Below are 57671 nucleotides of genomic sequence, written 5' to 3' on the forward strand. Positions count from 1 at the left end.
GTGAACTCGAACATCCTGCACATGACCCGCCCGCGGGGCAAGGATGAGGAGAACATCCAACTCAACCACATCTTCGACCCCTCCTTCATCGCCGGGGAGGCGGGCAGCCGGATCGAGAAAAAATACGTCGTGCCGATCACCGCGGCTTCACAGCTCGAAATCATCGCGCTGTATCCCGACGACCCCCAGCAGGCGCGGGTGCTCGGCCTTATCCGGGAATCCTTTCGCCTTCGGGAGCAGGACGACGGCTACGAGCTCCAGCTGCGGGCGGCCCTCTCCGAGATCTGGCTGGCCCTTCTCGCCCTGTCCCGCCCCCTCTTGAAAGAAAAGCAAAGGTACAGCAAAACGAACGAGCGGATCAAGCCGATGATGATCTATATCCATGAGCACTATGCCGAGAAGATTTCCATCGCCCAGCTTGCCGCCGCGACCTTTTCCAGCGAGCGCGAGTGCTTCCGCCTGTTCCATAACTGCCTGCACATGACGCCGGTGGAGTACATCAAAAGCTACCGCCTGCAAATGGCCTGCCAGATGCTGGCCCGGGGCCGGGAGCCCGTTACCTCGATCGCCCAGGCCTGCGGCCTGGGCAGCAGCAGCTACTTCGGGAAGGTCTTTCGGGAGCAGACCGGTTGTACCCCCTCCGAGTATCGTCAAAAATGGCAGGATCATGATAGTGAAGGGCAGTGTTAAGATATTCTTTGTAAAAAAATTGCCGTATAATGATAGCTGTAAACCCGGTGTATTTAGAACGGAGGGCTGTCATGATCACACTGAATATCTTAAACATGAAAAACTTTCTACAGACGGTAAACGAGTGCGACGGATCGGTCGATCTCCTGTTCCCGGACGGGGCAAAAGCGGATATGCGCATCCCCGGAATCCAGGAGGAATTGCTGCAACAGCACCGGGAAAACAAAAACTATCTTCAGCTTTCTTTAAGCGTCACAAATCCCAAAGATTACATGCGCATCGTCTCCTACTACGCCGGAGACTGCTGAAGCCAAATTGCAAGTCTTTCATCATAGCGGGGCCCGGCCGTTCCCGAAGGCCGGGCCCCACCCTCATTTTATGGGCCCCGCCCCGCCCGGACGGGCCGCCGTACCTGCAAAATGCACAAATTTTGGACCCCACTCTATGCGCAGAATCCACGAAAATGCCGCCGCTCCCCCAGATTTCCTTTGCGAAGAGGCCCTCAAACGTGGTAAAATAGAACTACCGAAAGGAGTTGGGAGAGCGCGTGAAACGGATCAAAGCCGCCTGCCTGGAGCAGACCATCCACTTCGAACTCAAGGAGGGCTTGGAACCGTCCAGGGCAGCCGAGCTGGCAAGGGAAGAGCTGGCCGGCTACAAAGCTGCGCTGGAGCGCAAGCGGGTCAAATATAAAATTGTGGAGGAAACGCCCCAGCCGGACGGCTCCATCCTCCTGAAGATCAAGAAGCAATATAATTTCTACAGCTGCGGGGACTACCTGCGGTAGCGAAGGGCGAAGCATGTATAAGATCGGAGATATGATCGTTTACGGCACCAGCGGCGTCTGCCGGGTGGCGGACGTCGGGCCGGTGAGGGCCGCGCACGCCAGCGAAGGCCGCAAGTATTATACCCTGGAGCCGGTGTACGGCACCGAGACCATTTATATCCCGGTGGACACCACCGCCTTCATGCGCCCGGTGATGAGCCGCCGGGAGGCCGAGGAGCTGATCGCGCAGATCCCCCTGATCCGGGAGGACCCGGCAAATATCCACAGCCTGCAATCCCTGGTCGAGCACTATCAGTCCTCCTTTCAGCAGAACGACTGCGCCGAGCTGATCCATCTGATCAAGGCCCTCTATGTCAAGGGCCAGAGCGCGCAGCAGGCCGGACGTAAGCCCAGCCAGGTCGACCAGCGCTACCGCAAACGGGCTGAGGACCTGCTGCACGGCGAGCTGGCCGTGGCGCTGGGGATCCAGCGCGAGGAGGTGCCCGACTTTATCCGCCAAAGCCTGCGCGACGGGCCCCAATGCCCGGCAAAGGCCGCGAGGCAAGGCCCCCGCGCCAAGGAAGCATAAATTTCAAAAAGAAAGGCCGCCGGGCGACTGCCCGGCGGCCTTTTTATCTTCTGTTATTCCTCTTCCTTCATGGCCTTGGCGTCCTCGATGACCTTCGCTTCGAGCATCTGGGGCAGCTGCTCGTACCGCGCAAAGGCCAGTTCAAAGTAGCCCCTGCCCTGGGTGGTGGAGCGGATCAGGGTGGCGAAATCGCTCATCTCGCTCATCGGCACCTCGGCCTCGATCTCGGTCAGGCCGTCCGAGGCGGGATTCATCCCCAGCACCCGGCCGCGGCGCTTGTTGAGCTCGCCCATGATGTCGCCGGTGTTCGACTCCGGCACATAGGCCTTGAGGTTCCCGATCGGCTCGAGGATGACCGGGGAGGCCTGCGCCATGCCCTCTTTATAGGCGATGGAAGCCGCCATCTTGAAGGCCATTTCGGAGGAGTCCACCGGATGGTAGCTGCCGTCCACCAGGGTGGCGTGCAGCCCGACCACCGGATACCCGGCGAGCACACCGTGCTTGATGCAGTCCTGGAGCCCCTTTTCCACCGCGGGGAAGAAGCCCTTCGGCACCGCGCCGCCGAACACCTTCTCCTCGAAGAAGAGCCCGTCGCTGTCACACGGCTCGAATTCGATCCACACATGGCCGAACTGTCCGTGGCCGCCGGTCTGCTTTTTGTGCTTGCCCTCGACCTTGACCTTCTTGCGGATGGTCTCGCGGTAGGCGACGCGGGGCGCCACCAGCCCGACCTCCACGCCGAACTTGGACTTGAGCTTGGAGACGATCACATCAATATGCTGCTCGCCCAGGCCCGAAATGAGCTGCTGTTTGGTCTCGACGTTGTTTTCGTACCCCATCGTCGGGTCCTCTTCCATCAGCCGCTGCAGGCCGCCGGCGACCTTGCCGTCGTCGCCCTTGCCCCCCAGCTTGATGGCCATCGAGAGGCAGGGGGCCGGGAATTTGAGTTCTTCAAAGGAAACCACCCTTTTGGGATCGCACAGGCTGTCGCCGGTCATCGCGCTCGAGAGCTTGGTCACCGCGCCGATGTCCCCCGCCGTGATGAAGGCGGTGTCCTCCTGCTTCTTACCCTTGATGTAGACGATCTTGCCCAGGCGCTCCGGCTCACCGGTGCGGGCGTTGACGGGGGTGATTTCCGAGGAGAGCTTGCCCGAGACCACCTTGATGAACGAGAGCTTGCCGACAAACGGGTCGGCCACCGTCTTGAAGACATAGGCCGCCAGCGGAGCCTCATCGGTGCAGGCGATCTCCACAGGCTCGCCGTCCTTGTCACTCGCGAGCTCCGCCCCTTCTTCCCAGGCGCTGGGCAGCAGGTCGACCATGCAGTCGAGCAGCATATCGACGCCCGCCAGGTTCAGCGCGCTGCCGCAGAGCACCGGGGTGATGGCCCCCTTCTGGACGCCGTCGTGGATGCCCTTGAGAATCTCGTCGCGGGTGAACGCCTCGCCCGAGAAGTATTTTTCAAACAGCGCCTCGTCGGTCTCGGCCACCGCCTCGGAGATGGCGGCGGTCAGCCCCTCGACCCGGTGGCCGAAATCGGGCATATCGGTCTCGGCGGGGTTGCCGCTCGCGTCATATGTATAGGCCTTGTTGTCGATTAGGTTGATGTAGCAGAGCACCTTGTGGTCCTCGACATAGGGCACCACGATCGGGCAGACAGACGGGCCGAAGGCCGCCTTGAGCTCTTCGAGCACCTTGTAAAAGTCGCCGTGCTCGGCGTCCATCTTGTTGACGAAGAACATCTTCGCCTTATGCAGCTCCTGCGCCAGCTTGTAGGCCTTCTCGGTTCCGACCGAGACGCCGGACTTGGCCGACACCGCGATGAGCACGCTCTCGACCGGGCGCACCCCCTCGTACATCCCGCCGGCGAAGTCGAACAGTCCGGGGGTATCGATCAGGTTGATCTTGGTCGAGCCCCAGCTGAAGGGCGCGATGGCGCTGCTGACGGTGACCTGGCGTTTGATCTCCTCGGGGTCGAAATCGCAGACCGTGTTCCCGTCCGCGACCTTCCCAAGCCGGTCGCTCGCCCCCGCCTTATAGAGAAGCGCCTCCGCCAGCGAGGTCTTCCCCGCGCTGGAGTGGCCCGCCAGGGCGACGTTACGAATCTTGCCCGCCAAATATTGACGCATAGTGTTTAGCCCCTTTCTGAATTTGGTTTCCGTTGCCGGAACCCTTGCAGAATAAATTGTTGAATATGACCAAAAACCAAATTGTTCAACAACCCATTTATAGATTTTATTATAACAATTCTGAAATTGCGATTCAAGAGCTTTTTGTAAAAACAAGACGAGCCACTTGAAAATAATCCCGCCCCCACTTGTGCAATCTGACGGTTTTCACCCCATTTTTACCGCCAGCATATCCTGAATATGGCAGGAGGTGGGCTTGATGGGCGAAAAACGCGAGGGGCGGCCGGGGGACGCGCCGCACGGCCCGCCGCGTCCGGACGGCCGGCCACGGGGCCGCAAGCGCAAGACCGGAACCGGCTACAGCGAGGACATGATCCTGATGGCTACCTCGCTCGCCACCCAGCTGGCGCGCGGGAAGACCGAGTGCGAGCTGGAAACCCTGATCAACATCCTGGATATTCTGAGCGACGTACTGGTGGGGATACTCGCCCAGCGGCGGATCTGCGACCGGCAGGGGATCGAAATTTTGCAGGACGGGGACTTCATCATCTGATTGTTCACAAAATTCCCATTTTCCCCGCCGCCTACTTATGCTATGATAGAGGCAAACCGGAAAGGAAGAATAGAAAATGCCGCAGGAATGTGAAAAGCTCTACTACGCCGACAGCCTGCTCACCCGCTTTGAGGCGGTGGTGACCGGCTGCGAGGAACATGACGGCAGCTATCTCATCACCCTGGACCGCACCGCCTTCTACCCCGAGGGAGGCGGCCAGCCCGCCGACCGCGGAAGGCTCGGCGGGGCGGATGTTCTGGACGTGCACGAGCGGGAGGGCAGAATTTTGCACACCGCCGGGTGCGCGCTGCCTCCCGGACAGGCCGTCAGCGGAGAGATCGACTTTTCCAGGCGGCTGGACCATATGCAGCAGCACACCGGGGAGCATATCGTCTCCGGGATCGTCTACCGCCGGCTGGGGCTGCGAAACGTCGGCTTCCATCTCGGGCAGCGGGAGGTGACCCTGGACTTCGACGGGGAGATCGGGGAAAAGCTCCTCGGCGAAATCGAGCTTGAAGCGAACGAGGCCGTCTGGAGGGACCTGCCCGTCACCGCCTCCTGGCCAAAGCCGGACGAGCTGCAAGACCTCGATTACCGCAGCAAGAAGGAGCTCTGCGGCCCGGTGCGGATCGTCACCATCCCGGGGATCGACGTTTGTGCCTGCTGCGGCACCCACCTGCCCCGCACCGGGATGGTGGGCGCCATCCGCCTCGCAGGCGGCCAGCGCTACAAGGGCGGCACCCGGGTGACCCTTTACGCCGGGGGCCGGGCGCTGCGCGACTATGGGGAAAAGGACCGGACCGTCGCTTCCCTTTGCGCCCTGCTCTCCCAGAAAAGCGACGCGCTCGAGCCGGCCGTGCAGCGCCTGCTTTCGCAACAGCAGGAGGAAAAAGCGCGGTGCGCCCTCTGGCAGGAGCGCTGCTTTAAGGATGAAGCCGACGCCCTTCCCGCGGGAGTGGGCACGGTCGTGGCGTTTTGGGAGGGGCTCTCGCCGGACGAGGTGCGCCGCTGCGCCCTCTCGCTCATGCAGCGCGCCGAAACGGTACTCGCCCTTTCAAGGGACGGGGACGCCTGGCGGTACGCCGCCTGCAGCGCGAAGGAGGACATGCGCCCGCTCGCCAAGAGCCTCGGCGAAGCCTTCGGCGGCCGGGGCGGCGGCAAGCCCGAGCTGGTGCAGGGCTCGCTGCAGGGCGAATGTGAGGCGCTGCGGGACTTTGCGCTGCGCCGGCTGCCGGGCGCTTATCTCTTGTCCCACATCTAAAACCGACCCGCTACGGAGGTACCCATGAGCCTGATAATCGATTGTCTCAAGAACTTTCTCCTCAGCAACCTCGGCCTGTTTTTGCAGCTGGCCGTCTGCGCGATGACCGCCGGGCTGACCCTGCTGCTCTACCGGCCTGTGACGCGCCTCCTTTTTAGGCTGCTGCGCGGCCTCTCGTCGCGCGCCAGGAGCTCTCTGCCCCAAAAGCTCTGCGAGGCGTTCGAGCGCCCGGCGGCCACCTTTTTGCTGCTGCTGGGGTTCTATCTCGCCGCCGTCAGCATTGCCTGGGGCGGCGAAAGCGCGATCCTCTCCTACCATACCTTCTGCCGCACCCTGCTGCGGGTGTCGATCATCGCCTGCGTCACCTGGGGGCTGGTGCGCCTGATCTCCCCGGACAACCTCAGCCTGAGCCTCGGCGGCGGGCGCACCGAGCGCATGAGCAAGACCTTCTCCATCTTCTTCACCCGGATTCTGCGGATCGTGGCCGCCGCCTTCGGGGTGGTCATCATCATTGGGGAGCTGGGGTACAACGTCGGCGGGCTGATCACCGGGATCGGGCTGGGCGGCCTGACCATCGCCCTGGCGGCCCAGGACTGGGCCTCGAACCTCTTCGGCGGGATGGTGATCCTCTTGGACAAGCCCTTCGAGGTGGACGACTGGATCCAGGTCGAAGGCTCCCTCGAGGGGGTGGTGGAGGACATCACCTTCCGCTCGACCCGGGTGCGCACCTTCGATAATTCCCAGGTGGTGGTGCCCAATTCCCTGCTCGCCCAAAAACCGATCACCAACTGGTCGCGCATGGAGAAGCGCAAAATTTCCTTCGACCTGTCGCTGGCCTATTCCTCCCCGCCCGAAAAAATGAAAGAATGCGTCGCGCAGATCCGCGACCTGCTGCAGACCACCGAAGGGGTCAACCAGGACACCGTGTCGGTCACCTTCAACGAGTTTTCAGACAGCGCGCTGCTGCTGCGGGTCTACTACTTCACCGACCTGACCGGCTATGCCGACTATATGCGCTTCAAGGAGAAGATCAACTTCGCCATCATGGAGATCGTGGAGAAGCTGGAATTGCAATTCGCCTTCCCCACCCGCACCGTTTATCTTCAGTCCGAAGCGCCGCAGGAAAAGGAATAACCAAAGGGGCTGGCGGGAAAATCCCCGCCAGCCCTTTTTATCATGCCTTTTGATTGACCACGTTCTGCGGCCGCCCCTCCAGAAAGCAGCGCAGGTTCTCCACGCACACCCCGATCAGCCGCGCGCGGGTTTCCCGCGGGGTCCAGGCCACATGCGGCGTGACGACGCAGCGCGGGTGCCGCGCCAGGGGATTGTCCTCCTTCGGCGGCTCGCTGGAAAGGACGTCCAGCCCCGCGGCGTAGAGCTTGCCGCTGTCGAGTGCCGCGGCCACCGCCGCCTCGTTTAACACCGGCCCGCGGGAGGTGTTGAGCAGGACCGCCCCGTCCTTCATCCGGGCGAGCTCCCGCTCCCCGATCAGCCCGCGGGTCTCGCTCGTCAGCGGGCAGTGCACCGAAACGACGTCGCTGCGCTCGAGCAGGTCGTCGAGATCGCAAAAGTGCAGGTTCTCCCGCTCGAGCGAGCGGTCGGGATGGCGGCGGTAGCCGAGCACATCCATCCCGAAGGCGTTGGCCAGCTGCGCCACCCGATACCCGATGTCCCCCATCCCGACGATCCCCATCGTCTTGCCGCAAAGCTCGAACGAGCGGTGTTCCGCCACAAAGGGGTCGAGCGGGCTTCGCCAGTTCCCGGCGTGTACATGGGCGCTGAGAGTGCTCACCCCGCAGGCGATCTCGAGCAGCAGCGCGAAGGTCAGCTGCGCCACCGCTTCGGTCGAATAGGCAGGCACGTTGCAGACCGTCACCCCAAATTCGCCGGCAGCTTCGAGATCAATCATGTTGTAGCCGGTGGCGGTGATCCCGATAAAGCGCAGGTTCGGGCAGCGCGAGAGCACCTCGCGGTCGATCACCACCCGGTTTAGAAAGACGGCCTCGGCGTCCCCGATCCGCTCTGCCGCTTCCCCGCGCGCGGTGGCCGGGTAAGAAACCACCTCTCCAAACTGCCGCAGCGCCTCAAAATCCAGGTTTCCCCGGCAGACGAGATACTCGTCCAGAATTACGATTTTCATCTTGACACCCTTTCCCCTTGAATTCTTCCATTATATTCCTGCCACTAAAAATTTTCAAGCATTCTGGCGCCCCTTTCCCCCGCGCACTATTGACAAGCGGGAGTGCCCCATGATAAGATGAACTGTACTAATACATATAATACAGTTTTGTGAATGCCCTGTGAATTTTTCGTGATTGTTGCAGGAACTTTCCCTTTCTTCGACACGATATACGGGAAGCATTTTTTGGAAAGGAGGCGGACGGTTGGAGCAGCCCATCATCGCCGTAAAAAACCTGCGCAAGGTGTATAATCTCGGGAAGGAAAAAGTGGTCGCGCTCGACTGTATCAATCTCGAGATCCCGAAGGGGCAGATCTGCTGCATCCTCGGCACCTCGGGCTCGGGCAAGAGCACCTTCCTAAACCAGCTCGCGGGGCTCGAGAAGCCCACCAAGGGCGGGGTGTACATCAACGGGACCAACATATCGAAGCTCAGCGAGCGGCAGCTCGCCAAGTTCCGCCAAAAACACTTGGGCTTTATCTTCCAGTCCTATAACCTTCTCCCGGCGCTCACCGCGCTGGAGAACGTCTCGATGCCGCTGATGTTCCGCGGGGTCTCCAAACGAAAACGGGACAAGCGCGCCAAGGCTATGCTCGACGCGGTGGGCCTGAAAGGCCGGGTGCGCCACAAGCCCACCCAGATGTCGGGCGGCCAGCAGCAGCGCGTCGGGATCGCCCGCGCCTTCGTGACCAAGCCGGACCTCATCTTCGCCGACGAGCCGACCGGGAACCTGGACACCAAGACCACGGTCGAGGTCATGCGGCTGATGGTGAAGATGGCGCACGAGAACAACGAGACGCTGGTACTGGTCACCCACGACAGCGAGCTGGCCCAGTTCACCGACCGGATCGTCACCCTGATCGACGGGAACATTGTCAGCGACCGGCTCAACGACGCGCACCCGGAGGACTATAACCCCTACGCCCAGGAGCAGGAGCTGGCGGGGGAGCATACGGCCCAGGAGCCGGCGGGGCTGCCGCAGCCGGACAATCCCGGGCCGACGGCCGGGGAGAGCCGGGAAGAACACGAGGATTTGCAGGCGGGGGCGCCTGATACCAATATTGCGGGGGAAGAAGAAAGATGAAACAGAAAACCAGAATGATCTTAAAACGTGTGCTGCCGCTGATTCTCGCCGTGGCGATGGTGCTGGGCGTTTTTTCGGGGCTGCTGGCCACCGTGGTGGGCGCGGCGGACAAGGACGTCAATGAAAACGTGCGCCCCGGCTATGTGGAGCTGCGGGACCTCTATTTGGTGGAGGACGAGGGGGACCGCGACGCGGCCTCCAACCCGAAATACGGCAACAGCTACTACGCCAGGCTGGAGCTTCGCATCACCCAGAAAGGCCGCGAGGCCGGTATCAAGGTGGATGGCGACAATCCCAACTTCAAGGTGACGGCCGACAACGACTACGCCTACTTCGAGTCCAAGAACAGCAAGGATGATTTCAAGTTCTATGAGACCACCAACGCAAAGGACGACCGGCACGTCTTTTACCTGGGCGTGCGCCCGCACGAGGGGAACCGCACCTTCCGCGCCATGGTCAAATATGAGGACGACAGCTATGACATCCTCTCGCGCAACCTGACCGAGCTGCCCTATTCAAGCAGCTACGACGACGATGACGATTCGGGCAGCGGAACCCGGCGCACCAGCACCAACAGCAGCGATGACGACGACAAGGAGGTCGCCGAGGACACCATGACCCCGAAAATCCTCATCACCGACTACGAGGCGCCCGATTCGGTCCAGTACGGCGAGGAGTTCAAGGTCACCATCAAGTTCATGAACAACTCCAAGAAAAAGGCGATCGAGAACATGTCCATGACCATTACCCCGCCCGAGGGGGTGTCGATCGTCAACGGCACCAACAAGCGCCACTACATAACCATCCCGCAGCGGCAATCCACCACCGAAACCTTCCACTTCAAGGCGAGCAAGGACCTGAAGCTTGAGAGCATCCCGATCGCGGTCAAGTTCGACGGGCAGTACAAGGTGGACGGCAAGTACAGCGGCGTGGTCGCCTCGGAGGAGACCATCTACGTCTCCTCCATCCCCAAGCCCGAGGAGGAGGACGAGGAGAAGCAGGGGCGCATCTCCCGCTTTGAAATCCTCAACATCACCCCGCCCGATTCCCTCTTCCCGAACGAGGACGGCTACCTGACCGTCAAGGTGATCAACAAGGACCTGGTCTCGGACGCGGCCAACGTCCAGCTGACCATTTCGGGCAACGACCTTGTCAACAACGGCGCCACCGAGTACCATGGTGCGCTGGCCCACTCCTCCCAGGCGGAGATCGAAATCCCGGTGCAGTTCGCACAGTCCGGCACCTTCACCTGTGAGGCGATCGTCACCTATGAGGACCGCGACGGCAAGAATGAGGACGGCACCGACCGGGTGCGGATCAACGATGTGAAAAAGGAGTTCACCGTCACCGTGCAGGAGCAGCCCGAGGAGCCCTCAATGGACGATTTCCCGCCCGACGTGACGGTCGGCGGCGAGATGGACGGCATGCAGCAGGGGCTAAGCCCTCTAATGATCGCCCTGATCGCCGTGGGCGGCGTGATAATCCTGATCGTGGTAATCCTCGTCGTGCGCCGGGTCCGCAAGAAGAAATCGGGAGACGACGATGAAGATATTTGATAAAATCTCGATGTGCATGCGCAACCTCTGGCGGCGCAAGATGCGCACCGCGCTCACGGTATTCGGGGTGGTCATCGGCACCTGCGCCATCGTGGTGATGGTGTCGCTGGGCGTCGGGATGGACAAGGCGCAGACCGAGATGATCGAGGGGATGGGCAACCTGACCCTGATCCAGGTCTATCCCGACTACGGCATGAGCGAGGGGCCGGGCGGAGTGGTCAAGGAGCCGCCCAAGCTGAACGCCGAATCGGTCAAGAAGCTGCGTGCCATCCCGGGGGTGAAGGCGGCGACCGCCATGCAGTACCTCTGGGGCGACGAGGTGGTCTTCCAGGTGGACGAGCGCTACCGTTACCGAGGGCAGATCATCGGGATCGACATCGCCTCGATGCCGGCGCTGGGCTATGCCCTCGCCGACGGGCGCTTTCCCACCAAGTCGGAATACAAGGACGCGGTGATCATCGGGGCGAAGGTGCCCTACCAGTTTGTCGACACCAAGCGCAAGCGGGACAACCGGGTCTCCCCCTACCCCGACCAGTACGGACGGGTCAAGGACCCGTTCGTGGATTTCAGCAAGGACCGGCTCTACGCCAACATCGGCAAGCAGGACGACGACGATGACCGCAGTGGACGGGAAAAGGTCCCCACCGGGAACGGCAGCTACCCGGTCAAGGTGGTGGGCACCCTCAGCGGCGACGACGAGGCCATGAACCGGGACTTCGACATGGAGTACGCCATCTATATGGACATCGACCGGGTCCAGGCGCTGCAGAAGGAATACAACAAGAAAAACAAGGTTCGCGGCCAGACCGACCAGGAATACCAGCAGGTCTATGTGATGGCCGATTCCCTCGACTCGGTGGACGAGGTCCAGGACTCCATCAAGGCGCTGGGGTTCCAATACTGGTCGCTCTCCTCCCAGCGGGAGGAAATGCAGAAAAGTACCCAAACCATCCAGATGATCCTCGGGGGCCTGGCGGGCATCTCGCTTTTGGTGGCAGCGCTGGGGATCACCAACACCATGATCATGTCCATCTATGAGCGCACCCGGGAGATCGGGATCATGAAGGTGCTCGGCTGCGAGGTCGGGAACATCCGCTCGATCTTTTTGATGGAGGCCGGGTGCATCGGGCTGCTCGGGGGCCTGGTCGGCGTCGGGATCAGCTATGCGATCTCATTCGGGCTCAACTTCATCATGAACAACGCCGCTATGAGCGGCGACGGGAGCGGCATGGGCGGTATGATGGGCGGCATGCTCTACGGCTGGGACCAGGGCGGCATGACCCAATATTCGATTATCCCGCCCTGGCTGGTGGCGGGCGCGATGGTTTTCGCCATCTGCATCGGCCTCTTCTCCGGCTTCTACCCGGCCAACCGCGCGGTGAAGATCAGCGCGCTGGAGGCGATCAAGCATGAATAGCGGCAGGCTGCCGCCCCCAATTCGCGCAGGCTCTGAAAAGCAGGCCGGCGGTGCGCGGCCCGCGCTGAAAATATTGATGTGCTCCGTCAGGGTTCTGGCGGAGCATTTCTTCTTATGGGCCAACCGCCGAAAAGCTCATTTGGATGGACGTGAAAATAATGACAATAACGAAATATATGCCCTGAATCGAACTCGTCCGCCTGCTCCCCCGCTTCCAGCCGTAAGAGGAGCGATTCTTCCATCCCCACGATATTTGCCATCTCTTTGACAGAGAGCCCCGCCTCCAGCCGGAGGAGTCTTATATTGCAGAGGAGATTTTGCATGTATCTTTCGTTTTCTTCAGAAATTTTATTACTCATGTTAATTACTCCTTTGTTTTTCTGGCGCCGAAGTAATCATATCACGACAAAACATAAATTGTGGAAAATAGGACTATATGTCCTAAAAAACATGCACAAGCTATCAAGGGTTTATTTAAGCAAACTGCCTATATGCCCAAACGGAGTGAATGCTTTTACGGACGGCAATGGTCCCATGCCCGATGAGCAACCTTTAACCCCCTTCGCGGGAAAAGGCCCCCGAAGGGGGTGCAATCGTTATTGCCATCAGTTGCCTTCGCGGGCTTCGCATTATATGGCGAGTGTAAAACGTATATAGTCCGCGCGTGGTCGCGCGCGAGAGGGAACATAAAAAGAGGGGGATACTTCCCCCTCTTTTTCGTCTTTTCCGTCCTCTTTTCCACGTGGAAAAGAGGACTCGTCGGGCGTGGGGCCATTGCCTCCTTCGGAGGCATTCACCCCGCAAACTCACCACCGGTCTGGGACCAGGGGAAAGGCGGGGCACTCTGCCCCGCAAGAAGATGGCGGCCCGCCGCCATGGGGAAACCCCTTGATAGGGTTTCCCCATGCAAAAACCTTCCACTGGAAGCTTTTTGCTCCCCTTCCTGATCCGAAGGGGGATTCCGTCAAGACGAGTGTCAGCTAACCGGAAAAGGTCGCGGGCGCTGCCCGCACCCGCTCAAGGATCGAAGACCCTTGAGAATCCCAATACTTGAAAATTAAACCGAAAGGGGGTACACGGGGGAAAACGGCTCGTTTCCAGCCCGTGAGGCGCACACACGCGCCAGCGTGCGGCATTTTTGGTCGGGCGCCAAAAATGCGTGCGCCTAGCTGCCCGCACCCGCTCAAGGATCGAAGACCCTTGAGAATCCCAATACTTGAAAATTAAACCGAAAGGGGGTACACGGGGGGAAACGGTTCGTTTCCAGCCCGTGAGGCGCACACACGCGTCAGCGTGCGGCATTTTTGGTCGGGCGCCAAAAATGCGTGCGCCTTACTCTTTGACCGCACCCGCCGTCAGGCCGGCAACGATATGCTTTTGCACCAGGAAGAACATCACCGTCACCGGGATGAGCGTCACCGTCGCCGCGGCGGTCATCTGCCCCCAGTCGATGTCGTACTTCTGCACGAAGTTCATCAGGCCAGCCGGGATGGTGCGCAGGTTCTCCGAGTTAATCATCATGATCGAATAGAACAGCTCGTTCCAGCAGCCGGTAAAGGCGAAGACGAAAACCGCCACGATCCCCGGCAGCATCACCGGCAGCACCACCCGCAGCACGCTCTGGAAGCGGTTGCACCCGTCGATCTGGGCCGCCTCCTCCAGCGAAACCGGAATCCGTTTAAAGAACGAGGACATGGTGATCATACAAAACGGCACGTTCGAGACCGTGTAGCTGATGATCAGCGACAGCAGGTTGTCGATCAGCCCGACCTTGCTGTAGAGGATGAACATCGGGATGATCGCAATCACCAGCGGCACCATCTGCGAAACCAGGAAAATTCCCATGATCAGGTTCTTGAAACGGAACTGGTAGCGCGAGAGGGCGTAGCCGCCCAGGATGGCGATGATCAGCACCAAAAGCGAGCTGATGATGGTCACATAAGCGCTGTTGCCGATAAAGACGTCAAAGCGCGTCTGCTTGAAGGCGGTGATATAGTTTTGTACCGTCGGCTCGGCCGGCCAGAAATGGATTTCGGGACTGTTGATCTCCTGGCGGGACTTGAACGAGGTCAGCACCAGCCAGTAAAACGGGAAGATGGTGGCGAAGAGAAAGATTGCCAGCAGTACGAAGCGCAGGAGCTTCACGAGAAACTGTTTCACCTTCATCAAAAATCACCCGCCTTTTCGTAGCTGGTCAGCTTGAGGTAGAGCATGGCGTAGATGAGCAGCACCTCCATCATCAGGATTCCCGCCGCCGCGCCGTAGCCGAAGTCCATGCTGTAATAGGCCTGGTTGAAGACGTACAGCGGGAGGATGTTGCTGGTGTTCGCCGGACCCCCGGCGGTGGTGATATAGATGATATCCGGGGAATTGAAGACCCAGATGACCCGCAGCAGCAGCGTCACCGTGATGGTGGGGCGCACATAGGGGATCATCACCTTGAAAAAGGTCTGGGTGGCCGAAGCGCCGTCGATCTTGGCGGATTCGATCACATCCACCGGGATGGACTGCAGCGCCGCCAGGATCATGATCCCGAAGAAGGGCACCCCGTACCAGATCATCCCCACGATGGGCACGATCATGGAAAAGGTCTCGCTCCCGAGCCACGAAACCGGCGCATCGATCAGCCCCAGGGACTGCAGCGCAAAGTTGATCACGCCGTTGTGCTGGCTGAACAGCCACTTGAAGGTCAGCCCGATCAAAAAGCCGGACACCGCCCAGGGCAGGAAGGCCACCGACTGGTAAAGCCCCTTGCCGCGGAACTGCGAGTTGAGCAGCATGGCCAGCGTGAAGCCCAGCAGGAACTGGAAGAAGACCACGACCACCACCCAGATGATCGAGTTTTTGACGATCAGCCACAAATCCGGGTTGGAAAAGAGCTTTTGATAGTTCTCAAGGCCGTTAAAATGGATGTCATTGGGGGTCAATAGATTATAGTTGAGGAAGGAGAGCCGCACGCTGTAGAGCAGCGGATATCCCATCAGCAACACGATCAGCAGCAGGCCGGGCGCGAGCAGGAGATAGGGCTCCCACTTACGCCAGTTGCGCTTCTTTTTCGCTTTCATCGCTCATTCCCCTTCCGGATAGGTATCGTCTCTCCCAAGATCCAGGGTGAACTCGCTGCAAATCCTCCCAACGTCCCGGCCGTTGTCGTTGATGAGGATCCCCGGCTCCATCGCCTCGATCTTTTCGATGGTCTCCCGGTTCTCGTAGTGCAGCTCGCGCAGGATATGCGCCACCACCACCCCGAGGTTCTGCTCGCTGCCGTCCCCCACCTTGAAGGCGATCCCCAGCCGTTCACGGCGCAGGCCGATCGCATAGACCCCCCTGGCGCCGTCCTTGGCGATGATGTTGGGGTCCTCGTTGAGCAGGGTGCATAAAAATCCGTAACCCCTTATCGTCTCGGGATATTTGCTGACGGCTCCGGTCAGCGCCTGCACCGCCGTGCGCACGCCCGGATCTTCGATCAGGTCGGGACAGGCGAGCTTTAAAAATGAGAGCGCCATGTTGCGCATGGGCACCGCGAAGACCGGCACCCCACAGCCGTCCACCCCGGTCTGGATCCGGTCGGCCGGATACTCCGAAAAGGCGGAGATATAGTGCAGCACCTCCTGCTGGGCGCGGCTGCTGAGTTTCCAGTAGTCGTGGTAATCTTCCCCGAGCTCACGCGAAAGGAGCATGAGCGCCACATGCTTGCCCGAGCAGTTGTGCAGCGCCTTGCGCGGCGGGATACCCTCCTGGATCATCCGCCGGTATTCCTCCTGGTCCGCCGGATAGGAGGGGAGCATGATCATGTCCTCCTCTTGAAAGCCGGCCTTCTGTAACATGCTGAGGATCATCTCCCCGTGGAAGGCCTGCCCGGCGTGGGAGCCGGCCATCAGGGCCATCTCCCGCTCGGTGAAGCCGTAGCGCTGCGGCAGGCCCCGCACCACCACCGGCAGCGCCTGGATCGGCTTGGTGGCCGAGCGGTAATAGGTGACCTTGTCGATGTCCCCGCCCGCGGCGAGCACCCCGCCGTGCTCATCGACAACGCAGAGCCGCCCCTCGTGGCAGCACTCCAAAAGATTTCCCCGATACTCGTTGATCAGAGAAAATGACATATCGTATTCCTCCCATTTCCCGCCCGCCGGGCAGCCGTGCCCGGATGGGCGGGGTTAAAAGATGTTATCTTCGATTAATTGGTCCACATACCGCTCCTGGGAAAGCTGGGCGATCCCCAGGATTCCGGACATCCCCCGGCTTTTTGTGCACAGCAGCTGCAAATTCCCCCGCAGGGGCTCGTAGAGCAGGTCGCCCAGATGCTGCTGCGCCAGCTCGAAGAGGAAGGGATAGCTGCGGATCAGCTCCCCGCCCAGGATGATGGTCTGCGGATTGTGCATGCACCCAAGGTTGTTGATCGCCACCGCCAGGTAGGTGGCGGTCTGCTCGATCAGCTCCCGGGCCCAGGGCGTTCCTTCATGGTAGCAAGCAACCAGCTGGCGCATCGATTTGATCGCGGGGTCCTTCATGCGCGCGCGCTGCAGCACCGAGTTTTCCCCGATGAAGGTCTGCAGGCACCCGCGGCGCCCGCAGCTGCACTGCAGGCCCTGAAGCTCGATGATGGTGTGCCCGATCTCGCCGCAGATGTCGCTGTCCCCCTCGACCACCCGTCCGTCGAGCAGCATCGAGGAGCCGACCCCTTTGCCCACCGAAAGGTAGGCCACCGACTTCTTATCCAGGCCCAGACTCTGCGCCTCGCCCAGAATCTGGGCGTCCACGTCGTTGTGGATCGCCACCGGCAGCGAGAGGGCCTCCTCCAGCAGCGCGGCGATCGGGACCTCCTTCCACCCCAGCTGGGGGGCGAAGCGCACCATCCCCGCCGCGTGGTCCACGATCCCGATGACCGTCGCCCCCGCGCAGACGACTTCCTTCTCCCCGGGCAGCGCCGCACAGAGCTCCAGAAGGCTTTTATGTACCAGCTTCGCGTACTGCTGCGGGGTGTGCTCCCGGCAGACGATGGCGTACTCCCGCTGGCAGAGCACCTCCCCCTTGTAGTCCACGATCCCCGCGCGCAGCAGCGAGGGGGCAATGTCCACCGCAAAGCAGAGCGCCGCGTCGGACACGATGTCCAGCAGGATCGCCTTGCGCCCGACCTTGGTGGAAAAGGGGGTGGTCTCGCAGACCACGCCGGTCCGGATGAGGTCGGAGACGATCCGGGTGATGGTGGCCGAGCTCATCCCGGTCAGCCGCGCGATTTCCACCCTTGAGAGCGGCCGCTTCTCCCGGATGAGGTCCAGCACGACCCGGGTGTTGTGGATTTTTGTATATGCTTGATCCTGCGTGGGCTGAATCATCGTACTTGCCTCCAAAGCCGCCGCGCCTGCCGGCGCCGTGATGTCGTCAGAATTTTACATATTTATCCTAACATCCGCGCCGCCGTCCGTCAAATGGAAACTGCTGTCCTGCCGCTTTCTGGGGCGGGAGGACAGCAGCTTTATGCACTATGCTATTTTCCCGCGATGTCCTTCGCGTAGTTTTCCTTGAGCCAGCTGTTCAGGTTGGCGATGGTGGTCGCCGAATCCTGCGCGCCGGTCATGTACTTCTGGGTCTCGTTCTTGGCGTATTCCGAGAGGAAGTAGCCCCACTGGGTCAGCTCGGTCGGCTGGGTGAGATACGCCAGGTTATCCGCCAGCAGCGCGTCGGCGTAGCCCTTCATCGCACCCTTCTGGAAGAAGTCGTCGTTGAGGGTGGACTTATACAGCGGCAGCCCCGAGAAGGCCTTGCAGTACTCGAGGTTGACCTCGGGCGAGGAGATGTAGCGGATGAAATCGAAGCCCGCTTCCTTGTCCTTGCAGTTGGCGCTGACCATGTAGCCGGCGGTCTGGCCCCAGAGCAGGACCTTCTTCTGCGCGCCCTCCTTGCTCGGGAAGGGCAGGACCGTCCAGGTGCCGTCCTCCATGCTCTGCTCGCAGGTGATGGTCACCTCGGGGGTCTGGTTGAGGGTGCCGCACTGGCCGTTGATGAAGCCCTCGACCATCTCCTTGAAGGCCCAGTTGACCGAATCCTTGGGCGCCTGGCCGTTTTTGTAAAGGCCGTAGAACTTCTCGAACAGCTCCTGCGCGCGCGGGTCCTCCAGGATGGTGGTGTCGTTATCTCCGGGGAAGATGGCCGGGGTCTCAAGCTCGCTGGCCAGGTACTCGTAGAAGCGCATGAACCCGTTGCCGCCGCCGCGGAAGGCGATCCCATAGCGGTTCTGGGTCGGGTCGGTCAGCTTCTCGACGACCTCGAAATACTGATCCCAGTTCCAGTTCTGCAGATCCTCCACCTTGTAGCCCGCCGCTTCGAGCCAGTCGGTGCGCACGAAGATTCCCTGCGTCTGGTAGCCGTCGGGGATCGCATAGACCTTTTCCTCATAGGTGTAGAGGCTGCTAGCCGCCTTGGTCGCCTCGGACAGGTCGCCGTAGTCGGGCGAGCCCTCCCACATCTCGGTCAGGTCCTCGATCTGGCCCATCGGCGCCAGGGCCAGCATGAAGGTCACGTCGCCCGTCAGGATGTCCGGCAGGGTGTTCGAGGCCGCCATCGAGACCACCTTTTTATACGCGTCGTCCCAGGGCACCGAGTTGTATGTAAAGGTGACGTTCGGGTTCTGCTCATGGAATTTGTCCAATTGGCTCTTTAAGAATTCAGTCCGCTCGGGCGAGGGCATGACGTCCAGGAAACCGAGCTCCACCGCTTCGCCGCTCCCCGCGGGCTCCTCGGACGGAGCCTCTTCACCCGCCTGGGAGGCGGGTTCCCCGGCGGGCTCCTGCGAAGAGGCGGCGCCACCGCCGCCAGAGCAGGCGCTCAAAAGAAGGGTACAGCTCAGAAGTGCCGCAAGAACCAGGGATACCTGTTTTTTCACAACAAATCCTCCTTATCAAATCACACATTAATTTCTTCACCGAATTAATTAACTCCAAGCACATTATACATTTTGTGTGAAATCCTGTCAAGAAGGAAATTATTTTTTAGATAGTTTGCCGCTGTCTGCCGGGCGGCGCGCATGGATCCCCCTGCAAGGTTCCATAAAATTGCGGGCCGCTGAACTTGTCAACGGCCCGCGGCCAGCCGCCCGCATTCCCGCAGGGCGGCGTCTATTTTTCCACCAGGCTGTCGAAGAGGGCGCGGGTGCGCTCCCGGCGCGCCTTGGTTTCGTGCAGGTCCACCGTGAAGCTCCCGTCGTCGTGCTCTTTGAGCACGTCGCCTTCCTTGGCATAGGACGGCAGCCAGACCTTGGCAAAATCCTTCATCTTCCCGTCCTCGCCCTCGCAGACGGCGTATTCCCCTTCAAACCGGTCGATGACCCATGTTTTCATCCTGCTCCCGCCTTTCGTTAACGTTCGGTTTCAATGCGCAGCTTCTGCCCGTCGGTATAAAAACGCACCGTGCCGCAAAGATCGGTGCGCAGCACCTGGCAGCCCAGCTTCTGAAGCTTGTCCAGCGTCTCCTCGTGCGGATGGCCATACTTGTTGCCCAGCCCGCAGGAGATCCCCACCGCCTGCGGGGAGACCGCTTCGAGGAACTTCTGGCTCGAGGAGGTCGAGCTGCCGTGGTGTCCGGCGATCAGCACGTCGGCCGAAACCTCCCGGCCCAGGCGCAGCATATCCCGCTCCGACTCGAGCTCGGCATCCCCCTCGATCAAGAAGCCGCGTTCCCCAAAAGTCACCCGTGTGACCACCGAGGTGTTGTTGAGGTCCTGATACTGCGCGTTGGGCGCTTCGAGCTCAAAGATCGCCTCGCCCAGGTTGTATTGCGTGCCCGGCCGCGCGAGGGTAATCTTATACCCCTTTTTGGCGATCTCCTCGAGCAGGTCGGTATAGACCTTGGTGGTCGGCTCGAGTCCTTCGGGCAGGTCGCTCATAATGACCTTTCCGATCTCAAATTGCCGCACCACGTCTGCCATGCCGCCGATGTGATCGGCATGCGCGTGGGTGGCGATCAGGTAGTCGAGCTTTCGCACCCCCTGGCTTTCCAGATAGCCGCAGACGAACTCCCCATCGCCCCGCTCCCCCGCATCGATCAGCGCGCACTCCCCGCCGGGCGCGCGAAGGAAGACCGACAGCGCCTGCCCGACGTCCAGCATATGTACCTCGAACTCGCCCTCCCCACTCACCATCTTCTGCGACGCCGAGGGCGCGGTCACGTCGTAGCCGTAGAGGTCGCCGAGCGCATCCTTGATCTCCCCGAGGCCCGACAGCAGGCTCCATTGCGGCATGGACCTCTGCGCCGCCGCCATTCCGCCGACCGCCAGCACCACCACCGAGGCGATGATCAGGATTCCGCGAAGGGACTTAAAATTTCGTTTTTTCTTTCGCCTGGCCAACCGGCGTCACCTCCCGCGTTTTGCCTTGTTCGAGCGCCGCGGCTTCTGCACAGGGCGCTTTCCCCGCTGGCGCTGCCGCCCCTGCGCTTTCACCGGGGCGGCCCGGTGCTCCCGGGTATACTGCGCATCCGGCTCCACCAGGCAGTCGGGTCCCCGGCCGATCAGGTCCTCCCGGCGGATCGAGACCAGCGCCTCGATCACGGTGCGGCGGTTCTCCGGCTTAAAATATTGCAGGAGCGCGCGCTGCTGGCGCTTCTCCTGCGGGGTGCGCGGGACGTATACCGCTTCCCCGCTCATCGGGTCCAGCCCGGTGTAATACATGCAGGTCGAGGTGGTGCCGGGGGTGGGATAGAAATCCTGCACCTGCTCGGGGCGCATGCGGTGCCGGCGCAGAAAGAGCGCCAGGTCCACCGCGTCCTGAAGCCGGCTGCCCGGATGGGAGGACATCAGATAGGGGACGAGATACTGCTCCTTCCCCACTTTTTTGGTGATCCGGTAAAATTCCTTTTCAAACCGCTCATAGGTGGCGATGTGCGGCTTGCCCATCTTATCGAGCACATGGTCCGAGCAGTGCTCGGGCGCGACCTTGAGCTGCCCGCTGACGTGGTGCTCGATCAGCTCCTCCAGGAAGGCGCGGTCCCGCTCGAGCAGGATATAATCGAACCGCAGCCCCGAGCGCACGAACACCTTCTTGACCCCTTTAATGGCCCGCAGCTCGCGCAGCAGGCGCAGGTAGTCGCTGTGGTCCGGGTCCACCTGCTTGCAGGGGACGGGCGCCAGGCACTTGCGGCCCTTGCAGAGCCCGTGCTCGAGCTGACCCTGGCAGGAGGGGTGCCGAAAGTCGGCCGTCGGCCCGCCCACGTCGTGGATGTATCCCTTGAAGCGGGGATTCTTTACAAAGTCTTCGGCCTCTTTGAGCACCGACTCGTGGCTGCGCACCGCGATCTGCCGCCCCTGGTGGTAGGCGATCGAGCAGAAGTTGCAGTTGCCGAAGCACCCGCGGTTGTGCATGATCGAAAACTCGACCTCCTCGATCGCCTTGACCCCGCCGAGCGCCTCATACGAGGGATGGTAGTACCGCTCATAGGGCAGGGAAAAGACCCGGTCGAGCTGTTCGGTGGTGAGCACCGGCTGCGGCGGGGTCTGCACGACGTAGCGCTCGCCGTGGCGCTGGACGAGCGGCCTGCCGTAGGCGCTGTCCTGCTCGAGCATCTGCGCCTTGTGCGCCTTGGCGTAGGCGGCCTTGTCCTGCCGCACCTTTTCAAATGATGCGACGGTCACGTTGCCGGCCGGCAGGTCGGCGCCGTCGTCGAGATAGCAGATCCCCCGGATGCCGCGCATATCCTTGAGAGCGGCCCCTTCATCGAGCCGCCGGGCGATCTCTAAAACCGCGTTCTCCCCCATCCCATAGATGAGCAGGTCGGCCCCGCTGGAGCAGAGAATTGATTCGCGCACCGCGTCGTCCCAGTAGTCGTAGTGCGCGAAACGCCGCAAAGACGCCTCCACCCCGCCGATGATGATGATCGAATCGGGGAAGGCGCGCCACAAAAGATGGCAGTAGACCTCCACCGCCCGGTCGGGGCGCGCCCCGGCGCGGTTGCCGGGGGTATAGGCGTCCTGGGAGCGGCGGCGCTTGGCGGCGGTGTAGTGGGCCACCATCGAGTCGATGTTGCCCGAATTGACGAGAAAGCCGAGCCGCGGGCGCCCCAGGCGGGAAACGTCCCGCCCGTCCCGGAAATCCGGCTGGGCGATCACCCCGACGCGAAAGCCCGCGGCCTCGAGCACCCGGGTGATGATGGCCGTGCCAAAGGAGGGGTGGTCGACGTAGGCGTCCCCCGTCACGCAGACAAAGTCGCACTGCTCCCAGCCCCGGGCCTCCATATCCTGTTTGTTGACCGGCAAAAACGCCATCGGGTTCCTCCTAAAACAAGCGCGCCCGCAGGCCGGGAGAGCCGGCCTGCGGGAGGGGCGCTATTCCTCTTGGTTTAGTTTCATTTCGTACCACTGCTCGCGGGTGATGAGCACCTGCCGGGGCTTCGAGCCCTCGAACGGGCCCACGACCCCCTTCTGCTCGAGCTCGTCGATGATCCGCGCCGCGCGCGCATAGCCGAGCTTCAGCTTGCGCTGGAGCATCGAGGTCGAGGCCTGGCCCATCTCGATCACGCACTCGATGGCGGCGGGGAGCATCTCGTCCTCCTCGTCGAAGCCGCCTCCGTCCCCGGAGGAGCCGGACTTTTCGCTCACGGCCTGCCGCTCGATCTCCTGCATGACCTCCTCGTCATAGGCGTGCTCCTCGCCGCTGCTCTTGACGAAGCCGACCACCTTGTCGACCTCCTGGTCGCTGACGAAGCACCCCTGCACCCGGATGGGCTTGGCCGCTCCGACGGGATAGAAGAGCATGTCGCCCCGCCCGAGCAGCTTCTCGGCCCCGCCCATGTCGAGGATGGTGCGGCTGTCCACCGACGAGGAGACCGCGAAGGCGATCCTCGAGGGGATGTTCGCCTTGATCACGCCGGTGATCACGTCCACCGACGGGCGCTGGGTGGCGATGACCAGGTGCATGCCCGCCGCGCGCGCCATCTGGGCCAGGCGGCAGATGTAGTCCTCCACCTCGTTGGGCGCGGCCATCATCAAATCGGCCAGCTCGTCGATGATGATGACGATCTGCGGCATCGGACTGAGCTCTTCCCTGGTCTGCGCCAGGCGGTTGAAGCCGCTGATGTCCCGCACCGAATTGTCCGCGAACATCTTGTAGCGCTGGAGCATCTCGTTGACCGCCCAGGCCAGCGCCCCGGCGGCCTTCTTCGGGTCGGTGACCACCGGCACCAGCAGGTGGGGGATCCCGTTATAGACGCCGAGCTCGACCACCTTCGGGTCGACCATCAAGAGCTTTACCTCCTCGGGGGAGGATTTATAGAGCAGGGAGATGATGATCGAGTTGATACACACCGACTTGCCTGAGCCGGTCGCGCCCGCGATCAGCATGTGGGGCATCTTCGAGATGTCCGCCACCGTCACCCGGCCCGAGAGGTCCCGCCCGAGCGCCATGGTCAGCGGGCTCTTGGCGTCCACGAATTCGTTGGAGTCGATGATCTCCCGGATGTGGACCATCGAGACGTTCTTATTGGGGACCTCGATCCCGACGGCCGGCTTGTTGGGGATCGGTGCTTCGATGCGCACCCCGGCCGAGGCGAGGTTTAGGGCGATGTCGTCAGCCAGAGAGGTGATTTTAGAGATCTTTACCCCCGCCGAGGGCTGCAGCTCATAGCGGGTGACCGCGGGGCCCTTGGCGATGTCGATGATCCTGGTCTGCACCCCGAAGCTCTTGAGGGTGTCCACCAGCCGCTGGGCGTTGGCCTTGAGTTCCTCCGCGTCCAGGTCGTCCTTCTTGCGCTTGGGCTCGCTGAGCAGCGAAACGGGCGGGTAGGCGTACTCCTTGGGCGAGCCGAATTCCTCGGCGAAGCGCTCGTTGGCCCCCTTCGCCGCGACCTCGGCGCTGACGGCCGATAGCCCCGCCTCGAGCTTGCGCTCCACCGGGTCCTTCTTCGCCCCCTCGGGCGGCGCGTTTTCCTCCTCCGGTTCCCCGTGCCGCGGAAGCTCCTCCCCTTCGAGGATCTCCTCCCCGTTGGCCGAGCGGCGCAGGATCTCATTGATCACATCGTCGGTGCTCTGGGGCTTGTCCTCCCCGGCGGCCGGGGCGCTCTGACGGAAATGCAGCACCGTGTCCTCCCCGACCTCGTCCTGTGAAATGTCCTCGAGATCCGGTTCCTCGGGCAGCTCGTCGGTGCGCACGTCGTCCAGGTCCCCGTCGAGCTGGATGTCAAACTCGAACCGGCCGGGGCGGGAGGCACCCAGCAGGGTGGCCTTGGCCTCCTGCTGCTGTTCCAGCCGCTCGAGCGACTTGCGCGCGAAGCTCCCCTGCGCGCCGGCCCCCTCGTCCGCAGCAGCGGCCGGGACGGCGGCATCCTGCCACGGCAGGGAAGGCTCCATATCCGGTGCGGGCGGGAAGGGCCCGGCCGCCTTCGGCTCCCCACGGGAGGCGGCGGGCTGGTCCCCGTCCAGCGGGATATCCACATTGAAGCGCCCCTTGCCGGGGGAGGGCGGGGTGGCGTCCGGCGCGCTCTGGCGCTCCTGGATCCGCTCGGTATAGGTTTCGCCGATCTTCTGCACCGGCTTCATCGCGCCCCGGAACAAGCCGATCAGGGTTCCGCCGGTAAAGATCATCACAAACACGAAGATCAGCAGCACCACGATCACCTTGGCCCCCGACTCGCCGCACAGCGAGACCAGCGGCTGGCCGATCAGCCCGGAGACGAGGCCGCCGCCGTTTAAAAGCACCCCCTGGGCGAAAAGCTCCTTGATTTTATTCCACAGCCCCTGTTCTTTGAGCGGGCCGTAGGAGAAGATCTGCACCGCGGTGGAGACGAGGACGATGAGCGCCACGCTCTGCCAGACCTTGTGCCCCAGCTTGCCGATGGGCTTGTCGAGCGTCGCCATCACCGCTATGTAAATGAACGCCGGGGCGATCAAAATCCCCGCGAAACCGAACAGACCATAGAGCGTGTCGTGCAGCACCCGCCAAAAATTGTCCCCCTCTATGACGGACAGCGCACCCAAAAAGATGCCGATCGCAAAGAGGACGATCGCGCAAACCTGCTGCTTGGCGCGGGACATCTCCTGTTTTTGCTTGCGTGTCTCGGCGGCCTTCTGCGCCGGGGTTTTTCTTGCAGCCATCCGGGCTTCCCTCCCATTTTTCGTTCCTGCCGCGTGCTATCAGCCGAGCAGCATGCGCTGGATCGCGTGCCCGCTCAAAAGCTCGACAATGCCGATCACCGTCACGACCGAGCCAAGCGCCAGGGTATACCACGCGAAATATTTAAACTTGTCGGTGCGCACCACCCACTGCACCATCTTGATGGCGATGATCCCGAAGACCACGGCGGCCGCCACCCCGATGAGCACCGGCACGAGCGGCAGCTCAAAGCTGCCGGACCCCAGCGCCTCGCCGAGCTCGAGCACATTGGCGCCGAGCACCGCGGGGATCCCCATGATGAAGGAGAAGGTCACCGCGTACTGGCGGTCGAGCCCCATCAGCATGCCGGCGGCCACCGTCGACCCCGAGCGCGAGACCCCGGGCAGCGGGGCGATCCCCTGTGCGACTCCGATCACGAGCGCGTCGCGAAAGCGCATCTCCCGCGCCGTCTTGCGCCCCTTTCGGGAGCGGTCGGCCAGGGTGAGCAGGATTCCGGTCACGATCAGGCAGAGCCCCTCGACGGTGATGTCGTTGTCGCTCGAGAGCGATGCGTAAAAATCCTTAAAGAGGATGAAAAAGCAAAGCGGCAGCAGCGAGACGATCAGCAGCAGGATCATCCGCTGGCTGGGATTCGCCTGGCTGAGCCTGAACCTGCCCGTGAAAATCTCCCCGAGCATGTGGAAGAACTCGACGACCAGCTCGAGGATGGTCTTCCAGAACGCGATGAAAACCGCGATCAGCGTGCCAAGGTGGAGCAGCACGGTGAAGAGCAGCCCGCTCTCCCCCGACAGCCCGGTAAAGTACTGGAAGATGGACAGGTGCCCGGAACTGGAGATGGGCAGAAACTCGGTCAATCCCTGCAGCGCGCCCTGCAAAAGGGCCTGTAATCCGCTCAAATGAAGTACCTCTCTCACATATGTATTCCCGGGCCGCGGCCCGGTCAGAATATTTATATTCCGTTTTTGGCCTGCTTACCACCCGGCCGGCGGTAGGTGGCGCCGGGTGAAAAGCGCTCGTCGAGATAGACGCGCGGGTCGGTCGAGACCACCTGGGTGATCTCGAGCCCCTCCCGCCCTTCACGTCCGAGCAGCATACCCCCCTCGAACTCGACGCAGGAGAGCTGCGGCTCTGTATCCGGCGGCAGCAGCTGCCAGAGCGGAGCGACGGAATGAAGGATCATTTTCCCTTCGCCCCCTTCTTTTTGGGTTCCTTTGCGGGCTCGTCTTCTTTCCCGGGCCCGTCCTCTTTTTTGGGGCCCAGCTCCTCGATCTGGCGGTAGAGCTCGGCCACCGCGTCGGCGAGCCCGCCCAGGGAGTCGATCAGCCCCTCCTCGACCGCCTTGTCCCCGTCGAGCACGGTGCCGATGTCCATCACCAGCTCGCCCGAGTTCATCATCAGCTGCTTGAAGCGGTCGGGGGAAATCTGCGAATTGTCGCAGACAAAACGGATGATCCGCTCCTGCATGCGGTCGAAATAGCTGAGCGTCTGCGGCACGCCGAGCACCAGCCCGTTCATGCGCACCGGATGGACGGTCATGGTTGCCGAGGGTGCGATGAAGGAATGCTTGGCGCTGACCGCCAGCGGCACCCCGATCGAATGCCCGCCCCCGAGCACCAGCGAGACGGTGGGCTTCTTCATCCCGGCGATCAGCTCGGCGATGGCGAGCCCCGCCTCCACGTCGCCCCCGACGGTGTTGAGGATGATGATCAGCCCCTCGACCTCGGGGTCCTGCTCGATGGCCACCAGCTGGGGGATGACATGCTCGTACTTGGTGGTCTTGTTCTGCGAGGGGAGGATGTAATGCCCCTCCACCTGCCCGACGATGGTCAGGCAGTGGATGACGTGCTTGCCCTTCGAGTGGGTGAGCGAGCCGGTCTCCACGATCTGCTCGCTCTGCTCCTTGGTTAAGGAAACGTCGTCCTGCTGCTCCTCGTCCTGCTGCTTATCCTCATTTTTGAGGGAATGGCTTTTTTTATCCTTCTCTTCTGCCACGCGGCACACCTCCAATGCTGCCTCCCGGAGGGAAGCGCTTCACCGCTTAGTGTGCCAAGCGCGGGGCCGATTATGCCGCCCCAGGGAGGCAAAAAAGAGAGGCTGTCCAAAAAAATATTATACCGCAAAGAAGCCTTTGCGTCAAACAAAACCCTTCCCTCCCGAGCGACAAAAAGGGCGGTTTCCCGCCCTTTTATGGCCCGTGTTTTTCAGTATCCGCGGTGGTCGGAGAGGGAATCGTCCTTGACCACCCACTCGTCCATCACCACGTAGGTGCGATAGCTTTGCTTGTCGTCCCGCACGATGACCGTCGAGATCCCGGCGTTGATGATCAGCCGCCTGCACATCGAACAGGGCAGCGCCCCGCGGGAATATTCCCCGGAGTCGTATTCGATCCCCACCAGGTAGAGGGTGCTGCCGATCATCTGGTCGCGCGGCGCGTTGATGATGGCGTTGGCCTCGGCATGGACCGACCGGCAGAGCTCATACCGTTCCCCGGCCGGCACGCCGAGCCGCTTGCGGGTGCAGTACCCAAGGTCGCTGCAGTTGGCCCGCCCGCGCGGCGCGCCGACATATCCGGTGGCAATGATCGCATCGTTTTGCACGATGATCGCCCCGAAGTTGCGGCGCAGGCAGGTGCCCCGGCTGGCCACCGTCTCGGCGATGTCCAAATAATAGTTGATCTTGTCTCTGCGCTCCGGCACAAAAATCGCCTCCGTTCGTCTTATACAGCGCTTTTTCGCTGCCTTTTTTATCATCATATAATAAACGAAGCCCACATGCAAACAAAATCGTCCAATTTATGCTATAATTAAAAAAATCGTCACATTCGGTTCATGAAAATTCGGAGGACAGATATGCCAAACCTTTCCAACATCGGGGTGATCCGCGAGGTGCTCGCCCGCCATGGCTTCACCTTTTCCAAGGCGCTGGGGCAAAATTTTCTCATCAACCCCTCGGTCTGCCCGCGCATGGCCGAGGCCGCCCACGCCGCGCCGGGATACGGAATCCTCGAGATCGGCGCCGGGATCGGGGTGCTGACCGCCGAGCTGGCCGCGCGCGCCGAGCGGGTGGTCTGCGTGGAAATTGACGGGCGGCTGCTGCCAGTGCTGGAGGAAACCCTGTCCGATTTCGACAACGTCGAAATCGTTAACGGGGACGTGCTCAAGGTCGACCTGCACGCCCTGATCCGCGAGCGGTTCGCGGGGCTGCAAGTCGCGGTGGCGGCAAACCTGCCCTACTACATCACCTCGCCCATCGTGATGAAGCTGCTCGAGGAGCGCCTGCCCATCGAGTCGATCACCGTGATGGTGCAAAAGGAGGCGGCAACCCGCCTGTGCGCCGCGCCCGGCGAGCGGGCCTGCGGGGCCGTCTCGCTGGCGGTGCAGTACTACAGCTCTCCCGAAATCCTCTTCCCGGTCTCCCGCGGGTCCTTCCTGCCCGCGCCGAATGTGGACAGCTGCGTCATCCGTCTGACCCTGCGCAGGGAAGCGCCCATCGCGCTGGAAAACGAGGCGTTTTTCTTTTCCGTGGTGCGCGCCGCCTTTTCCCAGCGGCGCAAGACCATCCTCAACACCCTGAGCAGCGGCCTAAAAATCCCCAAGGGCGAGCTCGGCCCCCTCCTGGAGGAATGCCGCGTCTCCCCTTCTGCGCGTGCCGAGGCGCTCACCCTCGAGCAGTTCGGCGCGCTGGCCAACGCCCTGTACGCGTACCGGCACTAGCCCTCCCAGCCGGCTGGACGGCGCAGCCTTGGCGGCAGGCGGGTGGTCTTGTCCCCCTTGGCGGCGGCCAGCTGCCCCTGGGTGAGGAAGCACGCTTCATGCAGGTCCGCCCCGCGCAGGTCGCAGTCCCGCAGGTCGGCCCCGCAGAGGTTGGCCCCATAGAGATTGCAGTCCCGCAGGTCGGCGGCGATCAGCAGCGCCATGCTCATATCCCGCCCGCAAAGGCTCTGCCCGCGCAGGCTGCGCCCGGCATAATCCATCCGCTTCCTGCCAGGCGCCGCCGGGCCCGCCTCCCTGCAGACGAGCGCCCCGGCGCTTTGCAGCACCCGGCTGACCCGTCTGTGATATTCTCCGAGGCCGGGAGAAGGCTGCCGCGCCAGCTCGTCGCCCTCGGCAATCAGCGCCGCAGCCTCCTCCCAGAGGGAATGCGCGGGTAACAGGGAGAGCGTCTCGCCCAGCAGCCAGAGCATCTGGTGCAGCCGGTAAACGGCGAGGAAGCGCGCGAACAGCGCGTCTTTCAGCGCCGGGTCGCTTCGCCAGTCCCGGCCGGGATAGTACCCGCTCACCCGCTGGCCGGCTCCGAAGCAGTCGAAGGCCATGCAGCCGTGCAGCCCCTTTTGCCCCAGCCGCGCATGGACGGCGCAGCGAAAGTCCCCGCCGAGGTAGCGGCAGGGCTCCCCTGCCGCCTTGTCCGCGGGGAACCCGTCGCAGCGGGAGAAGGCCAGGGCGGCGCAGCACAGGCCCTGACAGCTTTTGCAGTCGATCGCAAGCCGTGCGCTGAGCTGTGGACACGGGTCCGGGCGGTGGATCCCCCTCATTTGGTGCCCTCCTCTCGAAGAATTTTTTTCAGTATAACACATCCGCACAAAAAACACACCGGCAACCCGGAGCATTGAGGCCCCGGCGTCGCCGGTGTATTTTTAATGGAATAAGCATGATCCATGCGGGCCGCTTGCGGGGCCCGCGGGCAGGGAAGCCAACGCCCGACGTCACAGCGGCCGGTTTTAATCTTCCATGCCCAGAAGCCAAAGGACGGAAACGCCCAACACCCTGGAAAAGGCGACCAGCTGCTTGTCAGTCACGGCGGAGAGGCCCTGCTCGATCTTTCCCACCGAGCTGAAGGTCAGCTCGATCCCCTCCTCACGCAGCTTTGCGCTCACCTGGCTTTGGGTCGCCGGCGGCTTGAGCGCCAAACGCGCCTGCCGGATGCGGTCGCCCACCAGGTTGCGGTCGCCCACCATCCTGGTGCTTAAAACTCCTTTCATTTTAACCCCACCTACACTATATTTGTTTATCCGCCGGGGCCCTCCCAAAAGACAGCTAAAATCCAAAGGGCGCCTCTTTGCCGGCGGAACAAACCGATATTTCTTCGTCCGGGCGGTTCCTACCTCCGGTCCGGACCAGGAAAAAGTATCCCCCATCGCTTCTTCCTTCTGTGGGTATACTACAACAATTATGGGTCGATTGTCAAGGAAGCGACCTCCCGCAAACCGCTTGACGGTGCGCCTCGCGTGGGGTGCGAGCTAATTTCTTAGCAAATATTGGTCAGCCCAAAGTGCAAACTTTGCCACCCCTGTAAAGCGAGGCTCCCTTTTGCGCCCCGGCGTCCATCGGCCCATGCGCTTTCCGGGTTTGCCCTTTAGGGCCTGCCGCCGGCCACAAAACACAAAAAAAATCCCGCCGCGGCAAATATCGCCGCGGCGGGACGCCAGACAGAAAATCACGGGAGGTATCCCATCGGGTTCACCTTGCTTCCGCCTACCCGTATCTCAAAGTGGCAGTGGTTGCCCGTCGAATTGCCGGTGCTGCCCACATAGCCGATGACCTGCCCTTGCTCCACCGTCTCCCCGACGCCAACCGCCAGGGCGCTCATATGCGCGTAGAGGGTCTGCACGCCGTCGCCGTGATTGATCATCACATGCCGGCCGTACCCGCTGGCGGAATAGGTCGCCATCACCACCGTGCCGGGCGCGGAGGCGATAATCGGCGAGCCGTAGGGCGCCGCGATGTCGATCGCCCCGTGCCCGTAGTAGCCATAGTAGCCGTTGGAGACATAGGCCCTCGCGCTCACCACCGGCCAGACGAAGTTGGAGGACACGGTGCCCGAGGAGTAGACCCCCGGCGTCTGGGCGAAGAGCTTGGTCCCGACCGAGACCTGCTCGCTGACCGCCTCGCGCAGCGGGGTGCGGCTCAGCACATTGCGCTCGGTCTCCACGTCGTCCACGTAGGTCACCGAGGCGCGCACCCGCGCGAGACCATTCTCGCCCTCGCGGGTCACCTTGCGCTGGCCCTTGAGCAGCGAACTATCCTCGCTCGTCTCGGTGGAGTAGGGGATCTCCTCCTCGTAGGTTTCGACCCGGCTGATCTTCACCGACATATAGGGCTGCGCCCGGTCCACCACCACCTCATCCCCGATCAGGAGGGATTCCTCGATCCCGGGGTTGTTGCGCAGCAGCTGGCGCAGCGGGATGCCGAAGCGTTCGGCGATCAGCGACGGGGAGTCCCCCGCCTCGACGGTGTAAACCACCTCGCCCTGCACCTCGCGGTCGATCAGGGAGCCGATGGTCTCCCCATCCACCACGCGGCCCTCGGGGTAGAGCCCCTCGACCACCTTGACGCTCCGCACGAAGCTCACCGTTTCGGTCGGGTCGTCGGTCCGGTAACGGTCCTGCAGCCCGGCCAGCAGGGTGGGCAAGGTGTTCTTCTGCGCCACCGCGCCGATCAGGCTGCCGTCCACATAGAGGCCGAAGGCCTCTGTGATGTCGTTGTCCGAGGCGGCGATGATCTTGTCGCTCAGGGCGTACTCGTCCAGCAGCGGGTCGCTCTCCCCGACCGGGATCAGCTCGAAATTCGCGCTGAAGTCGATCGGGGTCCCCTGCTGGGAGCCCTGCAGCTTGGCCTCGACCTGGCTGACCGCCCGGTCGTAGACCGCCTCGTTTTTAATCAGTCCCACCGTCTCGCCGGCATAGGCCACCCGCAGCGCATACTGCTGCCGTCCCACCAGCTGCACATTCTGCCACAGCAGCAGGATGGCCGCGATGGGCAGCGCCAGGTTGACGATAGTGCGCAGCAGCGGGAAGAGCTGGCGCAGCAGCTCAAGGCCGGCGCGCCCGAAGGTGCGCAGCCCCTCGCGCCCCCGGCCGGAGCGCATCTGTTCGGCGGCGACGCGCACCGAACCAAAGGTGCGCCCCGCCCGCAGACGCTGCCGCTGCAGCGAACGGCGCAGCCGGTGCAGAAGGTGGGAAAGCGCCGGCGGGAGCGCGCGTGCAAAGTCAATCAGGCGCAGCTCGGCCCGGCGCACATGTCGCGAGACGAAGCGCACCACGCCCTCAAGCAGCTCCTGGGTAAAGAGACCGACCAGATAACAGTACTTATAAACGATCGCGTAAAGCAGGACCGCTATTTTTTCGAGTAGTTCTCTTGCGCTCATCTTCTCCTCCATGCCGCCACCGTCATTGTCTCAAGCGCCGGCGCGTGTGACGCACATCCGGGAACCGGCCGTCCGTGCGGCATATTGGGTCGAAAAATTTGGCCGCCCGCGCGGCCGGATGTTTTGCGGGGATGTATCAGGATCGCACAGCAAATTTTCACAGGGGGCCCGGGCCGTTCCGGGGGGCTTACGAACCCCGGCATCATAGCATACCGGCGGGGATGCTGTCAAACGGCGGGGAATGGGGTCACTTGAGCCCCAACGCCTTTTTAAGCGTCTTCTCGTTGTTGTGCACGTAAATCTGCGAGGTCATTGAGATGTCGGCATGGCCGAGCACCTTCTGGATGGAATAGATGTCCACCCCGCGGTCGCGCAGCAGCGTGCCATAAGTGTGGCGCAGCTCGTGCGGATTGAGGATCGGGACGTTCGGGTGGCGGCGGGCAAACGCCTCCATAAAGGGGCGGTAGGTGCGCCGCGACCAGTTGTTGGGGGAGTTAATCTCCCCATAGCGGTTCGGGAAGACGAAGGGCGAGGTCTGCGGCAGGGAGGCCAATATCCTTTTCAGCTCGCTGTCAAACGGGATGGCCCGCACGCTGGTCTTGGTCTTGGGCGGCCCGATGAGCACCTTATCGTGCACATCCGCCGCCGCGCGGGAGATGTGGATGATGCCGCCCCGGAAATCGATGTCCTTCCACATCAGCGCCACCAGCTCGCCGCGGCGCATGCCGGTCTTGAGCAGGGTGATGATCGACGCGCCCTTGGGATGGGTCTTGGCAAAGTCGATAAGCGTCTGCGCCTCGCGCTTTGAATAGACCCGCTTCGGACGGCAGGGAAGCCCCGGCGGGGTGGGGATGTTGCGCACCGGATTGCTCTGGCAGATCCCGTTGTCCACCGCACGGTCGAAGATGGCATAGACCACCGCCTTGACCTTGCGCATGGTGGAATCCGAATAGATCTGGGCCTCGGTCATCAGGGCGTTCTGGATGTCCAGCGGGGTGATGTCCCGCACCGGCGTGTCCTCGAAATGCCGGTTGAGGTGGTTAAACACGATGTTGCGGTAGGTGACGTGGTAGGTGTTGGGCCTCACGCGGCCCCGTTTATAGGTCTCCAGCCAGAGCGCGCTCCACTCGGAAAAGCTGACGTCCTTGCTCGGCAGGTCCTGCAGCTGGACGGGGACGCTGGAAGAGACATAGTTATACTTGCCGTCCTCCAGCAGTTCCTCGATCCCCTCCGGATCGGGAACGACGACCCTGGTGTTGGTGAGCTCTTCTTTGGCGGGGGCGGAGATGATCCGAAAACGTCGGCCAATGTAGGAGAACTGGCTTTCAAATTCGAACAGCTGCTGCCGGCGCAGCATGGACATAAAATCGATGTAGGATACGCCTTTCTTGCTTCGGCGGGCGGGCTTGTAATGCGTGTAACACAGGCGGTATTCCCGGGTGACGTGCATGGGCACATAGCTCGGGAGCAGCGAGGACCTCTTTACGCTCAAATTCAGAGAGCTCGCTATGCGGTTTTTGATCTCGGCCATATTAATGCTACCCCATTTCTCGTATTTTGGCATATAGGTAGTCTTAATAGGCTGGGGATGGGGATGGCAGGGATGTAAAGCGGCCCGTGCGAAGAAAGGCTTGCTGCGCGAAAATTTGCCCTGCCGCTCCCACAGGGAGCGGGCGCGTCCGGGCACTGGCCGGCGTTTTGCACCGTCACGGCCATGCACCCAATTTACCACGTTTAAGCCTCAAATTCAATTTTATTTGTTGAATAAATTTAAATATTCCTTTAAAAATTGCAATTTAGACCGTATTTCCTGTATAATAGAGTCGGTCATCCATATAAATGGCCATTCCCTTTTGGACGTTTCGCGCCGGTTTCGCCGCACGAACGGCCACCTTAAAACCACCCCCTTTTACGAAGGAGGACAACAAATGCGCAAATCATTCCTGCTTCCCCTTGCACTGGGGCTCTGCCTGCTCTACGGCTGCGGGGGGCCGCACACCGGCAAGCTCAGCCGGGAGGACCTGCCCGACGTGCCGGTCGAAAATATCGTGGCAATCAATGTGGAGTCGGACAAGGGAAACATCCATATCGTCCCCTCTTCCGGAAAGATCATCCAGATGGAGGCCGAATACGCCATCACCGCCCCGGAGCGCAGCCGCCGCACCCTGATCGAGCAGAACGTGCGGGTCACCACCGACAACAGCGACCCGAGCCTGCTTTCCATCTACTCCGAGCCGGGACAGAGCTTAACGCTCAAGGAGGGCGAGGACGTATCGGTGGACCTGACCATCAAGGTGCCCGACGGGATCGGCAGCGTGGTCGTCCAGTCGGGCAGCGGAGACATCCTGGTGGAGAAAATGGACTGCGCCTTTTCGATCATCTCGAACAACGGCTCGGTCACAGTCAAAAAGAGCTCCTTCAGCGGAAAGAGCTCCATCACGAGCCTGGTCGGGGATATCGACGTGCAGCTAAACAACATCGCCGCCGCCGAGGAGATCCGCCTGAGCTCGGACGTTGGGAACATCAAGTTCAAGATCCCCCGTTCCTCCTCCTACAACCTGGTGATGGAGGAGCTCGGCCAGCAGGGCATCCCCTTTAAAAACAAGGACGAAAAGACCAAGATCAACCTCTCAACCAAGGTCGGTTCGATCGACTTCAAGAAGTAATCCTGCCCCCCCGAAATGATGGAGCATTTGCTTTTCGGCGGCAAACAAGAAAGACCGTTAGCTAAGGTTGCTAACGGTCGTCTTTTTGTGTTTTTTTAGAAGGAGGCTCGAAGATTTCGTCGATTTCCTCCCTGTTTATCCTAATTATATCCTGTTCTGGTACGGATTTCAAGTGAAATCTTCCCTTTCCCGCCCCCACCCCCGGAGCGAAAGACCGCAAGCAACCTTATCTGCTGGTCTTTTATTCTTAAGGGGGAAGTCAAATGAAAAAATTCCTAACCGCGTTCCTGCTGGTCCTGGCGATACTTACTTTCTGTGGGTTTTCCGTGCAGGAAAACCCACGGGAGTATTACGCCTCCCTGCTCGGGCAGGGGATCATCACCGCGCAGGAGTATGAGCTGCTCGAGCGGTACGCTTTCGAGCTGCCCGAGAGCGAGCAGCTCCCGCTCGACGGGTTCGTGATCGGGGAGATCACCACCTGTGCTATCGGTGAGCAGGGATGACGGGCCGGGCAGTGCGCCCGCGCCGGCTGCTGGCCGCTTCGCTCACAGCAGGCATGTTCCTGCTCACCGCCAGCGCCGGGGCGGCGCAGAGTGGGGTCACTGTGACGGTGCAGGATAACTACCAAGCGGACTACGGGGTGACCATCCCCTTCACCCGCTCGCCGCGCACCACCGACTACACCTTCTCGCTCTACGAGGGCGGCAGCGCCGCCGGGGCCCCGGCGGTCAGCGCGAAGGTGGAGATGACGGCGGCGCAGGGGGATGTTTACCTGCCGCTGGCCTATGACATCACCGGTCCGCAGAGCTACACCCTGAAAATCGAAGCGCGCCCGCTGCCGGACCGGATCGGGACGGATATGGCGGCGGCGCGGGAATTTCCCTTCACCACCAAGCCGACCTGCGGGTGCGCGGCGGGGACGGCGGGGGCGTTCTACCGGGGGAGCGGGAGTGCGGCGGACCCCTTCTATGTCGGCTCGCAGCAGCAGCTCGCGCATGTGGGAGCGCATGGCACGGCGAATATCTACCAAGACCGGGACATTGCCCTCTCGGGCAACTGGACGCCGATCGCTTCCTTTTCCGGCACCTATGACGGGGGCGGGCACAAGATCACCGGGCTCAAGGTGAACGAAGCTGATACCGGCGGACTGTTCAGCCGTCTTGAGGGGGCCACGGTTCAAAACCTCGCGTTGGAGTCCGTAACCGTAAAAGGTAATACTGTCGCCGCGTCACTGGCGGCCCATGCGGAGAATAATTCCTTCATCTCGAATTGCTGCGCCACCGGCCGGGTGGAGGATCAGGGCGACTTTATCTGGCCTGAGCGGGGCGGCCTGATCGGGCATCTCAGTCAATCGACCATAGAAAACTGCTACTTTGCCGGGGTCGTTTCTTCCTCCTACGGTACAACTGCCGATGTAAGATGGATCGGCGGGATCGCCGCGGTCGCGCGCAACCGCTGTACCATCCGGCAAACCTGGAACCTGACCGAATACCAAGTATCCGCTTCCAATGATGGGTCCGCCGAACGGATGTCGGGCGGCGTTGCCGGGGACATCTCCCTTCAGGACAGCCAAAACAATTTTTTCCCCGGCTCGATCACCTCCTCGGCTAATTACTGGGGGGCGAGCGGGACGGGTGGCCCGACCCACGGGATCGCGAACACCTCAAACAATCCGACGGCCGATAATTTCTCAGATGACGGCTGCACGCAAATCTTCTCCTTCTCCTCCCTACCGGCGGGGTTCGACCCGTCTGTCTGGGGGATGGGCACCGTCACCGTCCCCACCCTGTCGGGCGGAAGCAAGACCGTTGCCGCCCCGGTTCTCAAAGTGTTCCAGCCTTGAATCATCATCTCGCATAAAAACGGCGGCCCGCCAAAAGCGGGCCGCCGTTTTTATGTATGCCGTTTACTTCATTCCCGAAAGGGCAAGGCCCTTAATAAACTGCTTTTGGAACATGATGAACACGATCAGTACCGGCACCATGACCAGGGAGGCCACCGCCATGGTAGCGCTCAGATCCGCCAGATGCTGGGAGGAAAAGAAGTTCAGTGCCAGCGGCAGGGTCATCTTTTCGGTGTCGTTGAGCATGATGAGCGGGTTCAGATAGTCGTTCCAGCGCTCGAGGAAGGTGAAGATGGTCAGTGACCCGATGCACGGCTTGATGTTGGGCAGGATGATCCGCGCGTAGATGAAGAAATCCCCCGCGCCGTCGATCCTGGCCGCCTCGCACAGGCTGTCCGGGATATCCTCGATGAACTGCTTGCACAGGAATATCCCGAACATGCTCACCATCATCGGCACGATCAGCGCCCCCAGGCGGTTATAGAGCCCCAAGCCCTTGACGATCAGGAAGTTGGGGATCATCAGCACCTGGGAGGGGACCATCATGGTCGCCAGGATGACGCCGAAAATCAGGTTTTTAAACGGGAATTTGTACTTCGCGAAGACGAATCCGGTGATCGAGCTGGTGAACAGCACGATCAGCGTCACCGTGGTGGAGACGAACACGCTGTTGATGAACCACCGCACGAAGGGCGCCTTGGTCAGCGCCGCGGCGTAGCCCGTCAGTGTCCAGGGGTCCGGCCACATGCTGGAGATGTTGAGACGGATGTCCTTGTTGGTCCTGAAGGACGAGAGGACCATCCATACAAAGGGCAGCACCACCAGAACCGCCAGCAGCCCCAGGAGGATCACGATAATGATATTCGCCGTAAGATAGGGGTTCTTTTTTCGTTTCTTCATTTCCGTCATCTCAATACCCCCAATCGACCCGGTTGACCCGGCGCTGAATCACAGTGACCACCATGATGACCAGGAAGAGAATGACGGCGATGGCCGAGGCGTAGCCCATATTCTGGTTGCTGAAGCCCTCCTTATAGATGAGCAGGGTGAGCACGGTCGCCGCGTTGTTCGGCGCGCCGCGCTGGGCCAGAACCATGAACTGCACGAACATCTGGAAGTGCGAGATCAACGTCATCATCAGCACGAAGATGAAGGTGCGCCCGAGCAGGGGGAGCGTGATGTAGATGAACCGCCGCACCGGCCCGGCGCCGTCGATCTGCGCGGCCTCGCTAAAGTCCTTGGGGATTCCGTCGAGCCCCGCGCAGAAAAGCACGGTATTGTAGCCGATGTCCGCCCAGATGGTGAAGATGATCATGGCGACCATGACCACGCTCGCATCCCCCAGCCAGTTGATGGCCGGGATCCCGAGATACCCCAACAGGTGGTTGACCAGGCCGTTTTTGGTGGCGAACATGCCGTTGCGCCAGACCAGCGAGGTGCCGACCATCGGCGCCACGCAGGGCAGGAAGAGGACTGTGCGGAACAGCCCGCGCGCAAAATTCCAGGGTAGAGAGCTGATCAACTGCGCCAGGATCAGGGTAACGATTATATTAAGGGTGACTGTCACCCCGACGAAGACCAGCGTATGCGCCAGCGCCCGGTAAAAAAGGGTGTCGTGGAACAGTCTCACATAGTTTGCGGCTCCAATAAAGGGGTTGTCTGCCCGCAGGGGGTTATAGTCGAACATGGAGATGCCAAGCCCATAAAACAGCGGTGCGATTAAAAATACAACGATCAGGCAAAAAATGGGGATTAGTACGATGCACACGAACTTGTTATTTTTCATAACGATTCCTATCCTCCAAATCGCGCAAATTTAAATAAATCCCGGGCGGGGAGAGGTACCCCCCCGCCCGGAAGATTTATGCGTATTTGCCGGATCAGCCGAAGAACGCGGTGTTGAGGTTATCGGTTAAAGCGACAAGCCCGTCCTTGATGGTAGGATAGTTATCGGTGGTGCACAGCTCGGTGAAGATGTTGTCGATGTTCTCCTTGATGGTGGTGGTGTTGAACGGCCCGATGAACTGGCCGGCGGGCAGGATGTCCAGCAGCGGCTGCGCATAGGGCATGCCATCCTTATACTCCTGCATCTCGACGATCTCGGTGCGGGGCGGAATCTGGGAGCAAGCGATGTTGTGCTTGACCAGAACCTCGGGGGAATCGAAGTATGCAACGTATTTCCACGCGGCGTCCTTGACGTCGCTCGACTCGGCGACGGTCAGGCCCCAGCCAGTCTCGGCGGCGAACTTGACGGGCTCCTTATAAGGAGGCAGAGCGATGTACTCGTAGTCCGTGCCGTACTCCAGGCCGTAGGAAGCGGAACCGTCGGCGACCGCCCACGGGCCGACGATGTCCATCATCGACTCGTCGGTGTAGACGAAGCTATAGCCTTCCTTGCCGCTGGTGATGCCGTCGAGGTTGGTGTAGCCCTTGTCGCGCACATAGCTGACCAGCGTGGTCATCGCGTCCACCGCCTCGGGGGTGGTGAAGTCGACCTTGCCGTCCTCAGTCAGATAGCTGCCGCCCGAGGAGAGGATCATCGCCAGGAAGGTGTACAGGATATTGTCCTCCGAGACGAAGTCGAAGCCGCGCAGGTTCATAACCTCGCCGTCCTTGGAGGAGGTGGCGTCCGCGATCTTCTCAATGTCGGCCCAGGTCTTGGGATACTCCAGGCCCTTTTCTCCGAAGAGCTTCTTGTTTACCAGCAGCCCGCCGTATTCGATGTTGAACTCCAGCGGCACGCCGTAGTACTTGCCGTCGCGGGTATAGGCGCCCAGCACCGGGGCGTAGAAGTTTTCAAAGGTCGCGGAGATGTCCGCCGGAACCTCGGCCAGCGCGCCGGTCCCGGTGAAGTCGAGCGCCCAGCCGCCCCACATCTCATAGATGTCGGCGCCCTCGCCGCCCGAAAGCAGGGAGGTCTGGATCTTGGAGAGGAAATCGCTGTAGGGGAAGGTCTTAATCACAATCTCCTGGCCCGGGTTCTCAGACATGTACTGGTCGGCGATCGTCTGGTGGGAGGCGTTCCAGGCCTCGTTTTGATGCAGCCAGAGCTCAATGGTCGCGCCCTCGCCGGTGGGTTCAGTCTCGGCTTCGGTGCTGCTGGCGGGCGTCTCAGGGGTGGTCTCGGGTGTGCTGCTCGGGGCCGCTTCCTTGCTGCCGCAGCCGGCAAAGGATACCAGAAGCATCGATGCGCAGAGCAGGCTTGCCAATAATCGTTTCATCTCAAGTCCCTCTTTCTTTCATCTTATTTATACATATAGAAATTTCTATATGCCAGGGTCTCTGTGCAGCTCTTCGCATAAAGTGGAGAGCCGCACAGGGGCCTTTCTTCGTTACCTTTCGACAACGTTTGAGCTTCCCTTTTCCAGTTGCTAAACGTATGGTTTTGGCCCAAATTTAGATTTTCAGGGTTTTGAAGTAGCCGAGGTATTCGCGGTTCTTTTCAAACATCTCGCGGGTCATGTCGCGGATCTCGTCCATGGTCAGCACCGCCGAGGTCAGCGGGTCGAACAGGATGGCGTGGAAGATATCCTCCGGGTTGCCCTCGATGCAGCCCCTGACCGCGAGCTCCTCGCACCCGGCCGAGGTGTTGATCAGGATCGCCAGATGATCCGGAATGCGGCCGACCTTCTGGGGGATGATCCCGTCCTTGCAGGCGACGACCGGAATCTCGACGCAGGCGCCGGGCAGGAGGTTGTCGACATACCCCTCGTTGCGCAGGTTGCCGTTGAAGGGGAACGGGGTGTTGTCGCCGAAGAGGGCGTTGAAGATGTTTGCCGCGTACTCGTCGCCCCGCTCGAGCTCGACCTCGCCATGCTCGAGGTATTCGGTGTATTCCTTCTCCCAGGTGGTCTCACGCCCGAGGTACTCCTTGAGGATGTAGGCGTGCTCGCCCGGGTTCCAGTTGGTGCCGTGGGTGCAGTATTTGCCGATCAAATCCAGTCTCTTGCGGAACCAGGCGTTGTATTCGCTGTTGTGGCCCGAGCTCTCGGTGTTGTAGTAGCCGAGGTTTCTGAACATCGCGTTGCGCACCGGGTCGCTCTCGGCGATCTCCGGACGCTCGAGCGCCTTGCGGATGAGCGGGTAGGCGTCCTGCCCCTTCCACTTATAGTCGATGTAGAAGGCCTGGTGGTTGATCCCCGCGCAGGTATACTCGACGTCCTTCATGTCGGCGCCGATCCACTCGGCGAGCATCTGGGCGGTGCCCTGCACGCTGTGGCAAAGGCCGGTCACGTTGACCTTGCTCTCGCTCTGCAGGTGCCGGCAGAGCATGGCCATGGGGTTGGTGTAGTTGAGCACCACCGCGTTCGGGCAGTACTTTTCGACGTCTTTGCAGATGTCCAGCATCACCGGCGCGGTGCGCAGGAAGCGGAAAATCCCCGACGGGCCGCGGGTATCGCCCACGCAGATGTCCACGCCGTAGCGCTCGGGAATCTCAATGTCCGAACGCCAGACCTCGACCCCGCCCTGCAAAATGGTGATCAGCACGCCGTCCGCGCCCTCGAGCGCCTCGACGCGGTTGGTGGTCGCATGGACGCTCGCCGGGTACTTGCCGGCGGTCACGATCTTCTCGACGCCGCGCTTGGAGTACTCAAGGCGGGTCGGATTGATGTCCATCAACCAGATGTCCGCGTCCCTAAACTTGTCGAAGGTGAGGATGTCGCGCACCAGGTCGCGGGTGAAGCCCAACGAGCCGGCGCCGATGAATGCGAATTTTTTTGGCATATGTATGACCCCATTTCTCATTTTAGTAAACTGTTTAGTTCCTGTTAACTTTATCTTAGCACATCGTTTCAAAAATGTAAACAGTTTTTTTGAGTTATTTTTTTGATTATCCGTCATATCGCTAAATAAAATTTTAAATTTCTGTCCGCGTCCCCTTGTAATCCGGTTTTTTTCTGCTATAATAATGTTTAGTAAACATTTTTCGTGAAAGAAGGAACACCGATGCCGAATATTCGTGACGTAGCCGCTCGGGCCGGGGTCTCGATCGCCACCGTATCGCGCATCCTCTCGGAGGACACCACCTACCGCACCCGCCCCGAAACCCGCGAGCGGGTCTATCAGGCTGTGCACGAACTCGGGTATCAATACCGCTACATCACCCGCGACCCGAAGGTAGGCGCTCCCTCTTCCAAAAGGATCGGCTGCGTGCTGGCCGAGACGGTCGAAAAATATTCCGACCCGTACTTCACCTCCATCCTCTCGGCGCTGGAAAACCGGATGATCGAGCATGGGTACGTGATCAGCGCGATTCGGAATTTGAAGGATTTGATGAATCCGAAGGTGCTTGAGGAGACCTTTTCACAGGGCCTTTGCGGGCTGGTGCTCATGGAACAGCTGCCCGACGAGATGTATGCCTATATCAAAGAGTACGTGCCCTATATCGTGGGGTGTGACACCCAATATCCGGAGCTCGACAACGTGGGGGTGGACAACTTCCGCGCCTGCTTCACCGCCTTTTCCTACCTGTTGGACCGGGGATACCGCAGAATCTGCTATATGGGCGGGGCGAGCTTGGAAAGATCGTTTCACGAAACCATCCCCGCCAGCGCCATCCATCTGGCGCTCTCGCTGCGGGGGATCCCTTTCGATCCCGATCTCATCGTTTACTGCGGCTGGGACCTCGAAAACTGCGCCGAGGAGACCCGCCGTATGCTCGACTCCGCCCATCCGCCCGACGCCTTCTTCGCCGGCAGCGACTCGATGGCCTCGGTCATCCTCAACCAGGCGCACAACATGGGGCGCAAGGTGCCTGACGAGGTCGGGGTGGTGGGGATCAACAACACCTCGTTTTCCGCCTATACCATTCCGCCGCTGACCACCATCTCGATCCCCACCCAGGACATCGGGATCGCCACGGCCGACCGGCTGGTCGCGCGGATGAACGGGGACACCTCGAACTGGCACGACCTGGTCTTTTCCACCGAGCTGATCGTTCGCGCCTCGACGAGGTAAAGAGCGGCGGGGGATCTCCTGCCCATCAGACATAGCCTGCTATTCAGGAAAAGCCTATAAACCCTATACCACGGGTTTATGGGCTTTTTTTTGCTGCGGTTTTCTTACGCCAAGGAGAAGCCGCCGCGAAAGATTGAGACGACGCGCTGCCGGTAAATTACGGCAATAAAAAGAAACAAACTGCCAAAAGGCTAAAGATTGTGCAAGCCTTTGGACCGTGGTTTTATACTATAATAAAGGAGCCGGGCAGGACCAATTTGTTCAATATGCTTTGGCCTGTCTACCCTGAAACGGGCAGAAACCTATTATTTTACCGAGGAGGAGAAAAAATGACCAAGAAGATGGCGTTAATCATGGCTCTCATTATGGCGCTCAGCCTGACGTTCACCGCCTGCGGCAGTCCCGCCGTCCCCGACGGTTCCAGCGACCCCGGCGGCGCCGGGCAGACCCCCGCGTCTTCCGAGCCTGCGGCGCAAGCCGATGGAGACAAGATCGTTCTGGACGTTATGCATCGCTTTTCAGACGAACCCTTCAAGGGCTTCTTTGAAAGCATCACCCAGGATTGGCTCCAGAAGAACCCCGACACCGAGATCAATATGACCTTTACCGCCACCGATCCCTATGCCGAAAAGCTCACCATCCTGATGGCCTCCAACGACCCGCCCGATGTGTTTTTCAGCTTCCCCGGCGAATTCCTTAATAAGTTCGTGCGCGAGGGCCTGGTCTACGACCTGGCCGAAGAATACGAGAAGAACACCGCTTGGCAGGAGAACTATAATTCCGCCCTGCTGGAGCCGTTTCGCACCGAGGACGGCGCTCTGTACGGCCTGGACTACGACCTGACCGTCAAGCTGTTCTTTTACAACATCGACATCTTCAACGAATACGGCTTGACCCCGCCCAAGACCTGGAATGAGCTCATCCACATCTGCGAGGTGCTGCAGAGCAACGGCGTGCTGCCCATCTCCGAGGGAGACGCCGACCAGTGGCCCGCCACCCACCTGCTGGCCATCCTGTTCCACGTCATGGTCCCGCAGGAGGTGCGGGATGTCGACTACAACCCCACCTCGGGCGAATGGACCGACCCCGCTTATCTTGATGCGCTGGCCAAGTACACCGAGCTTGCCCAGTACATGAACGACGACATGGTCTCGATCACCCACGGCGTGGCCCGTATGGATTTCGCCACCGGCGGCTCGGGCATGGCGTTTTTGGAGTCCATCGAGATCACCAACGTGGAGGAGGACTCGGGCGGCAACCTCAACTACGGTATGTTCAAGTTCCCCACCATCCCCGGCGCGCCCGGCGACCAGGATATGCTGCTGGGTTCCCCCGAAGGCTTCTCCATGTCCTCCAAGTGCGAACATCCCGAAAAGGCTCTGGATTACCTCGGTTACATAACCGGGCCTGAGGTGGGCAAGCGCATGAGCAGCGAAATCGGCTGGTTCAACGCCTCGAAGGGCTCCCTGGACAAGGCGACCGCGCCCCAGATGCTCAGCGACGTGTACGACCTGCTGATGGGGACCAAGGGCCTGGTCAACTGGATCGACAACGAATGTCACACCCTGCTGCGCGACGTATTCTATTCCCGTACGCAGGAATTCCTCAACGGCACCATGTCCGCCGAGGAGTACATGGGGCTGATCCAGGCCGCTGCCGCCGAGGCAAAAACAGAGATGGGCGGCTGATCCCGGTCAATGAGCTTATCCGGAGCAGGGCCGGCGGCGGCCCTGCTCTCCTCGCTATTTTCTAAGGAAACGGGTGTGAATTTTATGCGCGTCAAGTGGTATGTGCCCTATCTGTTTGTGCTTCCTGCTTTTTTACTGATCGTCGTAGTGCTCTACAACCCCATTGTGCAAAACATGTACACCAGCTTGTTCAGCACGGCCGCCTTCTCTTCCCAGCCCCGGTTCGTGGGGCTCCAGAACTACGCCTCCTTCTTTTCCGACGCCAACCTGCTGACCGCCTTTCGCAACAATATCTATTATGGGATCACCTGTATCGTCTTCCAGTGCGGGCTGGGCCTTGTACTGGCCATCATCATGGAAAGCAAGCTGATCCGCAACCACAGCGGTTTTTTCCGCACGGTCTATTTTATCCCCAGCGTCATCTCGATTACCGCGGCGGCGCTGCTTTGGAAGTTCATCTACCAGTCGCGCGGCGGGCTGCTCAACACTGTCCTGGCCACCTTGGGCCTCGAGCAGTTCCAGCATGCGTGGCTGGGCGAGGCGAACCTCGCCATCTGGGCCATCATCCTCATGGCGCAGTGGCAATACATGGGGTACTACTGCATGCTGCTGATCGTCTCGATCCAGAAGATCCCCGAGGACATGTACGAATCGGCCTCGATCGACGGCGCCAACGGCTTCCAAAAGGCCATTTACATCACCATCCCCGCCATCCGGGAGATGATCCTGGTGGTGACGGTGATCGATGTGATCGGCTGCCTCAAGGTGTTTACCGAGGTCTATGTCATGACGTTGGGCGGCCCGGGCTATGCCAGCCATACGGTGGGAACCCTGCTGTACCAGTACGCCTTTATCTACAACAAGATGGGCTATGCCGCGGCGATCGGGACCGTGATGTTCGTCATCATGCTGCTGCTGTCCATGCTGCAGCTGCGCATTTCCGGTTCCGGCAAACAGTGAGGAGGTCGCGTAATGGGTAAAAACAGATCAGCCTTTTGGGCAAAGTTTTTCAGCTATTTGGTTCTCGGCCTGATCGCGGCCCTGATTTTGATCCCCTTGCTGTGGGGGGTGCTCAATTCCTTTAAGACCAACGACGAGTTTTTTAAAAACTCCCTGGCCCTGCCCAAGGAATGGATGTTCAGCAACTACGCCACCGCCTGGCAGTCCGGTATATCGGACTATATGCTCAACAGCTTTGTCGTCACCATCATCTCGGTGCTGCTCATCTGCTTCGTGGCTTCCTTGGCCTCCTACGGCCTCTCCCGGTTCCAGTTCCCCTTCCGGGAAGTGATTTTCTATTCCATCCTCGGCGGGCTGATGGTGTCGGAATATTGCATCATTATCCCGCTGTATAACATGTTCGCCGCTGCCGGCCTGCGCAACACCCACATCGCGCTGTACATCGCCTATGTCACGCTGCAGACGCCGTTCTCCGTTTTCCTCATGCGCTCCTATTTCCTCTCGCTGTCCAAGGACATCGAGGAGGCGGCCTTCATCGACGGGTGCAGCATCCTGGGGATCTTTTTTAGGATCGTGGTGCCCATCTGCCGGCCGATCATCTTTTCCTGCGCCATCGTGAGCGCGGTATCGGTGTGGAATGAATTCATGTTCGCCATGGTGTTCATCGACAGCCAGTCGCTCATGACGGTGCCGCTCGGATTACAGACCTTCCAGGGGCAATACGCCTCGCGCTGGTGCATCACTCTGGCGGCCTGCGTCATCAGCTCCCTGCCGCTGCTGCTGACCTTCCTGCTGGCACAAAAGCAATTCGTGCGCGGACTTGCCGCCGGCAGCGTCAAGGAATAAAACGCCCGTCCCCGCACGGCGGCGCGATAAGGAAAAAAGGAGGTCTTTATCATGAACCTTACCCCCAAACAGGAATTTCTCAAAGTTTATAACCATGAAAGCATCCCGGCCGTCCCCGGCATGGAGATAGAATTTCAGCTCTATCGCGAATACGCCGGGGAGTGGCCGGTGGTGGGCGAAGAGATGGCCAAGCTATCTCCCAAGGAAAGGGAGCTGGCGCATGGGCACAACGCCGAAATCATGATCCGCGCGGCCGAGGCCTGCCATCATAACGCCCTCAAGGACATCGGCGGATATTGGGAAATCTCTCCCGGCAAGGCCGCCGACCTGTACATGCCAACGCTCTCGGACCGCCTCGCCCATCTGCGGGCCCTGCGCAAGGAGGCGGGCAACGACTACTTCATCTTCGGCACCGTCTATCTGCCGCTGAGCATCCCGTTTTTCGGCGACCTCACCGCCTATTCCATGGAGCTGATCGAGGAGCCGGAAAAGTGCAAGCAGCGCTCGATGGACGAGGTGCGCCACATGCTGGAGATTCAGGAGCAGCTGCTCGAGGCGGGGGCAGACGGGCTGATCGACGACTGCGACCTCGCCTTCAACACCGGCACCTTTCTTTCCCCCGAGATGATGGACCAGTTCTTTTTCCCCGCCTTCAGAGTGTGGACCGAGGCCTGCCGCAAGGCAGGCGTGCCCTGCATCTGGCACAGCGATGGGAATTTAAACGGCATCTTCGACCGAATCCTGGAAAGCGGAGTGGGCGGGCTGCACTGTATAGATCCCCTGGCCAATATGGACATCGCGCAGCTCAAGCTCCGCAGCCGCGGCAAGCTGACCCTGATCGGGAACATCGACTGTTCGATCATCCACATGGGCACCCCGCAGCAGTGCTATGAAAAGGCCACCGAAATCCTTACCGCGGTGCGGGAGTCGGAGCCCTCCGGACATGTCTTTTCCAGCTGCAACACCATCTTCCTCGGCATGCCCAAGGAAAATTACGACGCGGTCATCGCCGCGCGCCTGGACTTCAATAAAAAGCTGCGGGCCGAAGCAAAGGCCGAGCACTAGCTTCCTGTCCCATCAAAAAACACCCTGCCGGCGCCAAGGCCTTGGCGCCGGCAGGGTGTTTTTTTGAGGTCAGCACATGCTGTTGAGACTAATCACGGGACCTGTCATACCGAGGCTGTCGTCCGGAGCCACACTGGTCAGTTCCGTGGTGCCCGGAACCAGGGCGATTTTTTGACCCGGCGGGCAGACAAAGACCTCGTCCTCCGGCCAGCGGCCGCTGAGCAGCAGCTCGAGCAGGCGGCTGCTGCCAGGAACCGCCTCGTAATTCCAGCCAAAGCGCTCCGCGGCCTGGCGGGCAAATATGCGGTACCGTTCCCAGTCCCCGGGGATATCCGGCTGGAGGAACAGGGCGTTTTGATAGCGGGACATCCAGCCGTCCTCGCATTCGACGAGATAGGCGGCGTTGTCCTCTCCGTAAAGAGCGCGGTAGTGCTCATAGCGCCTTTGATAGTATTCCTCGCAGGGCACGTCTCCGAAATCAATCCAGCCCGGGCTGTACCAATAGATCCCCTCCCGGGAATCGAAGTACGCCCGGTAGCGTTTTTTCGCGCCCAGCAGCACGCCGATACAATCGTCGCACCGGGGCACCGCCAGCGGCAGGGTGGAGGAGACCAGGCCGCATACCCCGCCTCCGCAAAGGCCATAGGTTAATACGATGGCGTCGAAGCGCTCCCTCTCTTTCTGCTGGGCCTCCAGCAGCCCGATCTGCTCCTGCAGCCGGCGGCGCAACTGGTCCGGCGTGTTGTGCAGCCCCTGCGGCAGCCAGGTCACCGTACAGGGGCAGGGGCTTTGAGAAAGGGCGAAGGAGAGCTCCCTGCTGTAGACCTGGCAGGCGATAACCGCCAACCGGAGGACGGGGGGATTCAAGCCCGGCACAGCCGCAGGGCCTCCTCGGCACAGGTCGCCGCGTCGGGGGTATAGCAATCGGCCCCCACCGAGTCGGCAAAGGCCTGGGTGACCGGCGCTCCGCCCACCATAAACTTGACCTTTTCGCGCAGGCCTGCATCCCGCAATGCCTGCTCGACCGATTTCATTTCCGTCATAGTGGTGGTCAGCAGGGCGCTGCAGCAGACGATGTCCGCGTCATGCTCCTGCGCCGCCTTTACGAACTGCTCGGCGCTGACGTTCACCCCCAGGTCCACCACCTGAAACCCTTTCCCCTCCAGCATGAGCTTGACCAGGTTCTTGCCAATGTCGTGGAGGTCCCCCTTCACCGTGCCGAGGATCACGCAGCCAGCGGACTCCACCCCCATCGCGGCCAGATGGGGCTTGAGCACGGCTATCCCGTTGTTCATGGCCCGCGCGGCGATGAGGACTTCGGGAACAAAGACCTCGTTGTTTCTAAATTTCTCCCCAATCACATCCATGCCCGCCAGCAGCCCCTGCTCCAGTATATCCTTGGGGGAACACCCATTTTCCAGGGCCTGCTGTACTTTTTCCTTTACCAGCGGAGCACGGCCCTTCTGCAGCAGCTCGCTGATCTCCAGCATGATATCGTCCATTCCGATCCTCCCTTTCCATACCGTTTGACGATATAAGTTTACCTTTTCGCATCCGGTCAATGCTTGCATTATCTTTTGCCTTTTGGGAGATTATTTATCGATTTCCCCCCGGGAATCCCGGAAGGCCTTGGGGGACATGCCGACGAAGCGCTTAAAGACCTTGGTAAAATAGCTTTGGTCCTCGAACCCGCATAAATTGGCGATATCGATCAGCCGGGCGTTGCCATCCAGCAGCATCATCTTGCTCTTCTCAACGCGCACCTTGTTGATATAATGCGAGAGATGGTAGCCGCTCTCTTCTCGGAAGATGCTGCTGAGGTAAGACTTGCTCAGGTATACGCTGCCGGCGATCTCATCCAGCGTCAGCTTCTTGTCATAATTGTTTTTGACATATTCCATTACCTTGAACACCACGTCGGAGTGCTTGACCTGGGAGAAGTCGAACGAATAGCTGATGAACCGGTGCATGATCCCGGTGATCCAGACGCTCAGGTCCTCCATGCTGTCCATCTGCTCGATCGCGCGGATATAGCTGGTGTTGCAGCAGAATATCTCATTGATGTCGGCCCCCGCATCGATGGCCGCGCGGGAGAGCAGCACCACCAGCTCCATGATCCTGGCCTTGCTCTGCTCCAGGTCGAATTCACTGGCCAGAAAGACCTGGCCCAGCAGCTGGTTGAGCAGCAGCTTGGAGCCGTCCTTGTCCCGCTGGCGGATGAACTGCTGAAGCTGCCGTTCATACTCGATGGGATAGCTGTGGCCCTCGTCCCGGCGGTAAAGGGTCTGCACATTATAGAGGGTCTTGAGAATCTCCTCCTGCTCGTAGATAAAGGAGCCGACCTTTCCATGAGGCACCCCGCAGGCGTGCGCCGCCACCGAGGAGAGCACCGCTACCAGATCGTTGACCCGTGCCGTGGAAAAATTGGGCAGGCCGGCGGTGCGCTCCCGCACGGCATCGTCGGGGATGTCCGCCAGGTTGTCCTCCAGCGGGCCCATGACCAGCGGCCCCGCCACGATGGCCCCGCACAGCTCCCCCTGCTCGCAGGAGATGGACGAGGCCGCAAAGACGAGGCCCATCGGGCAGTAATAGACATAGCTGCCGTTCCAGCGGTAGGCCTCGCTCGCCCCGTAGAGATAGGTGTTGATGATGTCCCGGCGCTCATGCCGGCATTGCCCGCAGAAAAACAGGCGCTCCTCACACGTTTCCACCAGGCGCTCTTCCCTTGTGTCCACCACCACGCACTGCACCCCGCAGAGGTTTTCAAAATGCCTGGCGCACTGGAGAACGCGCTCCTGCAGCTCCTTTTGCATGCCCTTTCCTCCTCTCCCTGTGCTCATCCCGCCGGCGGGATCAAAACATCATGTGTTCCACGTAGCGTTCCATGAAATCCGGGTCCTGCGAGAGCTCCAGGTGGACGGCCTCTTTTGAGATCGCCAGGGCGCGCCGGCGCCCCTCCTCCCGCAGCAGGATGGCGGCCGCGCCCAGCAGCGCGGCGTTGCCCAGCCCCTCGGCCCTCGGAGCCAGCCGAGGGGGGATCAGGCCGATGGCGCCGGCGCTCTTTGGATTGAGACAGCTCCCAAATCCCCCGGCAAGGTAGAGCGTTTCCACCTGCTCCGGCAGGACGCCGGCGCGGGAGAGCAAGGTCTCCATCCCTGCCCGGATGGCGGATTTGGCCAGCTGCAGATTGCGGATATCCCGCTGGGTCAGGGCGATTTTGGAGTCGCCGATCTCCATCGAGGGCTGGGGCTCCCCATCCTTGACAAGAAGCCCCGACTCGTCGAGCAGGCGAAGCGCCTGAAACGCCGCCGCCGCATCCAGCAGCCCGCTGCCGCAGACCCCCCTGGGCGTCCCTCCCAGGGTCTCCCATTTGAGCTGCCCCTCCTGCAGAAAGACCTTCGAGATGGCGCCGCCGATCCCCGGCATCCCGCAGGAGATGCCCCCGCCCTCGAAGGCCGGTCCCGCCGCCGTGGAGCAGCAGAGCAGCTTCCCGTTTAAAGAAAGGAACATTTCCCCGTTGGTGCCGATGTCCCCGAGAAGCCGCACTGGCCCCGGGCGGTCGAGGTCCGCCGCCAGGGCGGCGGCCACGGCGTCCGCCCCCACGTACCCAGCTATACAGCGCGGGAGGTGGATGCGCGCCCCTGCGGCCCCGAGCCCCAGATCCTGCGCGCCGTACCATCCTCCGAAGTAATCCCCCGGTTCGAAGGGAAATACCGCAAGGCCCTGCGGGTCCTCTCCCGCGAGCAGGGTGAGCATGGCGGTGTTGCCGACGATCACTCCCTCTTCGAGGGAACCGGGGGAGATGCCGGCCTGCCGGCAGGCCTCTTTAATCAGCTCGTCGAGGCATCCGGCGGCCAGGTCCTGCAGCTCTTGCCCCCGGCCCTCCAGGGCGCTTTCGATCCGGGAAATCACATCCGCTCCGAACGCGCCTTGGGGATTGGGCATGGCCCGCTCGCCCAAAAGGCTGCCGTCGCCCCTCCATACCTGCGCCACCACGGTGGTGGTGCCGAGGTCCGCGGTAAAGCCGTATTTTCCGTCCATGTCTCTGCGTAGCTTGCGCAGCGGGCCGGTAAGCTGCCCGTGCGCGCTTTGAATGTGCATCTCGTCCGTCTGGAAGAGTACCTTCACCTCGCAGAGGCCGGTCCCTCTGGCCTGGCAGGCCAGGCGTATCCCCTGCGCGAGCTCCTCTGAAGAAAGCAGGCGCCGCTCGTCCCCGGTCGGGGGAAGCCATTCGCCCGCCAGCGTTTGAATTCTGCATTTCCCGCAGCTTCCCCGTCCCCCGCAGGGAGTGAGCAAAATGTTCTGCCCCTTCAGGGCGTCGGCGACGGTGTCTCCATTTCGGCAGTCTATCTTCATGGCGCGCCTTCCTTTCCTCTTTGCCGCAGGATACAAAACCAGTAGTTTCCTTTACCTGTCTAAGAATAAGGATAGGAGAAACCGGCCGCTCTTGATTGTAATTTTTTCAGTAATTTTGCAGTATATTTGGAAGAATTTCAGCCGCGAAAACACCCGTAAATTCTACCAAAAACACACAGTTAATACCAAACAAAACCGCATCGGATGTGATAAGATTCAAACAATAAATTTATCTGCGAGAGGAGCTTTGCATGATGAGCCAGAATATGGCGGTTTGGCTGCAAAATGTCATAAAGGCGGCAAATAAACGTCCGATGCCGATCTTATCCTTCCCCTCGGTCCAGCTGTTGGGGATCAGCGTGGAGGACCTGATCGGCAGCAGCGACCTTCAGGCCAGGGGGATGAAGGCGGTCGCCGACGCGGCGCCGTCCTTGGCCTCTGTGAGCATGATGGACCTCTCGGTGGAGGCGCAGGCCTTCGGCTCCAGCATCCATTTCTCCCCGGACGAGGTCCCGACGGTGGTGGGACGGATCATAGAAAGCCCCGAGGACGCCGAGGCCCTTGCCATACCGGATCTTGAAACGGCGCGGTGCGGACTCTATGTCGAAGCCATCCGCAAGGCCTGCGGCCTCATCACCGACCGGCCGGTCCTTGCCGGGATGATCGGCCCCTTCTCCCTGGCCGGCCGGCTGATGGACGTCACGGAAATCATGGTGTGCTGCTATACCGACCCGCAGCTGGTCCACTGCGTTATGGAAAAGGTCACCGCCTTCCTGACCACCTATGCCCTTGCCTACCGGGGGACGGGGGCGGGCGGCGTTTTGATGGCCGAGCCTCTCGCCGGTCTGCTCTCCCCGGAGCTGGAGCAGGAGTTCTCCACCCCCTATGTCAAGCGGATCGTCAGCGCGGTGCAGACGGAGAGCTTCCTGGTGGGCTACCACAACTGCGGGAACAACGTGGTGCCCATGGCGGAATCCCTGTATGACATCGGCGCGGCTTTTTACCACTTCGGCGACTCCATCCGCCTGAAAGACATGCTGGCGCTCTCCCCGCCAAACGTCCCGGTCATGGGCAACATCAGCCCCTCCGGGGAATTCCTGGGCGGCACGCCGGAATCGGTCCGCCGCGCGGTGTACAGCCTGATGGAGGAGTGCCGCGAATATCCCAATTTTGTCCTTTCCTCCGGCTGCGACATCCCGCCGAAAACCCCTTGGGAGAACATTCGCGCCTTCTTTGCCGCCGCCGGGGATTACTCGTTGGGGCGGGCGCTGTGAGCCTGGAAAGCCCTATTCTATCTGCCATTATGCCAGAATAAAATATTGCGCAAAACTGTTTTTTTTCATAATAGTGGAATAACTTATGCTTATTTTTCACCCCGGCCTTCGTCATACAAAGAAACTCCCCCGGCCCGCTGTGCGGGCCGGGGGAGTCTTTCATTCTTCGTATCAGCGCACCATACAATATTGGTGCAGCGCGCCGCTCCCGAGCTCCAGAACCGTCTGGAAGCCGAAGCGCTGGTAGATCGCGACGTTGCGCGGGTTGTGGGTCTCGAGCGTCGCGCTGTAGCGCCGCTGCTCGGCATACTGCAAAAACGGCTCCATCAGCTTGCGGGCGACCCCTTTTCCTCTGGCGCTCTGGCGCACGGCCAGCAAATCAAGATGCACGTCCGGCGCGTCAATGGCGCCGCGCACCCAGTCGGAGGTCAAAAACTGCTTGTTCTTACGGAATTTTCGGAAGGTGCGAAGGCTTGGATCGCTGCGCAGCACCTCGAAATATTCGAGCAGCTCATAGCGCAGCCCGTCGAAGCGGTAACGCAGTGCATTGTGCTCGTCGCTGTCGTCGAACACGACGATCGCGCCGTTCATCTCTTCGCTGTCGGCGAAGGCGTGGCAGTAGTCGAAATAGCGTCCCAGGTAGCATCGGAAGTAACGCGGCAGCAGCTTCTCCCGAACGGTTTCGTCCGGGATCAGTTTCTGGTACAGCGGGTCCTGCATAAAACTATCGGACATCAGCTCCACGAGCCGGCCGATATCTTTTCTCTCCAAGCGAACGAGTCCTTGGATCAACATGATTTCACACACCTTTAAATAATTGGCCTAAGGCCGTATATACCCGATTGAATAAGCTTGCGGCAAGCCAAGCTAGCGCATGGTTCCACCCCTAACGAAGGAAATTTTGCCGCCACGTGTGTGATGTTACCTGTAAGATAAGTATAGCACGGCCGCCTGCGGGCGCGCAAACGGGAGAAAACACGATATCCCGCAAAAAATCCGGGGGTTTCCGCGGGCAGGCGAAATGGCCTTCGGCTTTCGCAAACCTCCTCGGAATCCCTCTGATTCCCACAGCCCGATCCGGCGGCCGGCGTTTTGGAAGCCCCGGGGCGCCCCGTCACCCCCGGACACGGTGGGATAACCCCGGACGAGTAGGTTTCAAAAATCGGGCAAAACAACGGTTTTTGGGGCTTTTTTCTCGTTTTCCCGCGCTTGTTAATTTGCTGGCAACTGTGGTACAATAATCTCACAACGAAAGAAACTTCGATGTACATCGTCAAACGCTTCGTTGCACAGGGCTCTAAAAGGTCCGCAAGGCCCCCTATGGGCGCTGTAGAAAGGGTAAGGTAACGCGTATGAATCCAAACGTCTTATACCCCGTTTTATGGCTGGTGCTCGCGGTGATCCTCGCAATCGCCGAGGCGGCCACCGTCCAGCTGGTATCGATCTGGTTCGCATTGGGCGCGGCGATCACCGCGCTGCTCTCGCTGACCGGGCTTCCGCCCGCGATCCAATTTGCCTGCTTCGTGCTGATCTCCTGCGTCGCGCTGCTGCTCAGCCGCCCGCTGGCGCACCGCCTGCTGGGTGCTAAAAAGCAGAAGACCAACGCGGACGCCGTCGTCGGGATGGAAGGGATCGTCACCGAGCCGATCGACAACCTGCACGAGCAGGGCCGGGTCCTGGTAAACGGCCTGAGCTGGTCGGCGCGCAGCGCCGGCGGCGAGGCCATCGAAAAGGACCAAACCGTGCGCGTCGAAAAAATCGACGGCGTAAAACTGATCGTGCGCAAACTGTCCGTTTAAGCGTCTGATACGCCATACACTCAAAACACTGAGGAGGAAACAAAATGCCCGTCATCGTCATTCTCGTCCTGATACTCTTGGTCCTGATCCTGGTCATTTCAAACATCAAGATCGTCCCACAGGCCAACGCCTACGTCGTCGAGCGCCTCGGCGCCTACTACGCCACCTGGGAGACCGGGCTGCATCTCAAGATACCGTTTATCGACCGGGTCGCCAAAAGGGTCAGCCTCAAGGAGATGGTGGTCGACTTCAAGCCCCAACCGGTTATCACCAAGGACAACGTCACCATGCAGATTGACAACGTCGTCTTCTACCAGGTCACCGACCCGAAGCTCTTTACCTACGGCGTCGAGCGTCCGATCTCGGCCATCGAAAACCTGACCGCCACCACCCTGCGTAACATCATCGGCGAGATGGAGCTCGACCATACCCTGACCTCGCGCGACGTGATCAACACCAAGATCACCACCATCCTGGACAGCGCCACCGACAAGTGGGGGATCAAGGTCAACCGGGTCGAGCTCAAGAACATCATGCCGCCCGCCGAAATCCAGGATGCGATGGAGAAGCAGATGAAGGCCGAGCGCGAGCGCCGTGAATCCATCCTGCGCGCCGAGGGCGAGAAGCGCAGCCAGATCCTGGTAGCCGAAGGCGAGAAGGAATCCCAGATCCTGCGCGCCCAGGCCGAAAAGGAAGCGGCCATCCTGCGCGCCGACGCGGTCAAGCAGCAGAAGATCCTGGAGGCCCAGGGTGAGGCGCAAGCCATCGAGATGGTCCAGAAGGCCACCGCGGACGGCCTCAAGATGCTCAACGAAGCCAATCCCACCTCGCCGGTCCTCACCGTCAAGAGCCTCGAGGCCCTGGCCAAAGTTGCGGACGGCAAGGCCACCAAGATCATCATCCCCAGCGAGATCCAGGGCCTGGCGGGCCTGGCCGCCAGCGCTAAGGAAATCTTTAAAGACTAATTATACCAAATGGCCCGGACTATTGGTCCGGGCCATTTTTATGCAATCACAGGCTGCACAGGCGGGGGAATTCCCGTTTTGGGCAAAATAATACCCGGCCAGAGGAGAGGCCGGGCGGCTGCCCGCATAACGGGCAAAGTTTTGATTTTAAAGTTAAGAGGAAGAAACTCCAGCTTCACAAGGTTTTCCTTACAAGCTCTTGTTCCTTGTGGCTATAGTATACCGCACCGGGGCCCTTCCATTCATCCTTTTTTGGTGAAAAGACGGTTACAAACCGGTAACCCGCACCCCGCCACTGATTACATTTTTTAACCGAACGGGCCCGTCATGCGCCGTCCCTGTCATTTTTGGCTTCGGTTTCCGTTACCGGACAGGCAGTTTTTTCCTGCGCGCTAACTGATGTAATCCTCGATCAGGGTCACCAGCGTCTGATAATCCGGGACATAGATCCCGCTCTCCAGCTGGCGCTGGTCGTATTCGGGCAGCACCGCCACCGGCACGTCGAAGATCATCTTGGGCTCGCTCTCCTGCGGAAGGAAGACCGCAATCCGCCCGTCCTGCGCGCGCAGGATATACTGGTAATCCTCCGGGATTTCCCCTTCCCCTTCGATCGGCAGGTCGGTCACCGGGCGCTGGGCTTCCTGCCCGGCGCGGGTATTCAGGTTATAGCTATAGACGGAAAATACCCCGATCACGATTGCGAAGATCAGCGCGCCCGCGGTCCAGAGCCCCGTGCTGCGTTTCATTTGGTTCCATCCCCTTTGCCAAAAAGGCTGCCGCCCCTTTAGGGGGCACAGCGGTTCAAAGATAATATGGACCGCTTTTTTTATTTTATGCGCCGCGGCCCCGCCTTGTCCGTGAAAGGCTTCGCGCGGGGGCGGCGCCATAAAAGAACGTTTAATAAAAATTCACACAATTGCCCCCTACTGTGCTATAATGTATTTTGTATCGGCATGACTAATTCTATTCGCGAAAGCCCAAGCTATAGCTGTGTGTCGCTTCTTCCGTACATAACCTGCACGGCCGGATTCGGAATGACCCGCGCTATTGCTTTTCATGGAGGTCATTATGGCAAAACAGAAGAAAAAACGCTCCCCGGCGGCGCGCAGGGTGCGGTGGATCCTGGGTACCATCTTCAGGGCCCTTGTCACCGTCTTCCTCGTCTGCGTGATCACGGGGTGCATCGTCGGCTGTGTGCTGACGGTATACATCCTCGATTATGTCGGCACGCTCGAGGATATCGACATCCGCAACATCGATCTCAACTACACCTCGATCATCTATGCCAACGACGACGAGGGCAACCCCTACGAGCTCAGCCGGATCCACGGGGATGAAAACCGCATATGGGTCGATTACGAGCAGATGCCCTCCTATCTGACCGACGTGACCATCGCCACCGAGGACAAGCGTTTCCTCGAGCACCACGGCGTGGACTGGAAGCGCACCGCCGCCGCCGCGATCAACATGTTCATCCCGATCCTGGACCGCCAGGAGGGCGGCTCGACCATCACCCAACAGCTGATCAAGAACGCCACCGACAACTGGGCGCCGAACGTCGAACGCAAGGTCAAGGAGATTTTTTCCGCCTTAAAGCTCGAGAAGAAATACTCCAAGACCGACATCATGGAGGCCTATCTCAACGTGGCCTCCTTCGGCAACAACACCAACGGCGTACAGGCGGCGGCCAACCTCTATTTTAATAAGGACGTCAGCGAGCTCTCCCTCGTGGAGTGCGCGGCGATCGTCTGCACCACCCAGTCGCCCACCAAGTACGACCTCTTCCGCAA

The 57671-nt window shown here is 60.7% G+C and carries 54 protein-coding genes (2 of these 54 only partly in view); 24 read left to right on the plus strand and 30 right to left on the minus strand.

Features of this window, described 5'->3' with window-relative positions; translation table 11 throughout:
* From EDD78_RS11020 to EDD78_RS11035, 4 genes are all read left to right on the plus strand, one after another.
* Positions 1-690 carry the 3' portion of an AraC family transcriptional regulator gene (locus tag EDD78_RS11020; protein ID WP_132084964.1) on the plus strand. The gene continues 234 nt to the left of window position 1, outside the view, so 690 of the gene's 924 nt are visible here — the last part of the coding sequence; the start codon falls outside the window, past its left edge; the stop codon is at positions 688-690.
* 71 nt (positions 691-761) lie between these two features.
* The gene (locus tag EDD78_RS11025) at positions 762-998 is read left to right on the plus strand and encodes a ribonuclease HII (RefSeq protein ID WP_079699922.1); all 237 of its coding nucleotides are present in this window, start codon (positions 762-764) and stop codon (positions 996-998) included.
* Positions 999-1237: 239 nt separating this feature from the next.
* A complete protein-coding gene (locus EDD78_RS11030) occupies positions 1238-1477 on the plus strand; it encodes a hypothetical protein (protein WP_132084965.1) in 240 nt (79 codons plus the stop codon).
* Between the two features lie 13 nt (positions 1478-1490).
* On the plus strand, positions 1491-2045 hold the full coding sequence (locus EDD78_RS11035; protein ID WP_079699924.1) for a CarD family transcriptional regulator: 555 nt from the start codon (positions 1491-1493) through the stop codon (positions 2043-2045).
* A gap of 53 nt (positions 2046-2098) precedes the next feature.
* Here the strand turns inward: EDD78_RS11035 and EDD78_RS11040 are convergent, their stop codons facing one another.
* Positions 2099-4174 (minus strand): elongation factor G, encoded by a 2076-nt coding sequence (locus EDD78_RS11040; protein WP_132084966.1) that lies wholly within the window; start codon positions 4172-4174, stop codon positions 2099-2101.
* Between the two features lie 259 nt (positions 4175-4433).
* On the opposite strand from EDD78_RS11040, the gene EDD78_RS11045 reads away from it, so the two are divergent.
* The 3 genes from EDD78_RS11045 to EDD78_RS11055 all read left to right on the plus strand — a co-directional run bounded on the left by EDD78_RS11045 (position 4434) and on the right by EDD78_RS11055 (position 7122).
* Positions 4434-4727 carry a hypothetical protein gene (locus tag EDD78_RS11045; RefSeq protein WP_079699926.1) on the plus strand — a complete coding sequence of 98 codons (294 nt, stop codon included), beginning with the start codon at positions 4434-4436 and terminating at the stop codon, positions 4725-4727.
* Positions 4728-4803: 76 nt separating this feature from the next.
* Positions 4804-5988, plus strand: a complete 1185-nt coding sequence (locus EDD78_RS11050; protein ID WP_132084967.1) for an alanyl-tRNA editing protein — start codon at positions 4804-4806, stop codon at positions 5986-5988.
* Positions 5989-6012: 24 nt separating this feature from the next.
* Complete coding sequence (locus EDD78_RS11055) at positions 6013-7122, plus strand: mechanosensitive ion channel family protein (RefSeq protein WP_132084968.1); 1110 nt, start codon at positions 6013-6015, stop codon at positions 7120-7122.
* 40 nt (positions 7123-7162) lie between these two features.
* Here the strand turns inward: EDD78_RS11055 and EDD78_RS11060 are convergent, their stop codons facing one another.
* On the minus strand, positions 7163-8128 hold the full coding sequence (locus EDD78_RS11060) for a D-2-hydroxyacid dehydrogenase (RefSeq protein ID WP_132084969.1): 966 nt from the start codon (positions 8126-8128) through the stop codon (positions 7163-7165).
* A gap of 244 nt (positions 8129-8372) precedes the next feature.
* On the opposite strand from EDD78_RS11060, the gene EDD78_RS11065 reads away from it, so the two are divergent.
* From EDD78_RS11065 to EDD78_RS11075, 3 genes are read left to right on the plus strand one after another with little or no spacing between them, the layout of a single operon-like run.
* Complete coding sequence (locus tag EDD78_RS11065) at positions 8373-9251, plus strand: ABC transporter ATP-binding protein (RefSeq protein ID WP_117507895.1); 879 nt, start codon at positions 8373-8375, stop codon at positions 9249-9251.
* Positions 9248-10807 (plus strand): COG1361 family protein, encoded by a 1560-nt coding sequence (locus EDD78_RS11070; protein ID WP_132084970.1) that lies wholly within the window; start codon positions 9248-9250, stop codon positions 10805-10807. The genes EDD78_RS11065 and EDD78_RS11070 overlap by 4 nt, the downstream gene beginning before the upstream one ends.
* Positions 10794-12224 (plus strand): ABC transporter permease, encoded by a 1431-nt coding sequence (locus EDD78_RS11075; protein ID WP_132084971.1) that lies wholly within the window; start codon positions 10794-10796, stop codon positions 12222-12224. Before EDD78_RS11070 ends, EDD78_RS11075 begins: the two co-directional genes overlap by 14 nt.
* Before the next feature lie 86 nt (positions 12225-12310).
* Here EDD78_RS11075 and EDD78_RS11080 read toward each other — a convergent pair whose 3' ends face one another.
* The 14 genes from EDD78_RS11080 to EDD78_RS11145 form a co-directional block, all read right to left on the minus strand.
* Complete coding sequence (locus EDD78_RS11080; protein ID WP_132084972.1) at positions 12311-12583, minus strand: helix-turn-helix domain-containing protein; 273 nt, start codon at positions 12581-12583, stop codon at positions 12311-12313.
* 973 nt (positions 12584-13556) lie between these two features.
* Positions 13557-14390, minus strand: coding sequence for a carbohydrate ABC transporter permease (locus tag EDD78_RS11085; protein WP_286170863.1), 834 nt, complete (start codon positions 14388-14390; stop codon positions 13557-13559).
* Complete coding sequence (locus tag EDD78_RS11090) at positions 14390-15289, minus strand: carbohydrate ABC transporter permease (protein ID WP_132084974.1); 900 nt, start codon at positions 15287-15289, stop codon at positions 14390-14392. The genes EDD78_RS11085 and EDD78_RS11090 overlap by 1 nt, the downstream gene beginning before the upstream one ends.
* Positions 15290-15292: 3 nt before the next feature.
* A complete protein-coding gene (locus EDD78_RS11095) occupies positions 15293-16324 on the minus strand; it encodes an asparaginase (protein WP_132084975.1) in 1032 nt (343 codons plus the stop codon).
* Positions 16325-16378: 54 nt separating this feature from the next.
* Positions 16379-17557, minus strand: coding sequence for an ROK family transcriptional regulator (locus EDD78_RS11100; protein WP_079699938.1), 1179 nt, complete (start codon positions 17555-17557; stop codon positions 16379-16381).
* Positions 17558-17709: 152 nt separating this feature from the next.
* Positions 17710-19104 (minus strand): ABC transporter substrate-binding protein, encoded by a 1395-nt coding sequence (locus EDD78_RS11105; protein WP_132084976.1) that lies wholly within the window; start codon positions 19102-19104, stop codon positions 17710-17712.
* Positions 19105-19336: 232 nt separating this feature from the next.
* On the minus strand, positions 19337-19558 hold the full coding sequence (locus EDD78_RS11110; protein ID WP_132084977.1) for a DUF3006 domain-containing protein: 222 nt from the start codon (positions 19556-19558) through the stop codon (positions 19337-19339).
* A 17-nt stretch (positions 19559-19575) separates the two neighbouring features.
* Positions 19576-20565 (minus strand): ComEC/Rec2 family competence protein, encoded by a 990-nt coding sequence (locus tag EDD78_RS11115; protein ID WP_132084978.1) that lies wholly within the window; start codon positions 20563-20565, stop codon positions 19576-19578.
* A 6-nt stretch (positions 20566-20571) separates the two neighbouring features.
* The gene (locus EDD78_RS11120) at positions 20572-22476 is read right to left on the minus strand and encodes a YgiQ family radical SAM protein (protein WP_132084979.1); all 1905 of its coding nucleotides are present in this window, start codon (positions 22474-22476) and stop codon (positions 20572-20574) included.
* 60 nt (positions 22477-22536) lie between these two features.
* Entirely contained in the window at positions 22537-25299 is a 2763-nt protein-coding gene (locus tag EDD78_RS11125; protein ID WP_286170858.1) for an FtsK/SpoIIIE family DNA translocase, read from the minus strand.
* Positions 25300-25338: 39 nt separating this feature from the next.
* Complete coding sequence (locus EDD78_RS11130; protein WP_159449037.1) at positions 25339-26214, minus strand: undecaprenyl-diphosphate phosphatase; 876 nt, start codon at positions 26212-26214, stop codon at positions 25339-25341.
* Between the two features lie 53 nt (positions 26215-26267).
* Positions 26268-26498 carry a YlzJ-like family protein gene (locus EDD78_RS11135; RefSeq protein ID WP_079699944.1) on the minus strand — a complete coding sequence of 77 codons (231 nt, stop codon included), beginning with the start codon at positions 26496-26498 and terminating at the stop codon, positions 26268-26270.
* A complete protein-coding gene (locus EDD78_RS11140) occupies positions 26495-27310 on the minus strand; it encodes a ClpP family protease (protein WP_079700485.1) in 816 nt (271 codons plus the stop codon). The genes EDD78_RS11135 and EDD78_RS11140 overlap by 4 nt, the downstream gene beginning before the upstream one ends.
* 209 nt (positions 27311-27519) lie before the next feature.
* Positions 27520-28014, minus strand: a complete 495-nt coding sequence (locus EDD78_RS11145) for a deoxycytidylate deaminase (RefSeq protein ID WP_242942197.1) — start codon at positions 28012-28014, stop codon at positions 27520-27522.
* 153 nt (positions 28015-28167) lie between these two features.
* Here EDD78_RS11145 and rsmA point away from each other — a divergent pair, with 153 nt between their 5' ends.
* Positions 28168-29031 (plus strand): 16S rRNA (adenine(1518)-N(6)/adenine(1519)-N(6))-dimethyltransferase RsmA, encoded by an 864-nt coding sequence (gene rsmA / locus EDD78_RS11150; protein WP_117507887.1) that lies wholly within the window; start codon positions 28168-28170, stop codon positions 29029-29031.
* Here the strand turns inward: rsmA and EDD78_RS11155 are convergent.
* The 4 genes from EDD78_RS11155 to EDD78_RS11170 form a co-directional block, all read right to left on the minus strand.
* Positions 29028-29849, minus strand: coding sequence for a pentapeptide repeat-containing protein (locus EDD78_RS11155; protein ID WP_132084980.1), 822 nt, complete (start codon positions 29847-29849; stop codon positions 29028-29030). The two genes, rsmA and EDD78_RS11155, sit on opposite strands and share 4 nt — an antisense overlap.
* 186 nt (positions 29850-30035) lie before the next feature.
* Positions 30036-30296 carry a helix-turn-helix domain-containing protein gene (locus EDD78_RS11160; RefSeq protein WP_079699947.1) on the minus strand — a complete coding sequence of 87 codons (261 nt, stop codon included), beginning with the start codon at positions 30294-30296 and terminating at the stop codon, positions 30036-30038.
* Between the two features lie 455 nt (positions 30297-30751).
* Positions 30752-32461, minus strand: a complete 1710-nt coding sequence (locus EDD78_RS11165) for a peptidoglycan DD-metalloendopeptidase family protein (RefSeq protein WP_165873202.1) — start codon at positions 32459-32461, stop codon at positions 30752-30754.
* A 247-nt stretch (positions 32462-32708) separates the two neighbouring features.
* On the minus strand, positions 32709-33992 hold the full coding sequence (locus tag EDD78_RS11170; protein WP_159449039.1) for a tyrosine-type recombinase/integrase: 1284 nt from the start codon (positions 33990-33992) through the stop codon (positions 32709-32711).
* A 397-nt stretch (positions 33993-34389) separates the two neighbouring features.
* Here EDD78_RS11170 and EDD78_RS11175 point away from each other — a divergent pair, with 397 nt between their 5' ends.
* From EDD78_RS11175 to EDD78_RS11185, 3 genes are all read left to right on the plus strand, one after another.
* Positions 34390-35127 (plus strand): DUF4097 family beta strand repeat-containing protein, encoded by a 738-nt coding sequence (locus EDD78_RS11175; protein ID WP_079699950.1) that lies wholly within the window; start codon positions 34390-34392, stop codon positions 35125-35127.
* Between the two features lie 263 nt (positions 35128-35390).
* A complete protein-coding gene (locus EDD78_RS11180; RefSeq protein ID WP_132084981.1) occupies positions 35391-35630 on the plus strand; it encodes a hypothetical protein in 240 nt (79 codons plus the stop codon).
* Complete coding sequence (locus EDD78_RS11185; protein WP_132084982.1) at positions 35627-36970, plus strand: M26 family metallopeptidase; 1344 nt, start codon at positions 35627-35629, stop codon at positions 36968-36970. Before EDD78_RS11180 ends, EDD78_RS11185 begins: the two co-directional genes overlap by 4 nt.
* A gap of 63 nt (positions 36971-37033) precedes the next feature.
* Here EDD78_RS11185 and EDD78_RS11190 read toward each other — a convergent pair whose 3' ends face one another.
* The 4 genes from EDD78_RS11190 to EDD78_RS11205 all read right to left on the minus strand — a co-directional run bounded on the left by EDD78_RS11190 (position 37034) and on the right by EDD78_RS11205 (position 41695).
* Positions 37034-37879, minus strand: a complete 846-nt coding sequence (locus tag EDD78_RS11190; RefSeq protein WP_286170859.1) for a carbohydrate ABC transporter permease — start codon at positions 37877-37879, stop codon at positions 37034-37036.
* A 1-nt stretch (position 37880) separates the two neighbouring features.
* A complete protein-coding gene (locus EDD78_RS11195) occupies positions 37881-38756 on the minus strand; it encodes a carbohydrate ABC transporter permease (protein ID WP_079699953.1) in 876 nt (291 codons plus the stop codon).
* Between the two features lie 94 nt (positions 38757-38850).
* Positions 38851-40191, minus strand: a complete 1341-nt coding sequence (locus tag EDD78_RS11200) for an ABC transporter substrate-binding protein (protein ID WP_132084984.1) — start codon at positions 40189-40191, stop codon at positions 38851-38853.
* A 175-nt stretch (positions 40192-40366) separates the two neighbouring features.
* Entirely contained in the window at positions 40367-41695 is a 1329-nt protein-coding gene (locus EDD78_RS11205; protein ID WP_132084985.1) for a family 4 glycosyl hydrolase, read from the minus strand.
* Positions 41696-41917: 222 nt separating this feature from the next.
* Here EDD78_RS11205 and EDD78_RS11210 point away from each other — a divergent pair, with 222 nt between their 5' ends.
* The 5 genes from EDD78_RS11210 (at position 41918) to EDD78_RS11230 (ending at position 47487) form a co-directional block, all read left to right on the plus strand.
* Complete coding sequence (locus tag EDD78_RS11210; protein ID WP_079699956.1) at positions 41918-42928, plus strand: LacI family DNA-binding transcriptional regulator; 1011 nt, start codon at positions 41918-41920, stop codon at positions 42926-42928.
* Between the two features lie 329 nt (positions 42929-43257).
* Positions 43258-44616: an ABC transporter substrate-binding protein gene (locus tag EDD78_RS11215; RefSeq protein WP_165873203.1), complete on the plus strand. Its 1359-nt coding sequence runs from the start codon at positions 43258-43260 to the stop codon at positions 44614-44616.
* Positions 44617-44700: 84 nt separating this feature from the next.
* Positions 44701-45576, plus strand: a complete 876-nt coding sequence (locus EDD78_RS11220) for a carbohydrate ABC transporter permease (protein WP_286170865.1) — start codon at positions 44701-44703, stop codon at positions 45574-45576.
* Positions 45577-45588: 12 nt separating this feature from the next.
* The gene (locus EDD78_RS11225; RefSeq protein ID WP_079699959.1) at positions 45589-46422 is read left to right on the plus strand and encodes a carbohydrate ABC transporter permease; all 834 of its coding nucleotides are present in this window, start codon (positions 45589-45591) and stop codon (positions 46420-46422) included.
* 51 nt (positions 46423-46473) lie between these two features.
* Positions 46474-47487 (plus strand): uroporphyrinogen decarboxylase family protein, encoded by a 1014-nt coding sequence (locus EDD78_RS11230; RefSeq protein ID WP_079699960.1) that lies wholly within the window; start codon positions 46474-46476, stop codon positions 47485-47487.
* A gap of 69 nt (positions 47488-47556) precedes the next feature.
* Here EDD78_RS11230 and EDD78_RS11235 read toward each other — a convergent pair whose 3' ends face one another.
* The 4 genes from EDD78_RS11235 to EDD78_RS11250 all read right to left on the minus strand — a co-directional run bounded on the left by EDD78_RS11235 (position 47557) and on the right by EDD78_RS11250 (position 51843).
* Positions 47557-48363, minus strand: coding sequence for a DUF1638 domain-containing protein (locus EDD78_RS11235; RefSeq protein WP_159449041.1), 807 nt, complete (start codon positions 48361-48363; stop codon positions 47557-47559).
* Complete coding sequence (locus tag EDD78_RS11240; RefSeq protein ID WP_132084988.1) at positions 48351-48989, minus strand: corrinoid protein; 639 nt, start codon at positions 48987-48989, stop codon at positions 48351-48353. Before EDD78_RS11240 ends, EDD78_RS11235 begins: the two co-directional genes overlap by 13 nt.
* 90 nt (positions 48990-49079) lie before the next feature.
* Positions 49080-50300 (minus strand): helix-turn-helix domain-containing protein, encoded by a 1221-nt coding sequence (locus EDD78_RS11245; protein ID WP_165873205.1) that lies wholly within the window; start codon positions 50298-50300, stop codon positions 49080-49082.
* A 40-nt stretch (positions 50301-50340) separates the two neighbouring features.
* A complete protein-coding gene (locus EDD78_RS11250; protein WP_132084990.1) occupies positions 50341-51843 on the minus strand; it encodes an ASKHA domain-containing protein in 1503 nt (500 codons plus the stop codon).
* Positions 51844-51934: 91 nt separating this feature from the next.
* On the opposite strand from EDD78_RS11250, the gene EDD78_RS11255 reads away from it, so the two are divergent.
* A complete protein-coding gene (locus EDD78_RS11255) occupies positions 51935-52150 on the plus strand; it encodes a hypothetical protein (protein ID WP_132084991.1) in 216 nt (71 codons plus the stop codon).
* Between the two features lie 7 nt (positions 52151-52157).
* On the plus strand, positions 52158-53117 hold the full coding sequence (locus tag EDD78_RS11260) for a uroporphyrinogen decarboxylase family protein (RefSeq protein WP_242942199.1): 960 nt from the start codon (positions 52158-52160) through the stop codon (positions 53115-53117).
* Positions 53118-53288: 171 nt separating this feature from the next.
* On the opposite strand, the gene EDD78_RS11265 is transcribed toward EDD78_RS11260, so the two are convergent.
* Entirely contained in the window at positions 53289-53888 is a 600-nt protein-coding gene (locus EDD78_RS11265) for a GNAT family N-acetyltransferase (protein WP_159449043.1), read from the minus strand.
* A gap of 581 nt (positions 53889-54469) precedes the next feature.
* On the opposite strand from EDD78_RS11265, the gene EDD78_RS11270 reads away from it, so the two are divergent.
* Together EDD78_RS11270 and EDD78_RS11275 are read left to right on the plus strand one after the other, a co-directional pair.
* A complete protein-coding gene (locus EDD78_RS11270; RefSeq protein ID WP_132084992.1) occupies positions 54470-54916 on the plus strand; it encodes an NfeD family protein in 447 nt (148 codons plus the stop codon).
* A gap of 44 nt (positions 54917-54960) precedes the next feature.
* Positions 54961-55881, plus strand: coding sequence for an SPFH domain-containing protein (locus EDD78_RS11275; RefSeq protein ID WP_079699967.1), 921 nt, complete (start codon positions 54961-54963; stop codon positions 55879-55881).
* 392 nt (positions 55882-56273) lie between these two features.
* Here EDD78_RS11275 and EDD78_RS11280 read toward each other — a convergent pair whose 3' ends face one another.
* Complete coding sequence (locus EDD78_RS11280; RefSeq protein WP_079699968.1) at positions 56274-56627, minus strand: hypothetical protein; 354 nt, start codon at positions 56625-56627, stop codon at positions 56274-56276.
* Between the two features lie 322 nt (positions 56628-56949).
* Between EDD78_RS11280 and EDD78_RS11285 the strand changes: the two genes are divergently transcribed.
* On the plus strand, positions 56950-57671 hold the start of the coding sequence (locus EDD78_RS11285; RefSeq protein WP_165873206.1) for a transglycosylase domain-containing protein. It continues 1531 nt past the right edge of the window; 722 of the gene's 2253 nt are visible here — the first part of the coding sequence; it begins with the start codon at positions 56950-56952; the stop codon falls past the right edge of the window.

The sequence above is a fragment of the Harryflintia acetispora genome (genome assembly GCA_004340125.1).
Classification (GTDB): Bacteria; Bacillota; Clostridia; order Oscillospirales; family Ruminococcaceae; genus Harryflintia; species Harryflintia acetispora.

Bases quoted from the DNA above. Each gene is read 5' to 3' on its own strand.
- EDD78_RS11185 (WP_132084982.1), top strand. From the start codon at position 35,627: ATGACGGGCCGGGCAGTGCGCCCGCGCCGGCTGCTGGCCGCTTCGCTC.
- EDD78_RS11250 (WP_132084990.1), bottom strand. From the start codon at position 51,843: ATGAAGATAGACTGCCGAAATGGAGACACCGTCGCCGACGCCCTGAAG.
- EDD78_RS11035 (WP_079699924.1), top strand. From the start codon at position 1,491: ATGTATAAGATCGGAGATATGATCGTTTACGGCACCAGCGGCGTCTGC.
- EDD78_RS11135 (WP_079699944.1), bottom strand. From the start codon at position 26,498: ATGATCCTTCATTCCGTCGCTCCGCTCTGGCAGCTGCTGCCGCCGGAT.
- EDD78_RS11240 (WP_132084988.1), bottom strand. From the start codon at position 48,989: ATGGACGATATCATGCTGGAGATCAGCGAGCTGCTGCAGAAGGGCCGT.
- EDD78_RS11175 (WP_079699950.1), top strand. From the start codon at position 34,390: ATGCGCAAATCATTCCTGCTTCCCCTTGCACTGGGGCTCTGCCTGCTC.
- EDD78_RS11080 (WP_132084972.1), bottom strand. From the start codon at position 12,583: ATGAGTAATAAAATTTCTGAAGAAAACGAAAGATACATGCAAAATCTC.
- EDD78_RS11075 (WP_132084971.1), top strand. From the start codon at position 10,794: ATGAAGATATTTGATAAAATCTCGATGTGCATGCGCAACCTCTGGCGG.
- EDD78_RS11120 (WP_132084979.1), bottom strand. From the start codon at position 22,476: ATGGCGTTTTTGCCGGTCAACAAACAGGATATGGAGGCCCGGGGCTGG.
- EDD78_RS11280 (WP_079699968.1), bottom strand. From the start codon at position 56,627: ATGAAACGCAGCACGGGGCTCTGGACCGCGGGCGCGCTGATCTTCGCA.
- EDD78_RS11190 (WP_286170859.1), bottom strand. From the start codon at position 37,879: ATGACGGAAATGAAGAAACGAAAAAAGAACCCCTATCTTACGGCGAAT.
- EDD78_RS11245 (WP_165873205.1), bottom strand. From the start codon at position 50,300: ATGCAAAAGGAGCTGCAGGAGCGCGTTCTCCAGTGCGCCAGGCATTTT.
- EDD78_RS11110 (WP_132084977.1), bottom strand. From the start codon at position 19,558: ATGAAAACATGGGTCATCGACCGGTTTGAAGGGGAATACGCCGTCTGC.
- EDD78_RS11155 (WP_132084980.1), bottom strand. From the start codon at position 29,849: ATGAGGGGGATCCACCGCCCGGACCCGTGTCCACAGCTCAGCGCACGG.
- EDD78_RS11275 (WP_079699967.1), top strand. From the start codon at position 54,961: ATGCCCGTCATCGTCATTCTCGTCCTGATACTCTTGGTCCTGATCCTG.
- EDD78_RS11045 (WP_079699926.1), top strand. From the start codon at position 4,434: ATGGGCGAAAAACGCGAGGGGCGGCCGGGGGACGCGCCGCACGGCCCG.
- EDD78_RS11165 (WP_165873202.1), bottom strand. From the start codon at position 32,461: ATGAGCGCAAGAGAACTACTCGAAAAAATAGCGGTCCTGCTTTACGCG.
- EDD78_RS11260 (WP_242942199.1), top strand. From the start codon at position 52,158: ATGCCGATCTTATCCTTCCCCTCGGTCCAGCTGTTGGGGATCAGCGTG.
- EDD78_RS11200 (WP_132084984.1), bottom strand. From the start codon at position 40,191: ATGAAACGATTATTGGCAAGCCTGCTCTGCGCATCGATGCTTCTGGTA.
- EDD78_RS11085 (WP_286170863.1), bottom strand. From the start codon at position 14,390: ATGAAGGTGAAACAGTTTCTCGTGAAGCTCCTGCGCTTCGTACTGCTG.
- EDD78_RS11125 (WP_286170858.1), bottom strand. From the start codon at position 25,299: ATGGCTGCAAGAAAAACCCCGGCGCAGAAGGCCGCCGAGACACGCAAG.
- EDD78_RS11270 (WP_132084992.1), top strand. From the start codon at position 54,470: ATGAATCCAAACGTCTTATACCCCGTTTTATGGCTGGTGCTCGCGGTG.
- EDD78_RS11160 (WP_079699947.1), bottom strand. From the start codon at position 30,296: ATGAAAGGAGTTTTAAGCACCAGGATGGTGGGCGACCGCAACCTGGTG.
- EDD78_RS11055 (WP_132084968.1), top strand. From the start codon at position 6,013: ATGAGCCTGATAATCGATTGTCTCAAGAACTTTCTCCTCAGCAACCTC.
- EDD78_RS11040 (WP_132084966.1), bottom strand. From the start codon at position 4,174: ATGCGTCAATATTTGGCGGGCAAGATTCGTAACGTCGCCCTGGCGGGC.
- EDD78_RS11180 (WP_132084981.1), top strand. From the start codon at position 35,391: ATGAAAAAATTCCTAACCGCGTTCCTGCTGGTCCTGGCGATACTTACT.
- EDD78_RS11195 (WP_079699953.1), bottom strand. From the start codon at position 38,756: ATGAAAAATAACAAGTTCGTGTGCATCGTACTAATCCCCATTTTTTGC.
- EDD78_RS11050 (WP_132084967.1), top strand. From the start codon at position 4,804: ATGCCGCAGGAATGTGAAAAGCTCTACTACGCCGACAGCCTGCTCACC.
- rsmA (WP_117507887.1), top strand. From the start codon at position 28,168: ATGCCAAACCTTTCCAACATCGGGGTGATCCGCGAGGTGCTCGCCCGC.
- EDD78_RS11060 (WP_132084969.1), bottom strand. From the start codon at position 8,128: ATGAAAATCGTAATTCTGGACGAGTATCTCGTCTGCCGGGGAAACCTG.
- EDD78_RS11100 (WP_079699938.1), bottom strand. From the start codon at position 17,557: ATGATTCAGCCCACGCAGGATCAAGCATATACAAAAATCCACAACACC.
- EDD78_RS11095 (WP_132084975.1), bottom strand. From the start codon at position 16,324: ATGTCATTTTCTCTGATCAACGAGTATCGGGGAAATCTTTTGGAGTGC.
- EDD78_RS11220 (WP_286170865.1), top strand. From the start codon at position 44,701: ATGCGCGTCAAGTGGTATGTGCCCTATCTGTTTGTGCTTCCTGCTTTT.
- EDD78_RS11070 (WP_132084970.1), top strand. From the start codon at position 9,248: ATGAAACAGAAAACCAGAATGATCTTAAAACGTGTGCTGCCGCTGATT.
- EDD78_RS11025 (WP_079699922.1), top strand. From the start codon at position 762: ATGATCACACTGAATATCTTAAACATGAAAAACTTTCTACAGACGGTA.
- EDD78_RS11225 (WP_079699959.1), top strand. From the start codon at position 45,589: ATGGGTAAAAACAGATCAGCCTTTTGGGCAAAGTTTTTCAGCTATTTG.
- EDD78_RS11215 (WP_165873203.1), top strand. From the start codon at position 43,258: ATGACCAAGAAGATGGCGTTAATCATGGCTCTCATTATGGCGCTCAGC.
- EDD78_RS11170 (WP_159449039.1), bottom strand. From the start codon at position 33,992: ATGGCCGAGATCAAAAACCGCATAGCGAGCTCTCTGAATTTGAGCGTA.
- EDD78_RS11230 (WP_079699960.1), top strand. From the start codon at position 46,474: ATGAACCTTACCCCCAAACAGGAATTTCTCAAAGTTTATAACCATGAA.
- EDD78_RS11210 (WP_079699956.1), top strand. From the start codon at position 41,918: ATGCCGAATATTCGTGACGTAGCCGCTCGGGCCGGGGTCTCGATCGCC.
- EDD78_RS11090 (WP_132084974.1), bottom strand. From the start codon at position 15,289: ATGAAAGCGAAAAAGAAGCGCAACTGGCGTAAGTGGGAGCCCTATCTC.
- EDD78_RS11205 (WP_132084985.1), bottom strand. From the start codon at position 41,695: ATGCCAAAAAAATTCGCATTCATCGGCGCCGGCTCGTTGGGCTTCACC.